The sequence below is a fragment of the Brevibacillus sp. MS2.2 genome (assembly GCF_013284345.1).
Lineage (GTDB): Bacteria > Bacillota > Bacilli > Brevibacillales > Brevibacillaceae > Brevibacillus > Brevibacillus brevis_C.
The window spans coordinates 57,672-107,193 of record NZ_JABSUZ010000019.1 but is presented as its reverse complement, the minus strand read 5'-3'; the positions used below and the strand labels follow the sequence as shown (position 1 = coordinate 107,193).

Genomic DNA, 49,522 nt, shown 5'->3' with positions numbered 1-49,522 from the left:
TTGAATCAAACAGGAAATACAACCAAACCGAATGATTCAGGAGCTGCTAATAACTCCAACGTCTTGGAAACTAGCAACGAATCTCCATCTACAGGCAAAGTATTGCCGCAGACTGGCGAACAGGCTAACCCAATCCCGATCGTTGCAGGTATCGTTTCGATCTTGATCGGTATGTCGATCATGTATCGCAGAAACAAAAAAGCATAGCTCATCTAAAGGACCAAGTCCAGGGGATTTCCCGGCTTGGTCCTCTTTTTTCCCTACTCTAGCAACTGCCGGAGTAGCGGTTCACTTTTATACAAAATCTCCAGATGTGTCGCCTCTACGTAATACCGCTCACCTTCCAGCGCAAATACACTGTTTGCCATGACACTCCCATCCCCAGCGTCACTATTGATCGAACCCACTACTCTGCCATCGACCCATTTATCGGGAGACAGCGAAGGGACTGTTCGCAGGTAATGAATCGTTTCGTGTCCGATGCCAGCTACCAGCGTGACGCGAATATTGCGGGCTGCGATAATTCCCATCGTTGCGTTCAAGTAGTCCATGTATTGATTTTTCACGACAATCTGTTCATAAGGTACGAAGGCTTCGACCCCCTGTGTTTTCTCCAGCAAATAATCGCCATATGCTGCTGACGGGGTGAGATCAAGGAGACTGGGGAAATGTCTGTGTATAGCTTGTATACGATGAAAAGGGATGCTTTGCTCCAGATAAGCCAGATATACATTCATGTATAGCTCTACGACATTTCTTTTGGCAGAAACGGAGCGCGGCAGCTTCCCTCCTGCCCAGTAGCTGTAAGCGACAGGCGATCCGGCGTTAGGAGTCGCAAAAATCAGCAGCTGATCCACATCGTTTTGGTAAAATTCGCTCTGGACATAGGCTCTAGCAACAAGGCCCCCCATGCTATGGCAAATGAGATTGACATAAGGAGAACCGGTCGTTTGCCTCGCTCGCTCGATGACAGGCAGCAAAAAGCGCTCGGCTGAAATATCGATCTGCCTTCGCCAATCATAAAAAGCTACAAATAATTGTTCATTGAGGGGGTACCCCATTTTTCCAAGCAAACGGATAAATGGCTCGTAAGCGGTTCGGGCAAACCCGAAGCCCCAGTCACCAGTACCCGGAATAATTTGATCACTCATCGACCCAAACAGCCCCGGAACAAAAACAATCGGTGCCTTTTGCGCAAGAAAAGAACTCATGCTTGCACTCCTCTCCCTCCCTTTTGTCCCATGACCAGATGGAAAACAACATATGCTTTTGCCTATGCCAGAGCAGCTTGGGTGGTTCCCTTGCTTCGATGAGTCTCGTCATTTTTTGCCGAAATGGAGCGAATCGTTACAATTATCTTCCCACTTGAGCGAAACAAAGCGATATAATAAAGCGTCTAACGAATTGGCTAATGTAGTAAGCAAATCTATACTTGTCGGAGGATTGGCAAAAATGAAGGTACGCAAGTGGTTTATGCTTTTGCTAATGTTCGTACTATGTATTCCAACGATGGGGATATCCGTGCAGGCCGCGCAGACATCCTCTGGCATCAGCATCTATTTGGACGGGCAACAAATCAAAAGTGACGTCGCTCCGTACATTGTTCCAAAAGCAAATGTAACGATGGTTCCTATGCGAGTGATCGGTGAAAATCTGGGAGCGGAAGTAAATTGGGAGCCAAAGTCTCAAACCGCAACGATCAGTAAGCAAGATACCTTGTTGTCCCTGAAGGTTAATCAAAAGAACGCTCTCGTGAACAACAGCAGCGTCCCACTCGATGCTTCTGTTCAGAACAAGCAAGGAAGAATCATGGTTCCGCTGCGTTTTGTCTCCGAGCAATTGGGTCTTGCGGTAAACTGGGAAGACAAAACAAGAACCATTCGCCTGCAAAGCGGCAACGTCGCTACCATGACTCCGCCACCCCAGGATGTATTGAGTGAAACTGGCGGAATGGAACCAGCCACACCTGTCGTGACAAACGGAGATTTGCGCGGGGTATGGATATCTACGGTCTACAATTTGGACTGGCCATCTTCCGGTTCTTACGCAAACCCAGCGAAACAGCAACAAGAATACATACAACTGCTCGATGAGCTGCAAGCCATGGGAATGAACGCTGTTTTCGTGCAAGTGCGTCCATCTGGAGATGCGCTATATCCTTCTACACTCACCCCATGGTCGAGATTTTTGACGGGAACCCCTGGGAAAGATCCTGGCTACGACCCGCTTGCATTCATGGTAGAAGAAACGCATAGACGCGGGATGCAATTCCATGCTTGGTTCAACCCGTTCCGTGCCACTACAGATGCCAAAACAGATCAATTGCCAGCGAATCACGTGATCAAGCAGCACCCTGACTGGATTGTGAATGCCAACAAAAAGCTGTACATCAATCCGGGTATTCCGGCGGCACGTCAGCAAATTATCAATGAAGTAATGGAAGTCGTGCAGCGCTACGACATCGATGGCGTCCATTTGGATGATTATTTCTATCCTTCCAATGTCGCCTTTGCAGACGATGCAGCATTCAAGGCTTACAACAGCAAAAAAATCGTGTCCAAAGCAGACTGGCGCCGCGATAATATCAATCAGTTTGTTCAACAATTGAATCAGTCCATCAAGAGCGTCAAGCCTCACGTTCAGTTCGGGATCAGTCCATTCGGTGTGTGGCGCAACAGCAACGTCGATCCAACCGGCTCCGATACAAAAGCTGGCGTTACTGCGTATGACCATATGTTTGCCGATGTGCGCACATGGATTCAACAAGGCTGGATCGATTATGTAACTCCGCAAATTTATTGGAGCTTTTCCTTCGCCCCTGCCCAATATGACAAGCTCGTTACGTGGTGGGCAAACGAAGTACAAGGGACGAACGTCAAGCTTTACATCGGTCATTCCCCTTACAAGCTGGGAACGGCTGAAGCTGGCTGGCAGAGTGCCCAGGAGATTATCAACCAGTTGAATTACAACGCGATGGTTCCTCAGGTTCAGGGCAGCATTTTCTTTAGTGCCAAGGACTTGCGGAAAAATCCATTAGGTCTGCTCCCAGCTCTTAGCAGCTATTACAACCGCTAGATAAATAGCAAAAACCCCCGAATACTCGTAGCAGGGCAAACTTGCTACATGTGTTTCGGGGGTTTTTGCTTCTACGTTCATTTTTCTACAATAACCTGTGTTGCGCTTCCAAGGAGATCGGATCATTATTGGTGAACGGCTCGATGTTCCTTCGTCCACGCTTTCGATACCATCCAGCTTCCCTTTAAAATACGGGTTTCCCATAGCATGGTCCGAGATACCTAGGGGGGGTGGGACTGTGGATGGTGAGTTATGTCCTGCTTATTTAGTTACTTTGTGAAGACCAAACAGCATGAGGACATCATTATCGCTGGTCTCATACTCTTTTACTTCACCTTTAAAGGAAGTTTCTTTGACAATAATCTTGCTGCCTGTCGCATTTGGTTTCATTTCGATGATATGTGAAGATAGATTAAGATCATCTGCCTTGATACCTAACTTTTCGGAGAGATCTTTAACCGTAGCCTTGAAATCACCTAATTTACTGTCTTTAATGGTTACTCCCTGGCCATCCTCAGAAAAAACGAAAGAAATTCTTAGGTCCAGGTTACTTTTTTCCGTTACGTTTGCTTTAGCATCTGCTGTTGTGGTTGCATACGGTATAACAGTACCAATCACCCCGGTAAGTAACAAAGCTGATGCAGTTGTCATCCATTTCTTTTTCATTGGTCTCGCTCCTTTTCATTTCCTTTTTTGTATGCAAGTAAATCTCTTACCTGCTAAATCTAGGGTAAGAGGAAATATTAAACAAAATCGTGGGGTAAAACTAAAATTTTCCTTAATTCATCGCGCATTCTTGGTTCTCTGAGATACACTTCACAATTCGCCACAAAAAATGCCGCGAAGCATGTTCGCGACATTGGCAGCTTTATTTTTTCGGCATCATGGCATTTACAAACTCACTGATGTTTCCTTTACTTAATACGTCTCCAGTCGCGACTACTTCATACTGCATTTTCTTTCCAGCATACTCCATCACCCACATGATACTCTTGTCAGTCCGGTCTTTTTTGGCTTCCTCTGTATAAAGCACCTCGATTTGTCCTACTTTGACTACCTCTTTTTTCTGTTGATCCAGATTGGCTACATAAGTTGTACTTCCTTCTACTCCCTCATAATTCGTGATGTTCAAATTAATATAGCTTTCTCCAGATTGATATGTCGTGTACAGATACTCCAATTCATTTGTCCACGCTAACGGCTGCATGACGTATTCTTTCTTCTCTTTTTCCGCCTGCTGATACAAGGCAGCTTTGTCATATTCGTTCTTGATGCCAAACTCGAGTCGGGCATCCAAAAAAGCATGGCGTCCTGGCAAAGTTTCTGGCAAGAATATCTGCTCTCCCACTTTCTGTTGAACATCAGCCAAAGTCTTATAATCAAATGGAGCCGTCATCGTCACGATTTGTTTTTGAGGATTGTGAGGAACGATGTAGACAGCTGCGACAGTTCCCGGCTCCATATTATCCTCGATTTCCCAACGTTTATTTAAAAAGGCATCCATTTCTTGATCTGGCTCTTTTACTGTTTTGGCGCCTGATTCTTTTACATCTTTCTCTTGATACAACACCTCTCCTTGCGGGCTCTTCAACTGATAGAATTGAACAGCAGCATACCCCGACGAAATACTTGCGATTAATCCGATCGCAACCAAAATACTCACCTTGTATTTCACAAAAAATCTCTCCTTCTCTCGTTTGATTTTTGTCATCACCTGATGGCTAATGTCAATCTCCTGCGGGATGCGCGGGTCGTTGAACAGGTCCTTAATACTCTCGTGCGATTTGTTTGGACTCATCGTGAGCTGACCCTCCCTTCCCTAAAGGAGAATAAGCGGATCGGAACTTCGATGCCGTACGCTCGAATTTTTTGCGCAGACTCGCAGCGTTTTTGTTCATGATCAAGGAAATTTCCTCGTACGTCTTTTCTTCCACGCCTCGCAGTAAGAGAAGCGTTCTTTCCTCTACCGAGAGTGTCTGCATCGCAAGAAATACATCCTCACTGAAATAAACATTTTCAATATGCCGCTCGATGTCAGATTGAGAGTCTTTGTTCTGCATCAAAAATGGTAACATCTTTGTCCATTTCCTTTTTCTGATGAGATCGATGCAATGGTGATAGGCTATTTTATAAAGCCAAGCTGCGAACGGCATGGTTGGACTGTATTGTTTCAAGTTGCGATAAGCCTTGAAGAAGACCTCCTGTGTAGCATCCTCCGCTTCGCATCGATTCCCCAAGATGTGATAGCAGTAGTGAAATATCGGGGTTTGGTAGCTTTTCATGATGGCAGCATAGCGGTCATCTGCTCCCTGAATGATCTCATCCACGAGTTCTTCTATCTGTTTCGTGTCCACTCTCTCCCTCCTTCCAACTGGTATAACGTACCACATCACCCTGTATGTGACATCGCGTGCAAAAAAAATGCCGCGAAGCAAATTCGCGACATGTGAAAGCCTTATTTTTTGCCGAGCTCCGGCTTGTCTTGGTAAAAGAAATTCGGCGTATGGATTGTGTTGTCGTACTGACTATGGAAAATGTGTGTAGCTGTTCCGGAGATCGGCGGAACCAGCCATGTCCAGTCACCAGTAACGGGTCGACCACATTTCTCTTCTCTTTCCTCAAATCGCTTGAATTGCTGGCTCGCCGTATGGTGATCGACTATCGATACTCCTTTTTCCTTGAAGGAATGCAGGACGGCTACGTTCAGCTCGATAAGCGCTTTGTCTCTCCACAGTGTTGCTTCCCTGCTCGTATCAAGCCCCATGACCTCTGCGACCTTTGGCAGCATGTTATATCGTTCTTGGTCAGCGAAATTGCGCGCGCCTATCTCCGTTCCCATGTACCAGCCGTTAAAAGGCGCGGCCAAATAGTCGATACCGCCAATCTCCATGCGCATATTCGATACAATAGGAACCCCATACCATTGCAATGCCATATCAGCAAAGCCCGGCAAATCAGGATGCACGATCGGCACCTCCAAGACCAGCTCCTGAGGAATCTCAAAAAACTGCGGCGTCCGAACTCCAATCTGCACGACAAGCGGTAAAACGTCGTAGTTTGTGCCTTTCCCTTGCCATCCCAAGCTCTCACATAGCTTCGTCAACGAAAGCGAAATCGGGTCACCCAGTACGCCGTACTCTGTCTCGTATCCCGCGTAGCGAATCAGTTGGTCATTCCAGATGCGCATGGGAGCTCTGCCTGCCACAGCAGGTGCAAAAACCGTGATGGTCGGGCGAATTTTACCGTCATTGGTGGCAAATTCGATGTGGCGGAGCATGGCCTGCGCCATCTCTTCTTCTGTTTCGACGTGCCGCTCATCTATCACAAGTAACGATTCCCAAAAGAATCGCCCAATACATCGATTGCTATTGCGCCAGGCCATTTTCGCTCCGTGACGAAGCTCCTCGGCCGTATGCTCATAGTATCCCTGCTGGTGAATCATCTCTCGTACTTCTTGCAGCCGTTGCTCGGTTTCGTCCGTTGTCTTGTCCAGTTCACGATAGCATGTCCGGATAAATTGCTCTGCCGCTTCCATCAGTTGAATTGGTTCCATATTACCCTCTTTTCACGCTGAAGGGTGTCACTTCGCTGTTATTTTCTTCATCGTAGAATTTTGTTACCTACATTATAAAATTACTCGGGCTTGATTACCAATGATGTAGGCATATGGACACATATCTGTAAGAAACATGGACGAAAGAAAAGACAGGTGCTTTCACACCTGCCCTTTCTCCTAAACTGTCATATGGTGATTCCACATCTCCGACTTACTCAACGAAACAGCATCTGCTCCACCCTTCAACGCTTCGTTGACCTGCTCCATATTCCAAATCAACCCGCCCAAAATAATCGGCTGCGACAAATGCTCCTTGATATAAGAAATAATAGAAGGTGCTATCCCCGGCATGATTTCAATCGCATCTGGCTGGTTTTCCAAGACGTTTTTGATGGTCGTCGTAAGGGAGGTCGAATCGATCAAAAAGACTCGCTGGATCGTCAGCATCCCTTCCTTTTTGGCTGCGCGAATCATCGGTCCTTTGGTAGTGACAATGCCCGTTGGTTGGATATAGGTCGACAAGAAACGAAAAGCCTCCTTGTCATTGGACAGGCCATTCATGAGGTCTGTGTGCAAAAAGATCGGCTTGCTAGACTGACGGATGGTCTCGGCTTCCTCCATCAGCTTGGTCAGCTTTCCGTACATCAAAAGGATCGCGCATGCCCGGGACGCCATCGCCTCTCCCAAGCGATCTTGTTCGGTCGCCGCAATAACCGGATTCGTTTTCAAAATCGTATGCATGTCCATGTTATTCGCCTCCTGCCCTCAGTAGCCGTTCCACACTTACCTCAGCGCAGCCAAGCTGCTTTGTCTCTACCACCCAATGACCCGCGAATCCGTTGTCTTTCAATAGAGACAGGATCGATTCGAATGGGATCGTTCCATCGCCTATTGCCAAATGATCGTCGAGCTTTCCAAAGTTATCACTCAGGTGAAGAGCAGACAAATAAGGAAGCACCTCCTGCAATGCATCGGTCGCATATCCCGGACGAATCAAATGAGCATGGCCTACGTCGTACACGATCCCCACGCGAGATGAGTTTACATGACGGCATATACGCACGAGATCCTCGACGTTCCACCCCAGCACTTTTGGATAAGGAGGAACATTTTCGACCGTCAGTATGGTTGTACCCTCTGCGGACAGCTCGGAGGTCAACACGCGGAGTGCCTGACTCACATTTTCCACACCTCTGGCACGCTCGCCTTCCGCGAGTCGATCTTCTACCTCCCCCGCATGCATCACGACGTGGGTGCAGTCGAGAAAGCTGGCAATCTCCAGGCAGCGTTTCATCGTGTCCATTGTTTGATCCCGGGTTGGTCCTGTATCCGCCGCCAGATTGCAGCCACTAATCGGTGCATGAATCGACCAGGCAATCCCTCTCTCGTCTCCCAGCTTCTTCAACTCTTTCAACTGCTCCCAGGACCAGTCCAAGAGGTCGGCATGATTCTCTTCACACATAATCTCGATGCCCTTCCAATCATGCTGCAAAAGCTGAAAGATAGCATTGCGCAAGGACAGATCAAATAACGCATAAGTGGATACGGCAAACGAGCTTTTGTCTCTCATCTTTCATGACCCTCCCTCTTATTTCACGCCGGAGTGGATGAAGCTGTTGATAAACTGCCGCTGGAACAACAAAAATGCCAGCAACAACGGGAAAATCACCATGACCGTTGCTGCACTTACCTCGGCCCACTGCGCCCCTGTCTCAAACGATTGGGCAAAAATCGCCAGACCGACCGTCAACGGGCGATTTTCCACGGAATTCGTAATAATCAGCGGCCACATAAAATTGTTCCAATGGTAGCTGACCGAGACCAAACCAAACGCAATGTAGGTCGGCTTCGCTAACGGAACGTACACTCGCCACAAAATCTGGAACCAGGAGCAGCCTTCCATCCGTGCCGCCTCCTCCAGCTCGTGCGGGATTGTCTTGAAGGTTTGTCGCAATAGAAAGACCCCGAAGGCTGAAGCGAAGTACGGCAGCATAATGCCGATTTTCGTATCCAGTAAAGACAAGTCACGCAGGACGTTATAGTTGGGGAAAATCAAGATATCCGCCGGGACCATGAGCTGGATCAGGAACAGGACAAACAGCACATCCTTCCCCCAAAATTGCAGCTTCGCAAAGGCATAGGCAGCCAGTGTAGCCGTAATCATTTGCGCCACCAAAATACCAGTCACGATCAAAAAAGTGTTGATGTAGTACTGGTCAAAGGGGGCTGCATCCCACACCTTCGCAAAGTTATCGAGTGTAAAATCTGTACTGAACGACCACGAAGTCGCCAGCTCTCTCGGGCGAAAGGAAGTCCAGACCGCCCAGAGCAAAGGAAACAACCAGAGAACGGCCAAGCCGTACATTCCAGCCGTTGTGATTTTGCGAAGCATCTGCCATCCCCCCTTAGTTGTAATGAATCTTTTTATCCATACCAAAAAACTGAAATGCAGCGACTAATAGCAGCAGCACGACCATGACAATCGTCAATGCCGAAGCCATTCCTTGATCCCAGAAAGAAAACGCCGTCTCGTATATGTAGTACAGCAAGAGATTGCTGGCATTATCCGGTCCGCCTTTGGTCATGATCACCAAATGATCAACCAGCTTGAAAGAGTTGGTGAAGGCGATAATACTGACAAACATCGTCGTTGGCATAAGCAGCGGAAAGGTGATGCGGCGAAAAACCGTCCACGATGATGCCCCTTCCATGGAGGCGGATTCGTATAGCTCCTGTGAAATGTTTTGCAGCCCGGCCAAATAAAAGATCATGAAATAGCCCGCTTCCTTCCAAATGACCATAAAGATCATCGCCCACATCACATTTTTCTGATCGCCGAGCCAGTTCATGTCGCCTTTTCCGAACCACTCCATCACATGACTAAGCGCTCCGTACTCCGGTGTGTAAATAAACAGCCAGATGTTCGCCACGGCAATCATCGGAACAACTGTCGGGTAAAAATAAGCCGTGCGGATAAAGCTCTTCCCTCGTAATGCCTTGTTGGCGAACAGAGCCATAGCTAGCGCGAGAGCCACACTCGTCGGCACCGTTCCGATGGCAAACCAGATATTATTGGTCAGCACCTTCCAAAACACTTCATCTTCCACCATTTGTTTATAATTAGCTATCCCGTTAAAAAACGGCTCTGGAGAACCCAGATCCGCTTGATGAAAACTGAGTATGAACGTTTGTATAACCGGATAGAAGGTAAACAAGAGCAGGAAGATGAGGGAGGGAAGGAGCAAGAGCCAGGCGTACATGTTCACTTTCCATTTTGCGCGTAGTTCCCCCATTGTCGCTCCCCCATTGCCTTGCTTGATTTATTTGTTGAACGGCGCCAGCATCTTGTCCGCTTCTTCCTGCGCTTTTTTCAATGCTTCCGCAGGCTCGGATTGACCAGTGATCACGGATTGTAGCGTGTCGTTCAAGAGCTTTGTCACTTTGCCGTTATTGTGTGTAGACAGCTCAGCATGACCGAATTCCAGTTGGTCACGAGCCACTGCTGCTGCCGGGAAGTCCTTGACGTATTGCTTCATCGTCTCTTCTTCATAAGCAGACTTGCGTGTAGCAACATAACCTGTATCAACGCTCCACTGTGCAGCGCGCTTAGGCTCGGTCATAAAGCGAATGAACTTCCATGCCGCTTCCTGTTTCTTTTCATCCGTTCCTTTAAACATGTAGAAGTTTCCGCCACCTGTCGGGCTGCCGTAGTTCTTTTTCGCTGGCAAAAACGCTACGCCAAAGTCAAACTTCGCGCTTTTCTTCACGTTCGTCAGGTTCCCTGTCGTATGGAACATCATCGCCGTTTTGCCTTCCAAGAAATCAGACGGTACAGTCGCCCACTCGTTGACACCTTCAGGCATGACTTGATGCTTTTTGGACAAATCTACCCAAAATTGCAGAGCTTCTACATTTTCTGGCGTATCAAAAAACACTTTTTTCCCATCTTCGGACATCAAGTTCTTGCCGTTTTGCAGGGCCAACGCTTGGAACATCCAATATGTGAAGCTCGAGGAAGGAATCTCAACACCGTAACGTCCGTCCTTTTTCAATTTGGCCGCGTACGAAACCAGCTCGTCCCATGATGTCGGCGGCTTTTCCGGATCAAGTCCGACTTCCTTGAACGCGTCCTTGTTGTAATAGAGCACGATGGTGCTGCGCTGGAATGGAATGCTGTATGTCTTGCCGTCTACTTGGGAATTCGCCAAGAATCCCGGGAAGAAATCATTTACGTAGTCGCTGCCGCCATCCTTGGCAATGAAGTCGTCCATCGGAAGGATTGCATCCATATCCATCATCGTATGCAGCTCAGTCGAGAGCATCACCGCTACGTCGGGAGGAGTTTTGCCCTGTACAGCTGCCTGTACTTTTGTCGTCGTATCCTGATAGCTGCCCGTATAGACTGGTTTGACTGTGATATCTGGGTTTTCTTTGTTAAATTCCTCTGCCATACCATCCACGATCTTGGTCAAAGGACCGCCAACCGCAACCGGATAATAGAAGGACAGCTCTGTTTTGCCTGATGAATTGGCTCCTTGCGCCGCGTTGTTAGTGGACGAAGAATTACCACTGGAGCAACCCGTGATCAGACTCATACTCATAACGACCGCAAACAAGCTTTTGACAACTTTACGCATCGCAGTACCTCTCCCTTTTCTTTTCTCAATTAGTCGTAACTGCTAGATTTTTTCCGGTTTCTCCTTCAAACACGTTCACCTGAGCTGGATCAAAACGAACATGCATGGTTTCGCCTCGTTTGCAATGCCATTGCCCGTTCCATTTGGCCTTCCACAGCTTGTCTCCCACGGTGAATTCCACAATGGTCTCAGAACCGAGAATCTCTACTCCCTGCACGGTGACAGGGAATTGGCAGGAAGCATCAACAGATTGCCCTTCAAGGGCCGGTTGAAGTGACTCTGGACGCAAACCGAGAACGACCGGGGTCTGGTCCTTGATACCGTGAAACATAGGAAGTGGCAAAAAATGCTGACCTGCCAGCTCAATTCCTGCTTGATCGCCTGCCCGCCAAATGGCAGGTACCGTATTCATCGGGGGTGCCCCCGTAAACTCCGCCACGAACAAATTCGCTGGATGGTTGTAGACGTCGAGAGGTTTTCCGACTTGCTGGACCTCTCCGTCGCGCAGGACCATCATGCGGTCTGCCATCGTCATCGCTTCCACCTGATCGTGTGTAACGTAAATCATCGTGATGCCCAGCTCTTGCTGCAAGCGACGGATTTCCGTGCGCATGTGCCCGCGCAGCTTGGCATCCAGATTGGACAAAGGCTCGTCCATCAGGCAGATAGGGTGCTGACTGACGATAGCCCTTCCGAGTGCTACACGCTGTCGTTGTCCCCCGGATAATTCCTTCGGCTTGCGTTGCAAAAGATGCGCGATACCCAACATCTCCGCTACACGCTCCAACCGCTTGCCCTGCTCCGCTTTGTCTACTTTTCGAACCTGCAAACCAAACAAAATATTATCTTTTACCGTCAAATGCGGATAAAGTGCGTAATTTTGAAACACCATGGAGATGTTTCGCCCGCTCGGAGGGACTTGGTTCATCGGCTTGCCGCCAATCAACAGCTCTCCCGTGCTGATCTCCTCCAGCCCGGCAATCATGCGCAGTGTGGTTGATTTCCCACAACCAGAAGGCCCTACCAGGACGAAAAATTCTCCTGGCAGAATACGAGCACTCACTTCATTGACTACCTTCTGGCCCCCATACATCTTGGAAATGCGCCGCAATTCCACTTCAGCCACGACTTTCCCCCCTGGATCTCTCGCTGTTTTTTACGTATCACTCGACTATAACAATTGCTTACTAAGGTAATATTTGGGTATTGTAAAGTTTTTGTGCATAGTCGGTAATAATCCCCCCGACTCCCGCCTCGGTTGCCCGTTTCATATCTGCTTCCTCGTTAACGGTATACACGGTCAAAATGATTCCCCGATGCTTGGCGAATCGGATTAGCTCTGGCGTGACAATCTGATGGTTGATAAAGTATTGGGCATTCAGTTGAACCGCGTCTGTTACCTGCTTTTCGGCATACTGTTCCAGTTGTTCCTTTGGCTTGGTCCCGCTCAAGGTAAAGCCCAGTCCCAATTCCGGATTGAGCTTGGCGAAACGCTCCAATACTTCTGAGCTGAAGCTGCTGACAATTACATCTTCAACCATGTCGTGCTCCTTGATAGCCTTCGCCATTTCCTTTTCGTACCCAATCCCCTTTGCTTCCAGAATGAGCACCGCTTTGCCCTTGGCCGCTTCCAGCAGTTCATCCATAGTAGGGATGACAGCATCGGTAATCTCAGGCTGGTACCAGGAAGGATTTGCTGGATCGAGCTTGTTCGCGTTCAATTCGCGCAGTTCCTTCAGCGTGAAATCCTTTACCTTCCCTGTACCGTTGGTCGTACGCTCCAGATCAAAGTCGTGGATCAGGACAAGGTGGCCATCCTTTGTTTTGTGAACGTCTGTCTCGATAATTTCCACACCCAGCTCCATCGCTTCTTCAAAGGCGTACATCGTGTTTTCCGGCTTTAAGGAAGGAATACCTCGATGCGCCATCACCATCGGAGGTTGCGTGATGCTTTTCTCCGGGTATGCATTAAGCAGCTCATGTACCTCTTTTGGATCGTGTGAGACAACCCCGGCCACACCCATCTCGATCATTTCACTCGCTTGGCTCTTGTTCGCCCGATCAATTCCCCACACGGACAACCCGCGATTGCGGAAGTAGCGAATGACATCCTCCGTCATCGCCGTTTGCGAGAGAACGATCACATTGGAACGACTGCTCCTGGCTGAGCGTACAAGTTCCTTTTGCTTCTTTTCGTTCAGCTTGCCGTCGATATACACGAGGGCACCACGGTATTCATTGTTTTTCTCCCGCATCTCTTGGACGATTTCCGGTCGGGAAGACACAATGTGCACATCAGAGAGATTCTCTTTCTGGAGCAGGCGGTCGACCTCCGCTACCAATTTCTTGTCCTCGATATGAATCACCGGGATCGCCTTGCCCTTGATCTGCTCCAGTACCTCGTCCAGCGATGTGCCGTCCTGGGTGACGACTCCGTTCTTCCCGGATTTTTTTACCGGAATAAAAATGGACGACGCTTCTGCTTCCAGAATCGCATCGATCTCGGACTTCTTGTCGTACATGGCAATCACCGTCGGCGGAAGGACAATTCCCGTCTTAGGTTCAGGGACAATCAGCACGTCTTCCTTCAGATCAGAGACCGGAATCTTGTCTTTTCGGGCATTCGGTCCAAACAACAACTCACCAGGGGTCGGCTTGGGCTGATCGACAAAATCTCTGGACGCATCATTCGTATCCTTTTCCGTCAGGCGTTCCATCGAGTGTCCGCCAGCTACTCCCGGATGAGAGGTAACTCCCGGAACCTTCGCATCCATATAAGCCATCGAATCCACCACATTGTACTCAGGGTCCATCAAAATGACGTGGTCGCCGCCATTCGCCAAATAAATGCTGCCTGTCGCCCAATCTGTCGGCAATAGCTCAGGGACGTCCTCCATGGAATCGAACAATTCAAAATCAGGCGTGTCGTCATGGCGTTCCACGATTCCGTCAGCATAGCGGGAAATGACAATCGTCTGGTAAGGATCAATCATGGTGCCTTCCGGAAACGCATGCATCCCTTCATTTCCTCCACGCTTTTCCTCGTCGCCGATCATGTATCCACTCAAATCAATCGGATCGTCGGAGATATTGGTGATTTCGATAAACTCGCCTGTGCTTTCATCAAAGAGAGGATCATTGACAACTTCTGTGATGAGCAAGGTTTTGCTCACCGCGCTTTGTGCCATCACGGACGGCATACTGCCTGTCACCAGACTTGCTGCCATTAGTGACCACAACCACTTTTTGCTGCTCTTTCCCAACTCCATCTCCCATGCCTCCTCGTTTTCCTACTCGACTTGCACCATGGCTTCCATCGTCGGAAGGATGTAATCTGGCTGAATCTCTGTGGCTTCCAGTTCGCGGCTGGTTGTCACACCTGTCATGACCAGCGCCGTTTTCATGCCGCTGTTTTTCCCAAGTAAAATGTCTGTTTCCAAACGGTCACCCACCATGACGCATCTTTCTGGCTGCACTTGGAGCTGTTGAAAAACCTGATCGGCGTAGTACCGGGACGGCTTGCCAGTCATCGCCCAGACAGAGGCTCCACCAGCCGTTTCAATCGCTCTCGCCAACGCCCATGTATCAGGAATAGCTCCCCCTGGCACCGGACATAGCGGATCGGGGTTCGCTACGATCAGGTGTGCTCCGTTTCGCACAGCGTCAGCAGCCTGTTGCAGCTTTTCATACGTAAATGCACGGTCCATTCCAACCAATACATGCGTTGCTTCCTCCGCATCTTGCACCTGCTTTATATGAAAGCTCGCAATCTCTTCCTCCAAGGCAGGCTCCCCAACGATCAGGACACGCGCTTGCTCCGCATTTTCTTGAAGATACAATCCTGCCGCATAGGCTGCCGTCATGATTTCTTCCCGCCGAGCAGCCAATCCGAGCTTCTGGAGGCGAGTCTGACAAGCTGTTCTTGTCTGTACCGTCGTATTGGTCAAAAACATGATTTTTTTCTGCTTCTCCCGCAGCGCGGCAAGTGTCTTTTCCACCCCAGGAAGCAGTTCATTCCCGAGAAAAATCGTTCCATCCAAATCAAAAAAATACGCATCGTACCTATCTGTATCTAGCAAATCCCCTGCTCGCTCCTTTCATTCGAAAACACAAAAAGCCCTCATACACGGCAATAGCACAAAGAAGCAAACCGATCGAACGGTCTTTTTCGAATCTATTGCTGTATGAGGGCTTTCTCCACGTCTCGACCCACTTACAGACGTTATTCATTTGGTTGATAGATCGATCATAACAAGACATTGTTAAGGGATTGTTGAGCTACTTTTGGTTTTATGTGAACAACGCCAAAACTAACCAAGTGATTGATGCCAAAAAAAGATTGCAAACTGTCTAAGAAAGAGTAAAATTCTTTGTGGATGATAATGATATTCATTATCGAAATATAATCATATAATTATACACTCATATCATATGAAGGGATGTCTTTTCATGATTCAAAAATGGGGTTATCCAATCGCCGCAGTTGTTCTCAGCTCTTCCTTGCTCGCCGCTTGCGGAAACGCACAAACACAAACCGAAGAGAAAAAACCAGAAGCCGCTCAGCCCGACAAGCCTGCCGCTGCTGATCAATCTGCGTCAGCGAGCACTGCTTCTGCTCCTTCTCCTGAGCTGCAAGCTTCTATTGATCAATACCGAAAATGGGTCGTCGACCAAACCGACCAATTCGTAAAAGCAACAGAAAGCTTCACCACCGCCGTCAAAGCAGGCGATATGGAAAAAGCGAAAAAGGAGTATGCTCCAGCCCGTGCGTACTTTGAGAGAATCGAACCTATCGCAGAATCTCTCGGCGATTTTGACCCGTGGATCGATGCTCGCGAAGGCGATGTGCCTGATAACGAATGGCGCGGCTATCATAAATTGGAGAAAGCACTCTGGGAAACCAAATCGGTTGCTGACCAAGGAAAAGTCGCGGATCAACTGCTGCAAGATGTGAAGCAGCTCCGCGTAAAAGTAGAGAGCGTCGAAATCGATGTGCCTATGCTGGTAACGGGTGCGGTCGAGCTCTTGAACGAGGTATCGACAAGCAAGGTGACTGGCGAGGAAGAACGCTATTCCCATACGGACTTGTACGATTTCGCTGCGAACGTGGAAGGCGCTCACGAAATTTACAAAGTATTGAAGCCTGCTGTTACAGCGAAAGACTCTGCTCTTGCTAATGAAATTGAAGCTCGCTTCGCTGATTTGGATAAAGCACTCGCACCATACCGCAAAGGCGACGGCTATGTGCTGTACACGGAATTGAAGGAAGACCAGGTGAAAAAACTGAGTCAGTCCCTCGATGCATTGGCTGAACCATTGTCCAAAATGGGTACGATCGTAGGAGGCTAACAAGATGAATGACAAGCATCTCGCAAACACCACAGCGAACAAATTCACACGTCGAGAAGCTCTGAAGTTGGCTGGTGTCGGGGGGATTGGACTGCTGTTGGGGGCGACTGGGGTCAATAGCCTTTTATCCTCCTCTCCTAAAAATGAGCAGACAAGTGCCACTCCGACCGGTGCAGATGAGGTCATTCCCTTTTATGGCAAGCATCAGTCCGGGATCATTACACCTATGCAGGATTTTATCTGCATGGGTGCTTTTGATTTGACGACGACCTCGCTAGGGGATGTCCGCACCTTGTTTCAAAGCTGGACGCAGGCAGCAGCACGCTTGACTGCCGGCAAAAACGTCGATGAAGAGAGCGATAACACCCTTCTTCCTCCTGTCGACACGGGGGAAGCCATGGGCCTGCGCCCAATGAAATTAACGATCACATTTGGGCTTGGTGCTTCCTTCTTTGATGAGCGCTTTGGCCTTACAGCCAAACGCCCAGCTCCTTTGGTCGATTTACCTCGTTTCAACAGTGATGAAATGCGAAAGGAATGGTCGGGTGGCGACATTGTCGTGCAAGTCTGTGCCAACGATCCACAGGTCGCCTTCCATGCCCTGCGGAACTTGGCCCGGATCGCTCGAGGCAAAGCTGTCCTCCACTGGCTACAGGAAGGCTTCCAGCGTACCAGCGCATCCGACCCGACTGGCTCCACACCGCGAAATCTGATGGGCTTCAAGGATGGCACGAACAATCCGCAGGTGAACGATCCCGCTACCGCAAATGAAGTCGTCTGGGCTAACACTGCTGAAAGTCCCGCGTGGATGGCAGGCGGAAGCTACATGGTCATGCGTCGAATCCGCATGCGGATCGAGGTGTGGGATCGCTCCACCCTCACCGATCAGGAGAATACGTTTGGCCGTCACCGTTTAACCGGAGCTCCGCTTGGCAAAGCAAATGAGTTCGACGAGCTGGAGCTGGATCGCAAGGATGCCAAGGGCAAACCCGTCATTCCTGTGGATTCCCATGTCGCCTTGGCCCATATGGAGGGCAAGGTGAAAATTTTGCGGCGCGGTTACTCCTATTCGAGTGGAATGGATCTCAAAACTGGTCAGCTCGATGCTGGGCTTTTGTTCATTTGCTTCAATCGTGATCCGCGCAAGCAATTCATTCCGATGCAACAAAGGCTCGCATCCGTCGACCTGCTCAATGAATATATCACCCATGTTGGCAGTGGTTTGTACGCCTGTCTTCCTGGTGCAAGTGAGGGCGGATACATCGGGGACACACTATTTTAACCAACTACCAGGGATGGAGTGAACACCTTGAAACGCTATCTGTTTATCATTTGTACCTGCATGCTGCTATGGACATCTGCTCTGTCTGCTGCTGTAGCCGCGCCGCTGGTGCCAGAGCAGCTCAAGCAAATAATCGCCCTCTCTAGCGATGCCCTGATTAGCAGTGGAGATAACAACTGGGAAGAAGCAGCTAAAGCGATCAGCAGTATGAAGAGCATCTGGGAGGGCAATTCGGAAGAAACCTCCGCAGATGCACAAGCATTGACGCAAGCAATCGTGGAAGCAGAACAAGCCCTTGCCCAAGCGAAGGCGAATCCTGACACTGTAAAAGCAGCCATCTCCAATCTGGCAAAAGCAACGGATCGTTACGTCTCATCCAAAGAAGAAGGCGGTCAGCCAAAAGAACGCGCGCACAAGCAAATTGCGGCATTGCTGCCTCTCTTGCAAAACAGCATGACAGCCATCACGGAAGGCGATCTGACGAAAGCCAAGCAATCGTACAACAGCTTCGTCACCGGCTGGTACAAGGCAGAGGGTCTTGTACGAGCGGAAAATGCCGCAATCTACGGGGATATGGAAATCAAAATCAGCAGTGCACGCATTGCCTTGAATACAGAACCACCCGACCCTAAAAAGAGCGCAGAGAAAGTACAGGCACTCATTACTACCGTGGACAATTATTTGTCAGGAAAAGCAGGCCAACAGGAAGCTACGAATGCTTCTACTGAGCAGCCGTCCATCTCGTCTCTACTGGAACTCCTTGCCTCGGTAGAAACAGATATCGCCAATCAGGATGCAACCGCTGCTTCGGACAAAATGGAGACCTTTATCACCGCTTGGCCCTCTGTAGAAGGCGTGGTCATGACGAAATCACAAGCTACCTACAGCAGCATCGAAGCCAAGATGGTCGCCATCCCGACACTCATCCTGTCCAATCCCCCGCAATGGGAAAAGGCCACGGCTCATCTAGCGGAAATGAAGACAGAGCTGGCGCCGTTTGCGACAACGTCCTCGTACACCGCTTGGGATGCGGGACTCATCTTGTTCCGCGAAGGACTGGAGGCTATCTTGATCATCGTCTCCCTGCTCACTGTCCTGAACAAGTCAGGCAATGCCGACAAGCGCAAATGGATTTGGTCTGGGTCCATTGCCGGGATCGTAGTTTCCGCCATTCTTGCCGTCATCCTCAGTTTCGTTTTCTCCAACCTCTCCACAGGCAACTCGCGAGAAACGATTGAGGGAGTAACTGGACTGATTGCCGTCTTCTTTATGGTGACGATTGGTGCCTGGTTGCATAAGAAGTCCAATTTGCAGGCATGGAATCAGTTTGTCGAGAAATCTATCGGCTCTTCTTTGGCAAAAGGAGCTCTGTTGTCACTCTCATTCACTGCCTTTCTCGCTGTCGCCCGCGAAGGGGCAGAAACGATTATCTTTTATATGGGGATGGCCGCTACAATCTCCATGACAGACCTAGTGATTGGCATTTTGAGCGCACTTGTCGTCCTAGCCGTGATTGGTTTGGTCATCATCAAGCTCAGTGCACGCATTCCGGTTCGTCCGTTCTTTTTTGTAGCCAGTCTCTTGCTCTACTACATGGCGTTTAAATTCGTTGGCGTCAGCATCCATGCTTTACAGGTGACCGGAAGCTTATCTGCACACAGCAGCGATTACTTGTTGTATGCACCAACTCTCGGCATTTACGCGAGCTGGGAAACGACGATCCCGCAATTGATCATACTCGTGATCGTTCTCGTCAATTTGTTCCTGTATTCGCGGAAAAAAGCAGCCACTCCGATTCCGCGGGTAAACTAAAAGAGAGAAAACCTGAAAAACGCAGCTCCTTCATGAGGGCTGCGTTTTCTTGTAAACCCCGATATTATTTTTGGCAATCATTCTTTATCGCAAGTTCACATTTTTTCTGTTATCGTTAAATATTTATGGGACAAGTTATGTTACCATATTACAGGTGTAACCTTCTTTTTACATTTTTCGTCATTAGAAGGTACGAGATTCGATACTAGGATAGGAGTTAGATATGGGGGCAACATCAAATTCTGTTAAAGTTGACGTCAAAACAACGCCACGCGTTCGACAAAATATGGTCTACCTATTAGTGAAGCAGCTTCGTCCACATCAATGGACGAAAAACCTGCTTGTCTTTGCTGCCTTGCTATTTTCCTTGCACAAAGTAAGTCCGGATGTCATTGGAAAATCAGTACTGGCCTTCCTGCTGTTTTGTTTTGTATCTGGCTGTGTCTACATCCTCAATGATTTTGTCGATATCAAAAATGACCGAAATCACCCGGAAAAACAGTTCCGGCCCATGGCTTCTGGTGCATTGCCTCCAGCGCTCGCATTGGCATTCGGTGCGTTTTTGCTACTGGGTTCCCTTTTCAGTGCTTATTACTTTGACCGATTATTCGCGCTCGTACTGCTCGTTTACTTTGTGCTCAATGTCGCTTACTCGTTGAAGCTGAAGCATGTGGTCATTCTGGACGTCATGATTATTTCAGCCGGTTTTGTTTTGCGTGCCATCGGTGGAAGTCTGATGATCCAAACGCCGTTCACCCCGTGGTTTTTGCTCTGTACGATGCTGCTCGCGCTGTTTTTGGCCATCAGCAAACGTCGCCACGAGCTGATTTTGTTGCAGCAGGATAAAGGAACGCATCGCAAAGTGCTCGACAGTTATTCCTCCGAGCTGTTGAATCAGTTGAATACGATTGTGACGACCATGACGATCATCAGCTATTCCTTGTTCACTTTTACATCTGGACGCACGATTCACTTGATGTGGACCATTCCGCTCGTGATCTTTGGTATTTTCCGTTACCTGTATTTGATCACCGTCGCAGGCCAGGGCGGCAGTCCGGAAAAAGTTTTGTTGCAGGACAAGCCGATTCTCATTACGGTGTTCCTGTATGTTGTCATGGTGGCCGGGATTATTTACGTATTTGAATTTAAATAAGGTTATAAGGAAGTTCAAAAAGTTGTCTTTTGATCACGAAGTAGTCTAGAAAGCTATTTCGACAACGAAGATGGCGTTCACCTCCGAAGTCCGGTGCTCATGTAGTTTACCTACACTGCGCTCCTCCTTCGTTCGGTTCTCGCCATCTTCTCGGTGCTGAAAAGCCAGCTTTTTGAACGTGTTTTTAAGTAGGAAGTTACTTGCACAGATAGGTTGTGGATCAGGCTATGCCATCAATTGTTCTAATCATCATTTCCGTGGTCCTCAGTGCGTGTGGACAAGTCGCGATGAAGATGGGCGCATCCTCGCTCACCAGCAACAATGACATGCTGCTACTGAAGTTCCTGCACTATTTCACGAACCTGCCTATTATGGTGGGACTTGCGCTTTACGGACTTTCTGCGTTTATCTGGATTGCTGCGCTGGAAAAGGTGCAGCTCTCCTATGCTTATCCCATGGCAGCACTCGGATACGTGTTGGTAGCTGTGCTGTCCTTCTTGGTCTTCAACGAACCATTGTCCCTTACACGTATTGTCGGTCTGGCGATTATCGTTGTGGGCGTCGTCGTCATTTCCCAGTCGTAATCATCATGTAGAGGAGTTTTACCATGTTATATGCAGTAGCGCCGTTCATCGGCTGGCTTGTGTCCGGAATAACCAAATTTTTGATTAATTACCTCCGTTTTGGGTCCCGGGCCAAAGAAATGGTCGGGAACGGCGGGTTTCCCAGCACGCACACAACTGTTATGGTCACAACTGTGTTTTTGATTGGTTTGCAGGAAGGCTTTACTCATCCTGCATTCGGGCTGGGTGTGGCTGTGACGTTTATTGTGATCATCGATGCGACTGGATTGCGCAGAGCGGTAGGAAAACATGCAGAAGCACTCAACAAGCTCGCAAAGGAACATCCGGACGTGTTTCCCACCAAACCTTTGCGCGAAAGCATGGGACATACCAGATGGGAAATTGCCGGGGGGCTGGTGCTCGGGGTACTGCTTGCGACCGTATTGCATCTGCTGGCAGCGAACCTCCCTAACCTCATTGGCTAGTAGATTCGTAGACAGGAGATTATGTTCATGAATAACCGTACAGCTACGTACTCGTTCCTGCTCGGGACGGCTTTGCTATTGTTTATGGCTACGATTGTGCTTAGCACATCGGTTTTATTTTTATTCGGCGTATCCGTGACGGCCGCCAGCTTTTGGATTGGCCTCGTTGCGGCTTTGGCGGCGATGGGCGGGATGGTGTCAGTCTTCGTAAGTTCACGTCGTCGGGCCTGGTTTTTCTCCCTGTTGGCTGGACTGGCGATTGTGTCAGGCATCAGCTACTCTATCAGCACCAATACGTTTGATCTCTCTTTTGACGGACAAACGTATCATCAAGAAGCAATCGTGAAGATAACCGAAGGCTGGAATCCGGTTCATGACCAGCCTATCCTCAAGCCTCCTGGTTCAAAAGAAGTGGAGGAGATGGATAATAGAGAGGTTCTCTCGGCCTTTCACCTGTGGATCAATCATTACGCCAAAGGTCCTTGGATGCTCGATGCCGTCATGTATAAACTGACTGGTCAGATCGAGGTTAGCAAAATATTTAACCTGTTGTTGATTGCATCGTCCTTTTTCCTGACACTCGCTGCCATCCAGACCGCTTTCCCAGAGAAAAAAGGAGCGGCGATTGCCTTCGCCCTGCTCGCAGCGTTCAATCCAGCGGTGATCACGCAATCAACTTCCTTCTATATTGACGGACAGCTCGGGTCACTCGTGCTCATCATCTGCGCTCTCGGCTATCTGCTGTATAAGCGCTACCATGTTTGGACGCTACTAGCGCTGTGCGCAACACTCATGCTGCTGGCACAGATCAAATTCACGGCATTGGGGTATGCCGGATTGCTCGGCTTGGCGATTCTCGTGCTCTTCTTTTTCTACGATCGCCGTCAGCACATCAAGAGCATGCTCGTGTGGCTTTCGGTTAGTCTGGTTATCACGGTAGGGGTTGTTGGGTACAATCCGTATGTCACCAACACGCTAGCAAAGGGACATCCGTTTTATCCGTTGGCGGGTAAAGGCGCCGTTGATATCATGACCTCGAACAGCCCGCATGGCTTCAAAGACAATACGAGCATAGAAAATCTGGCTATTTCCTTATTTTCCAAATCGGAAAACATCGCAACTCCCCATAGCCCTACATGGAAGGTGCCATTTACGGTCACAGGGAAAGAGCTCGCCGTGTTCTACTCTCCTGACGTGCGTGTAGCCGGATTCGGACCGCTTTTCGGAGGAGCTATGATTGTCACATGCCTGATTCTCGTCGCCTTGCTTTTGGGGACTCATCGAAAAAAAGCGGCACCTTTCTTGTGGATCAGTCTGGCGCTCTTCGTGACTGTGCTCATTAATCCGGAAAGCTGGTGGGCGCGCTATGTTCCGCAGCTTTGGTTGATTCCACTCTTGATTGCGCTGGCAGCTTTGGATCTCCAGAAGGGCTTTTTCCGCCATGCGGGCAAGGTTTTGGTCGTCATCTTACTCGCCAATATGGTGATGGTAAATGCTTCTCATATCATTGGACAATCTGGCGCCAATGCGTTTGTGAAAAAGCAGCTTGAAGAGCTTAAGGCAAGCAACAAAACGCTGGTCGTAGACTTCCACCATTTCAATGCGGTGAAAGTACGTCTGCAAGAAGCTGGCATTCCTTTCGTCGAGCAAAAGCTGGATAAAGGCGAAGAAGTCAAAGGATTTATAACTACGCGTGCGGTTTATCTCTTAAAGTAATGAGTAATCCCCTTCACAACCAATTGGAAGGGGATTTTTGTTTTTACTATGATCGCTAGCCAAAATGTTGACCACTTTGCTCACCAAAAAGTTGCCCACCTGACAGACTGAAGGTAAATCGGAAATGCCTCCAATTCAGTTCCTCCACCTACTTCTTAATTGCTTTTAGCTCTTTAGACAATTTTTGTTGACTTATGAGTATCTGGACCAAAGCAGCACTCGATACAAGGAATAACATCGTAGCCAAGAGGCATCCTCCTATTCACAATAAGATAGAGGTAGAAGGAAAAGGACCCTTTCCCTTCTACAATTTATAGAGAGAAGGAATAACCGCCTTACGGTGATTCTTCTTTTTCGTCATTCTTAGTGGCACGTAATGTTACATTAATCAAATCGCGAATTTGTACTTTCAACTCAACATGCTTATGGATCACCAACAAAGTCAAAATTGCGATAAGTATTGCAATGATGACTGTAACTGTTTCATTCATTCAATAGCCTCCTTTTATGTAGGAGTGGCCGTTGATTGGATCAGCTCCAACAACATTAGCTTTAGAGATTGCATACTATCTTCATGTGGCATACGAATAAACCAAGTCATTTTTTTCATATCGGGTTCGTAGTGCTGGATTAAGGCTTCAATTGCAAGCGTATTTCCTTTTTGAGCATCATCAACTAATTTACAAAAGTCTATTTCGGATAATGTCTCAGCTATTACCACACTACTCCCCCTTTTAAGCTAATAAGAGTTTATTTCGCAAACGTTGTAGGGCCTGTACTTTACATGCGTGTAGTCGTGAGGGAGAAAGTTCTAACCTCTTTGCGACTTCTCTTTCAGATTTTCCTTCAATGACCACCTGTTGAATGATGAAACGTTCTCGTTCAGGTAGACCGTTAAGCAATTCCTCAACAAACATCTGAGAATCAACTTCTTCTGTATGACCGATGTCCCACTTTTCGTTGGTAAACTGAATTTCCATACGATATTTTTTCTTTGCCTCGTATTGCAACTTCCAAGCTGATCGTTTCAACTGCTGCCTTATCTTCTCCTCAAGTGATTGTTCTGTCATATAATCCCCCCTACCTACTAGGTAAAATAAATGGGTATTTGCTCACAGATTTTTAAGAAAAAAGGAGATCATACGTTCTATTATACCACAAAAACTGGCAATTTTCGCCATGAAATTCAATATTTTGATACGTTATTGCATCATAGTTCTATGAGTATTTAGGATCATTTTCAAGCAGAATTCTTTATAACACCATGATAAACGGAACTTTTTCCCAGTCGGAACGTCTAACAAGTAAAGCGGGAAATTAACTTAGGGGGAGGTAATAGCCGTGGTAAAAACTTCGCTTCTCACATCATTGGCCTTGGCCATTTCAATTGGATTTTCAGGAATTATTGCTCCGTCAGTTTCTGCGAATACTCCTATACCAATTCAAAACGTTCAGTCCCAGCCTTTGATTGAACATGTAAAATCCATAAAAACAGAACATAAGGGTATTTTCTCAACTGCAATTACTGAAGAATGGTTTAACCCACAAAATGGTTTTCTACGAGAGGACAATTTTGTAAAAGAACAAGAAAAAATCACTTTAAAATCCAAGGTACGTCAATACCCTAACCAAAAATCACTGTTTAAAGAAACAATTGACCGGTATCAAGACAAGGATATCTGGACATATTTAAGTGTTGAGACTTTAAATGGGCAGCAAGTTAAAAAGATGAAAACCATTATTGAGCCAAAAAGTGGTATTTATCACATCGCGTACGTGAGTTCATCTACGGGGTTACCCATAAAAGAGTATAAATTTGATAACCAGAACGATTTATTGGCTACTTATGTCTACTTTTATGCTCAAGTAACCGATCTGAATGGTGAGATCTTTAAGGTTAAGGAGAAAAATTTAGAGATCGATCTGCAAAAAACGAAGTGATTATCACTTCGTTTTTTGCATTCTCAACTATGAGATTACACTTCGTAGAAATTGTTGATTGCATCAAAAAGTGAGTTATTATTTAGAAGGTTATGCGTCGATCCAGCATAGAAAACCATTGGCGCTTCTTTGACAATTCCAGAGAATGTATCAACATAGTAATCGAACCTGTCAGATCGGCTTTTGCGATAATTATCATCACCTTCCATGGTTACCCCAATTAATGCGGTGGCCGAAGTCTTTCTTCCACCTCCAACAACGTCTCCATCTAAATCATAGACCTTTTGACGATTGGCACTATCAAACACTTTATCCACGTTCTCTTGGTAAGGATCGCCTTGAAAATAGTATTGTGGTTGGATGCAAATGATATCAAAAATGTCTGTTCTGTTTGCAATTACCCCTAGATTATGAGTGATATTCTCTGCGTACGTTCCAAAGCCATAGTATGGCGCCCACATAAACTCTTTTTTATGTGTATTACGTGCTCTGTAAGCAATATCATTCAACAATTTAACCATTTTGTTCGAGGTCGGGTTTGAACTGCTGATTTTCTGATCAATTGGGAAAATCGTTTCTGTTCGGAAGTAAAATCCTTCGATACGGTGCTTCCATTCCTTTTCACCTAAAATTTCGATACATGTGTCTTCTACTTTTCGCATAAAGGATCGATAGTCGGAATAAAAATCATCGATATTTTTAATTGTAGTAATATCATTACTAAGTGCTGGCAACGAAATATACAAGTCTTTATGGTCTACATCTGATGCTTTGTATTCAGGTAAAAAATCAGCAAGATCATCAATCATTTGATCAATTACAGCATTACGGTCTGACTTGCCCTTTCGATAGTCAAAAAACACTCTATCCATGTTTCCCAGGTGCACTACGAAATCATGAATGTTGGTTCCATCAAATTTATTTAACATTTTAGTTGTTACTGTGCCATAACCTTCGCCTGTATAAAGATGAATTCCACGCATTCCTTTAGACATATTCACAACACTCCTATTTTAGATTAGGCGTAATTTTGACCGGTCATCATTTCGCCTTCACTATCTAGGTAAAAAAAATAAGGGTATGCTCACCCTTTTGGAAAGATTTTTGGAATCAAATTTGTTGTTGAAAGTGGCGTCTATCCGCCTAGCCACTTTTCTCCAATCAATAGGAACAAATAGAAATGTAAAATGATGAATTTATGTCAACCTACTACTAGCTTGTATGCTAGCTTAAATAAATGTAAAAATTTTCATAATGGTTTCTGGAAAACTATGGTAAAGTTTACTTGTGTTGATTATCCAGAAGGGAGTGTGCATCATGCCTGTTGAAACCTTCAAAGCAACTGCACATCTACAAAAGGGAATGGTTGTGAAGGCCAGTTCCAGAAATTTCGAGATAACCATCGATGAACCGAAAAGCTTGGGGGGAACGGATACTGGGATGAACCCGGTTGAACTGGTACTCTCCGCATTAGGCGCATGCCAATCTATCGTTGCCAGAGTATATGCCAGGAAGTTTAACGTTCAACTCGACGATTTTTGGGTAGAAGTCGAAGGCGATCTCGATACAGATGGCTTCATGAACAAATCTGATGTTCGACGCGGGTATTCCGAGATTCGATACACCTTTCATATCAAAACCGATGCTCCTAGAGAGCAAGTAGAGTCTTTTGTGGAGTTTTTGGAACAGACGTGCCCGGTTGGAGATACGATTGCGAATCCTGTTACCCTTAAGTTAAACGGAATTGTTATTGAAAAGCCGAGCGAGATAAAGGCGAATGATTAAAAATAAGGCTCCCTATTGGGAGCCTTTGTCGTATTTTTGATTTTTACATAAACACAAAGTAAATGACCGCTGCCAGCACCAAACGGTAAATCGCAAACGGTGTCAGCTTAATGCGATTGATCAGCTTCAGGAAGAAACGGATCGACAGAAGCGCGAACACAAACGCGCTAATAAAACCGACGACGAAAAACGGAATGCTGTCCATCGTAATCGCATCCCAACGCTTCAACAGCGACAAAAAGCTCGCGCCCGCCATGATCGGCACAGCCATAATAAACGTGAAGTCTGCCGCCGCCCGATGGCTCATACCCAACAGTACGCCCCCCGAGATCGTGGAACCCGAACGGGAAAAGCCAGGCCACAGGGAGAAGCATTGAATAAGTCCGACCAGAAACGCTTGCTTGTACGTAATTTGGTCAACCGACTCGATCTTGGCACGCTTTGGTCGGAACCAATCCGCAGCCAACATGAGCAGAGCGCCCAGCACCAGACCGATTACCACGGTCTTCGTCGAGAACAAATACTCATCGATGTAGTCGTCAAACAAAACACCCAGAATCCCCGCCGGAATCAAACCGACAATGACCGTAGCCAAATTCAGCCGAGGTCCTGCCTGAACCTCACGCTTACCAGCCAGTCTGTTGAGGCCGAGCAAGCTCATGAACCGATCCCACATCAAAACGACAACAGCCAAAATCGAGCCGAGCTGAATGACAATCTTGAAGGTGTTCGCCACTTCTGGTGAAAACATCTCCTTCGTTTGGAACAAAAAGTCATCAACAATGATCATGTGACCCGTAGAGGAAACAGGGGCAAACTCAGTCAAACCTTCTACTAGGCCCAGCACAATCGCGACAAAAGCTTCCCAGAGACCCAAAAATTCCACGCTCCTATGAATGATGTCCAAAATCAATATGCAGCAGCCACCCTGTAAAAGAGCAGACTACTGCTTCTAGCATTATAACGTTCATCTCCGGTACAAAGTTACATTGTGATAGAAAAACATTCTAGTAAATTATTGATGGGATTTCCCACAGTGAAAGCCCTCATGTTTTTCTTTATTCATTTAACTCTACAAGATGTGAATCGAAAAGCTGCGCAGGAAGAAGCGAATTTCCAGTCCAAGCGCCTCTGGAGCCCGCCCCAGCTTCGGAATAAATGGCGGGGAATTTCAGCTTCACTTATGAAGGACATCCTCGAAACTTCTACGTTTGAAGCGCTCCCACCATTTATTCCGAAGCGGACAGTCATACCCCTTGCGGGGCGTAGGCCGAAGCGTAGACTTGAAATTCGCTTCTTCCCCCACCAAAAGCCCCTACCGGTTCACATATTGCAATGTCCCTTCCCCCATGTCACCTAGTCGCCAAAGCGCGATTTTCTCGATGCCCGCCTTCTTCGCAACTGCAACCCATTGAGACAGTGTCTCTTCATCCGCATACCAAACTGTGTGCTTTTGTCCGTCTTCACCCATATAGTCGAAGTACAAACTGCCACTCGCTTTATCCCGCTTTGGCGGCTGGATGCTGGAGATAGCAAAGTCTGCTGCCTGTTTTTCCGTCACAGCCGTCACTTTTCCATCAGAAGCCCAATCAAATCCACCTACAGAAAGGGCCATGATTTTGTCACCCGGCACTTTTTGCATGCGATGGGCAAGCTCCTCAATAAATGCATGATCGGCTTTGGGACCTGGCTCTGTATTCATACCGTACAAATTATACGCCATCATGACGTAAGTAGGCCCCTTTGGCAATGCCAACTCTTCAATCGGCGCGCGCGGCTCCAATACGATGCGAAGCGACTTTTCCTCCTGCTCCATTTGCTGGTACAAGGTATGGATAAAAGTAAGGAAGTTGTCCCAGTCTTTCTCGTCAATTCTCTCATAATCGATTTCCAAACCATGAAAGCCATTCTGGATCACGGCATTCTTGATCTCCATAATGTGCTTGGTACGGCTATCATCTGTCGCCATGAGCCTGCTGACAATCGACGGGTCCTTTTGAATCTGCGTACCATCACGGTTAAGACGATCATTCACAATGGTCAAATCGAGATCGACATAGCTGCCCTGCTTCGAGGCTTCCTTGATCTCAGGCATCGCCTTGGTCATGCGGTCTGTAAAATGCAGCTTGTCATTTTCATCAAAATACGCCGCGAAGACTTGAACACTGGACAAGCCATCCGTCATCCTGCGGAAATCCTCCAAGCCGGATTCCCACTGCCAGTCTACTACCCAGGCAGACAATTCCGTCGTTTTGTTGGCAGCATCTACAATCTCCAAGTTTTCAGTATCATTCCATTTCATCATGTACCACACGAGGGTGATACACACTACTATCAGAAGAGCAGTCAAAATGATCGATCGTTTCTTGATGTTTGACACCTTACACGGATCCCCCTTGTTTCGGATTTAAAAGGTGTCGATGACCCAGTCCATTGTGGTAGAAAAAGCTTTCTTGATCGAACTGACGACTCCTGCAAGCCCTGTCTGCACATTACTGAACAGCATCTGCTGGTCACCATTCGGTTGCGCCAAGGACTCTATCTTTACGTCCGCAAACACCCCGTCATAAATGTCGTCCTTTTTGTTCCCTTCACTATAGGCCGCTTCCAATGCGACACCACCGCTGCTAATGCTTGGGCCGATCTGTTGCTTTTCCAAGAGCGGTATCTTGTCCACGGAAACACTGAGATGGTCACCTTGAACCATAATTTCGAATGGACGCGTATTTTTAATGTTGATCGGGTATTTTTCCAGCTCGGGAGCACCAGACTCGCCTTGCTCTCTCGTATAAACTGACGCACGGTCGAAGGTCAAATCCTCAGGATTCCAAATCACTTGGCTCAATTCCGTCTTGAAAAGCTCCTGAACTTCTCCTTTTTCCTTCTTCTGTTCGACGCGCAGCTCATTATCATGCAGGACGACCCGTACAAAGCTACCTTTTTCCTGATCATAGCGCAAATAAATCGACTGTTTGCCGATTACATTCCCTTCCAGCTTGGCAGAAAGCTTGATATCTTTCTGGCTGTCGCTGTTTTTTAAATATAACATGCCAGAGCCAGCAGCTGGAGAGGTCAGTACGATCTGATCCTCCATAAATTGCGCAGCGCCACCGAGACGATCCCACTCTTTGGCCTGCTCTTCATCGCCGCGAACGAAACGAATCTTTTCGTCGGTGTCTTTTTGGATGCGCATTAACAAATGATTCGTGTACCAGTAAGGCTCTGGCTGCACGCGAGTCAGGTTGTACAGATCACCCTCCCTGTCGTTGTAGGCGTTTCCTTCCCGGTTAAAGTGCATCGTAAAATACTTTTTGATATTCGCGTCGTTCGCATCTGCTACCAAGCGATTCATTCCGCCATACAGGGTGTTCGCGTGCATAATCATATAGGCACCCGGGACAAAGCCCAATTGATCCATATACGTATCATTCATCAGCTTGTAGTCTGCGTTGATTCTCGCTTCCATCTTGTTTCTGTCTTCTATCGGGATCATATTGCTGTCACGGATAAAGTCCATCAAGTAGTGGTTATAGTAGCCCACCTTTGTTTTATTCGTTAATTCACTCTCATCCTTTACCCCGATGAAATTGCCCTGATCATCAAACACATTGATATACGTCAACCGATAGCCGTTGGAACCGAGCTCCCAGAAGCCATTTTCCATCATTTTTTTCAAGTCTTCCGGCTGCAGGAATTTGTTCTCGCTGTTTCCCATCTTGTTGCCGTAAGACAATGCCGTTGCTTTGAAGTTGTACTTCTCCAAAAACGGCTGCGCAAACAAGCTCGAATCGTTGCGACCATCTTCAAAGGCTAAGAACAGTGCCTTGTCAGGAAGTGGCTTATTCTTCTTGTAAAAGTCCAAGATATCTTGTTGCGAGATCGTTTGATAGCCCTGGTCATACAACGCCTGAAGCTGCTCGTCCAATTGCTTCTTGGCTACTAATTTCGGTGTACCTGAACGACCTACGCCAAAATAGGAGATGGCGATAAAGCCTTTTTCATTCGTCCAGCTCGCTTTATTCGGTTCCTCGTACTTTTTCCAATCAAATACGGCATTGAATAACATGACGCCCAAGACGACTAGGATAGCGACCTGGATCAGCGTCTTGATGAATTTTTTGCGATCTTTTTTCCGATAGTCCAAGACATCGCTCGTCGTTTTCCCCATAACTCCTGACACCCTCACTCCCTTTGTCTTTCCCTCTTAAAATGGCAGGCCAAAGCCCTTCTTGTTCTTCTTTCGGGCTTCCTTTTTCAGTCTCGCTTCGACATCCTGTGGCGTTTCTCGCGTACCCCAAGTAGATTTCCAGAATGTCACCCAAGCTACTGGCATCTGCCATAACAGCACCAGCTCATAAAACACACAAAAGACAATCCCGAAAACCCACAGCTTGCTTCGACGAAAAAACAGATGGGCCAAGCTCATTAAGAGCGCCATCAACAGCAAGCCTATTAAAAACGTACCCGGGAAAATGTGATGAACGAGCGGAACGTATACGAGGTTGTACAGTACGATGACGGGAGCAGCGATAGGAACAATTAGACCAATGTAAAAGAAGATCGCCATAAAAGGCTCCTTGCGCCAAATAAAACCGCTGGCACGCAAAGATTCCCTCAACCACGAACGCTTCCAGCGCATCTGCTGCTTCAAAAATACGTTCATGTCTGACGGCACAATCGTCGAGCAAATCGCAGAATCCTGATAACCTGTCCGATGTGTTCGCAAAATAAAGTTGGTCATGCTTCGGTCATCGCCAAAAGTGGCGGGCTGCCCGAGAAACTTCTGATTCAGCCATGCTTCAGAATGCTGCAAAATCAATTCCTTGCGATAGCAAGACAGCGGCCCAGACAAGCAAGTGACACTGTCAAACCACGACTCAGCCGCCTTCATGACACGAAAAGCAATGTAGTAACGAACCGTTTGCAGCTTGGTGATCGCGTTGGTGAACTTGTTTTCCACATCCGTACGCCCTGCGACACCACCCATTTTCGGGTCTTGGAAAGGCTGTACGAGGTTGCGAATCGCAGTCGGTTCCAAAAAGCTGTCCGAATCAACGAAGACTACCAAATCGTGCTTGGCCATTTCCACACCTTTTACCAAAGCGACCCGTTTCCCCCCGTTTTCCGGAAGAATGTGCATCTTTACGCGTTCGCGGGTCATATAGCGCTCGGCCTCGTTATGAATCATATCGATGACCTTTTGAATCTCTTCTGCCGATCGGTCCGTCGAGCGGTCGTCTACCACGATGACCTCCAGCTTATCAATCGGGTAGTTCTGATTCACACAACTCAAAATCGTCCGGTGAATCCACTCCTCTTCGTTAAAACACGGAATAATGATGCTCACGCCCGGTGCATAGTCAGGATTGACGGGAACCTCCCGATAAAGAGCACCGAATAAATACCGTGTCAGCAAAAAGGCAGCAGCAATCAAGCTGTACAAATACAAGTACATGTTGTATTTGAAATAAATCACGCTCTCCGCGCGCATGAGCACGATAAACGCCGCAGCGAAAAACAGGGAAGCACTTGCGATATAAATGGCGTATCCCCAGCGCTTTTTGCGAAAATACTCGGTCAGCGGTTTGGAAAACTCAAAGGCGAGCATGAATTTCTGACGCCCGTCCTCTTCCTGCGTAAACCGGCGAACAACAGTTGCATCCAGCTTCACCGTTGACTCATAGCCTTCTGGCATTGTGCCTGGTGGGATCGTGCAATGGATCATAAACACTTGTCCCACCTGGATATCTTCCATCTCCGAATCTAGTTCAACTAATAGGCCCGTCGAAGAAATATCGACGGCTCTGGCCTTGATTCCATCCTGGACCCGCTGTTTCTTGGTCAATAGCGTCACCGGGAAATCCGCCATATAGCGCAGACTCAGCATCCGAATGCGATTCAAATATTCCGGGTCCTCTAGCTGTCCTGGCTCATCCGTATCTTTCACACCGCGTCGGTCCACTTGGACACGAATTTTCTCCGGGTCTGGCACATTCGATAGCATGCGTCTCTCCGTTTTGGAAACCGTCAGCACTTCTTCGATTTTCTCTTTCTTTTTCGGCTTTATTTTCTCTATCAACTGTTTCATCCCTGTCGCTCTCTCCCCTCCACTGCCTACAAGCTCCAGTAATGAAATCCACTGTTTTCAAAGTCAGCTTTGGAATAAATCTCTTTTATATCGATCATGATTTTCGCTTCGTTCTTGCCGTACATCGCGGCAAAATCAGCGACTTCCATCTGGGCAAAGGGAGTATGCGGTACCGCTACAACCACAATGTCCAAGTCATGGAGAGCCTTCGTTTCTGACAGCTCGATGCCGTATTCCTCGTATGCCTCCCGAGGATCTACCATCGGGTCTACGACTAGTGGGTTGATCCCGTATTCCCTCAGCTCCTCAATGATATCCGTCACCTTGGTATTTCTGATATCCGCGCAATTCTCTTTGTAGGACAGTCCGAGTATGCCAATCCGTACATCCTTGAGGTCGAGCTTTGAACGAACAGCCATTTTGATAATTTGTTGGGCCACATATTTCCCCATGCCATCGTTAATGTGTCTGGCCGCCAAAATGATGCGGGAGCGATAGCCGCTGTCTTCTGCTTTGTATGTTAAATAGTAAGGGTCGATACCGATGCAATGCCCGCCGACCAAGCCCGGTGAAAAAGGGAGGAAGTTCCACTTGGTTCCTGCCGCTTGCAATACTGCTTTCGTCGGAATATCCATCTGGTTGAACAGCATGGCCAGCTCATTCATAAACGCAATATTGACATCCCGCTGAGCATTTTCAATGACTTTCGCCGCTTCCGCTACCTTAATGCTTTCTGCTCGATAAACGCCTGCCTTGATCACGAGCTCGTAGACGCTTGCTACGATTCCCAGTGTTTCTTCATCCATCCCCGATACGATCTTGACGATGTTTTCCAGACGATTTACTTTGTCTCCCGGGTTGATGCGTTCAGGTGAATAGCCGACCTTGAAGTCTATACCACAACGCAGGCCCGATTCCGCCTCGATGATTGGCAAGCAGACGTCTTCGGTTGCCCCTGGATAAACGGTGGATTCAAAGACAACGATTGACCCTTTTCTCAACTGTCTGCCAACCATGCGGGATGCACTTTCTACATATTTCAAGTCGGGGACATTGCCGCTTTTGACCGGAGTAGGTACTGCCACGATAAAAAATCGCGCTTCCTGCAATCTATTTTCATCTGAAGTGAATTCAATAGCGGTGTCACTCGTCAGCTCCTGATCCACGTCAGCATCATGAAAGTGTCCCTTTTGATAGGCTGCTACTTTCTCTTTGTTTACATCGAATCCAATCACAGCAGCACGCTGGGATAGTGCCATTGCAATCGGCAAGCCTACGTACCCAAGACCGACGACAGCAATTTTTTCTTTCCTCTCCACAATCCCTTCGTACAAACTCATAAGCTAGCTCCCTCTCCCTGTTCTATTTTGGCTTTATTGGCCAAACATCGCTGTCATGGGTACAAGCGTGTATCCCTTGCTTCTAAGCTGGTCAATTACGATTGGTAGCGCCTCTATTGTGTGAATGTCATCGAGCATGTGCAACAGAATCACGCTTCCGCTCCGCGTCTGCTCCATAATGGTTTTGACGATATCGTCGGCACTCCGTTTCTTGTCGTAATCGGACGGCGTCACATCATAAATCGTAATATCCTCGTAGCCCGTCGCTGCAATCGCCTTGAGTGTCTGTTCGTCAAACGCCCCGGTTGGCGGTCTGAAATACATCGTCGGCTTCTGCTGAATCGCTTCGGTAATAATCTGATGGGCTTTGACAATCTCTTTTTGCAATGATTCCGGCGCTATTTTGGTATTCACCGGATGAGAATAGGTGTGGTTGGCTACATCATGTCCCGCTTCCGCAATCGCTCTCGCCAAGTTTGGATTTCGCTCTACACCATCTGCACGAAGGAAAAACGAAGCCTTTACTCCTTTTTTGTCCAAGATATCGAGAATCTTCGTAACTGTTTGATCCGTACCCCAATCATCGAAGGACAAGGCAACCATCTTCTTGTCTGTTTCTTTTCGATAGATGAGATTTGGCTTGGACTCGTGATACGCCGCATTCATTTTTGCTGCATCAAAACCCGGAATTTCTTGCAGCGGCTTACGCTCCCGGCCTTGTGCAATCAGCTCGTGTAATGGGACGAATCTGTATCCGACATCCGTAGCTGCTTCTGAGAGAAGACGGATGTTTTCGATTACAGACTTGTTCTCTTCTGTGTCCATCGCGATGATGCCGCCGCGATTCATGTACTTTCTTAAGTAATGATTTTTTTGCTCTTCCGTCTCTTTTTGCCAATTGTGCAGAAACAGACTGGAGGACACGACCGCTTCTTGTCCATTGTGAGCGGCTGCCAATCGAAGATCGTCGGAGTAATCGCCCGACTTCGTTCTGATATACTGCGGTGTTTTATCGGTCTCTCTTTTGATGACCTCATTAGTCAATTTGATATCTTCGTACATTTTCTCGTAAGGTTGGCCCTGCAAATCCGACTTGTTCAACGTATTGTTTTCGATCTCGTGACCTCTGGCGACAATTTCCCGCGCAATGTCAGGCTCTTCCGCTACTCTCATTCCTGGCATGAAAAAAGCTGCCTTGATGTGGTACTTGTCCAACTCATCGAGCAGTCTTTTCATCGTGTCCTTATCTGCCATCCCATTAAAAGTAAGAGCAAGCTGTCTTTGCGTCGTGTAGACCATAGACACCGCCTTGCTCTTTTCCCCTTGGTAACGCCCAATTTTTTCAGGTTTGGCTGGCGCTGGGCCGTTATCTGCACCGTTTTCTTTCCCCTGAAACGGTGAACAGCCTGCCAACAATGCCACGATCGCTACCAGGGAGATCCAGTGAAATAATTGGAACCCACTGGCCCCTTTTTTATGACTAATCATGATTGTCCCCTTTTCATGTAAGAAATGCCCTTTACGCATAAAAAAACGACTATTTCATCTGCGTAACAAGTAAAGTGTAATCAAACACTCTTCCGCAAAAATGAACATAGTCTACCTCCACACGCTAGACTAACATAACCACCTATACCAAACAACTTTATGAAGCGGTTTCAAATATGACAATTTATGGGGAACATAAAAAAAGACGAGCCTCATCGGGCCCGTCATTCGCTGTTACAGTTTGATCGCGATTAATTTTAGTTCCGTTAACTCCTCGACCGCATACTTGATACCTTCCCGGCCAAAGCCACTGTCTTTTACACCGCCATACGGCATGTTGTCCACGCGGAACGTCGGAATGTCGTTGATCATCACGCCTCCGACCTCCAGCTCTTCCGCTGCGCGCATAGCCGCGTGAATGTCACTCGTATAGATGCCTGCCTGCAAGCCGAATCGGGAGTCATTTACCGCCTCAATTGCTTCGTCCATCGTCTCAAACGGTGTAACGACAACGATTGGACCGAATACTTCTTGGCAAGAGACAGCAACATGTGCGCCCACATTCGTCAGAATCGTAGGAGCAAAGAGGTTGTCGCTGACAGCCTTCCCGCCAGTAACTACATGTGCCCCTGCTTCTACTGCTTCCTGTACCCATGCTCCCATGCGTTCATGATCCTTGGCGGAGATTACAGAAGACATGTCTGTCTCTTCGTTCAGCGGATCACCCAGCACGAGCTTTTCAGTGCCAGCCTTAAACTTCTCCAGGAACTCTTCGTACTTGCTCTGGTGAATATAGACGCGTTGCAGTGAGATACACACTTGACCACTAAAGGAGAAGGCACCCGTCACACAACGATCAATCAACGCTTGCGTGATTTCCACGTTGTGGTCGATGATTACTGCGGAGTTGGAGCCAAGCTCCAAGGTCACGCGCTTGAGTCCCGCTTTGTTTTTCATCGCAATTCCAACCGCAGGGCTTCCCGTAAAGGTGATCGCGGCAATACGGCTGTCACTGACCAGCTTTTCACCTACGACTGCGCCTTTTCCAGGCAAAATATTGAGCGCTCCTGCTGGCAAGCCTGCCTCTGCGAAAATATCGGCCAGGATCAGCGAGCTAAGCGGCGTCTGACTCGCTGGCTTCAGCACGACGGTATTTCCTGCTGCAATAGCAGGCCCGACCTTGTGTGCTACGAGGTTAAATGGAAAGTTAAAAGGCGTGATCGCGCCGACTACGCCGATTGGCTTGCGTACTGTGAAAGCAAGACGTCCTTCACCACCCGGTGCTGCATCGAGCGGCACCGTCTCTCCGTGAATACGCTTCGCTTCTTCTGCTGCGAACTTGTAAGTCTGGATTGTCCGAGCGATTTCTACACGACCCGTGCGAAGTGGCTTGGCGGCTTCCTGTGCGAGGATGACCGCCAGTTCCTCCTTTCGTGCTTCCATAATCGCAGCGGCTTTTTCCAGTATCAAGGCGCGCTGACTGGCTGGCATTTTCGCCATGACTTTGGCAGCAGCTTTTGCCGCCTTGATTGCCTCGTCGACATCATGATCGTCTGCCTGAGCGATTTCTGCCAGCAGCTCCTCGGAGTAAGGGGAATAGAGTGACGCGTATTCTTTTGCTTCTTTCCATTGTCCGTTGATGTAGAGATGCTTTTTCATGAGTATGGAGAACCCCCTCGGGCGTTTTAGTTCGTCACGTATTGGCTTTTCAGAACATCTGTCATAATATCCAGTGCCTCTTCCAATTGCTCGTCTGTAATAACCAGTGGAGACAGGAAGCGCAGAACGTTGCTGTGGACACCAGCAGAAAGAACGATGACGCCAGACTCGTAGCAGCCTTTGGTCAAGCCAGCAACGAGCTCTTTCGCTGGTTGTTTGGTTGTTGGATCGATAAATTCTACAGCGCACATCGCCCCCAGCCCGCGCACTTCTGCGATCACAGGGAAATCTTTTTGCAACGCGTGGAAATGTGCCTTGATCTTGTCCCCGATCACCTGTGCACGACCAGACAGGTCTTCGCGCTCCATTTTTTCAATGACTGCCAAAGCCGCTACACAGCCAAGCGGGCTTCCTCCATAGGTACCGCCAATCTCACCTGGGTTTGGCGCGTCCATGATTTCTGCGCGTCCCGTAACCGCAGAGATGGGTAAGCCTGCCGCGATGGATTTGGACATGGTGATGAGATCTGGCTCGATACCGAAATGGGTAGAAGCAAACATGGCACCAGTACGACCGAAGCCTGTTTGAATCTCATCGGAAATAAATAGGATTTGATGCTTTTTACAAATGTTATAGACACCTTGAACGAAGGACACAGGCGGAACGATAAAGCCGCCTTCTCCCTGAATCGGCTCCATAATTACAGCAGCCACTTCTTCCGGTGCAACCTCAGTCAAGAGGAAGTCCTCGAACTGACGCACGCAGAATTGCGCGTACTCATCATCTGTCATGGATTCTGGTTTGTTCAGTGGATACGGGAACTGCGCTTTATACGTAGCTGGAGCGAATGGACCCATCTGGAATTTGTACGGCTTCACCTTGGAAGTCAGTGACATGCCCAGAAGCGTACGGCCGTGGAAGCCGCGGCTAAAGGAAATGATGCCTGGGCGTCCTGTGTATTTGCGGGCGATTTTCACCGCGTTCTCGACTGCTTCTGCTCCACTGTTTGCGAGCATCGTCTTCTTTTCAAAGCTGCCTGGCGTGATTTGCGTCAGCTTCTCAGCCAAGGCCACATAGGGCTCATACATCCCTACGTGGAAGCAAGGATGAATGTATTTGTCTAGCTGCGCTTTTAGTGCCTCGACTACTTCCGGCGGACAGTGTCCGGCATTCAGTGTACCGATCGCTCCGGCAAAATCGATGTACGTATTGCCATCTACATCCGTAACCAATGCACCTGAAGCTGACTCTACAAAAACAGGGGTGTTGTTGCCGACACCTTTTGGAACGAACTGCTTTCTTTTTTCAATCAGGGCCGCTCCCTTTGGACCTGGCACACCAGCAGCTACGTTTACAAATTGACGTTGTTTGGACATATCGTTTCCTCTCCTCGTTCGAGATGGTATTAGTTGAATGGCTTGCTTGTAAACTCAACCACGATATGTAGCAATACCTATGCCAAACGCCAGAGCTTGATGAAATCGCGTTTCCGGCGCTACGGTCACATCGGATTATTCAAAAATGAATCAAAACACCAGAATGATCGATTCATTTTTGAATTAACGATTCATTTTTGAATTACCTGGAACGAATCCGATATTTTTGCAGCTTGCGTACGACAGAAGGCTGGCTAATGCCGAGAAACTCCGCGATTTCTCCCGTGGTCCGGCAGTGCTCGGATGCATAGCGCAGCCATTTTTCCTCTACCTGCTCCAGTGCTTCGCGAAGCGACATCTTGGAAGTAGCCAGATTCGGCTCCATCGCTGCCTGCTCTTCCCCTGCCAACCTGATTTCCGCGGGCAGATGCTGAGAAGTGATCACCTCTTCGTCCGCTGTGACCACCATTCTCTCCAAGACGTTCTCCAGCTCGCGCACATTGCCGGGCCACTCATACTGCATCAAGCCATGTGTTGCAGCAGGGTCCAGACGCTTGTCCATTCCGTATCGTTCATTGAGCGAGCGCACAACGCGCTTCAGGAGAGCGGCGATATCCTCTGGCCGATTTCGCAACGGCGGGACGTGGATCGGGACAACATTCAGGCGAAAATACAGGTCCTGCCGGAACTTCCCTTCCTTCACCATCTTCTCCAAATCGCGATTGGTGGCGGCAATCAAACGAAAATCCACATCGCGGTACTGTGTGCTTCCAACGCGTTGCAACCGTTTTTCTTGAATCACCTTCAACAGCTTTGCCTGCAAGGTCAGCGGCAGTTCCCCCAGCTCGTCCAAGAGGAGAGTCCCCTGGTTCGCCATCTCGATAATCCCTTGCTTGCCCTGCTTGGCGGCGCCTGTAAACGAACCAGCCTCATAGCCAAACAGCTCCGATTCCAGCAAGCCCTCCGGGATCGAGCCACAGTTGATCTCCACGAATTGTCCACCTGCACGACGGCTATTGCGATGAATTTCTTTTGCGATCACGTTTTTCCCGACACCCGATTCCCCGAGGATCAGGACAGTCGAATCGACAGCCGCGACTTTCTTGATGAGACGCTCAATGGCTTGCATCGGCTGACTCACTGCCACAAAGCCCTCCTGATGCTTTTCGCGCAGCTCCTCAATCTCAGTTTCAAACTGCTTGAGTTGCTCTGTCAGACCTTCGTAGCGCCGTTTCAATTCCATAATTTCAGTCAGGTCATGGGAATAGCTGATGATCGAATGCATACTACCATCCTCGTTCCAGACGGGAAATGCCGTCACCATCAGCTTTCGACCGCCGGGTATTTCCTGCATGATCGTCTGCGGTGTCTTGGCATCCATGACTTTTCGCGTGACAGATGGAGAAAAGACCTTCCTTTTTTCCAGCTCGATGACGTTTTTGCCCAAGAGCTCTTGCTTTCCAATGCCGTATATTTCATAGGACGAATCGCCAACCAGCCGGATATAGCCCTCAGGGTCCGTGATTAGCAAATGATCGCGAGACGTTTCAACAATTGCTTCCAATACGCGGCTCATCCACTTCTGTGTGCTCTCTTCTCTCTTCATTTCTTCGCCGCCTCTCGTTGGTCACGACTGTTTTATATGAGAGGGACACATGTAAAACCTGCAAACATCCCCCTAATGTTCATCTATATACCCATCAATGTACACGTGCCTTCCTTCATTCTAGCAGAAAATGATTTTCACAAAAAATTCATATTCAAAATTACAATTTATAACATTAATTCAAATGATTTTATTACATTAACGATAGAAAAAAGGGAGGCGATACCATCATTAGAATACTCTTAGTTGTTATTCTTGGGCTTTTGGCATTCCGTTTCTTTGATCTTGACATCAACATGGGAATAGACAGAAAGATTACCGTAAGCATTACAGTCGTTTTGGTTTTTTGGATGACCTATCTTCAATATAAAAATCAAAGGAAAGGCAAATGAATGAAAAACAAAGAAGCTAGGAGAAACCGTTTCGTTTTATCCCAGCTTCTTTTTTGTCCCTTTGGCTTTAATAAAAACCGCAAGAACAACGACAATGTTTGAAAAATATGTAAAAATAGCGATATTAACAAGCCTTGCGAGATGGAAAGGATGGTAGGAATGACGCCCACAGTCGGAGACATCTACTGTGTTTTTGTCGAGAAGCTGCAAAAGTACACAGCTTGCCAGGTCACATCGATAAAAGAGCCTGACACGAGCAAATCCAACCTCATCAGTATCCTCGAGCTGGACTGGAGCAGCGATACACTGCCTGATGAATCAGAGCTGCACCAGATGAAGCCCTTATATTGCGATTACTTCTTCTGGAACAACAAGCTCGATCACATCTATGTTGATCCGGCGGTGCCCAAAGGCTACATAAAAGTAGGGAATGTACCACCTCTCGTGACAGAAGAGACAAGGAGTTATGGCAGTTGGGATGTCGGAGGGAGCTTTTACCGTCAACACAAATGGAATCAAATTCCCGAGAAACGTCGCCAGCAGTTCAAACAGGCAGCAAATGATGACAAGATGATTTCGCTGGGCGGGAAGAGCCTGCGCCGATCTAACAACGTCATTCATGCTGATATCCTTCAAAGCCTGACGGACATCTCTGAATTGGAAAAGCTCCCTTGCCTGACACGCATCCATGCAGAGGAGCCCACCGATTCCTTGCTTGCCTTTGTCAAAAGCAATCCTTTTATTCTGGAGCTGCACCTGGAAAAAGCCAATGGCCCCTCACTTGATCTGACAGGAAGCCATCTCAGTAAATTCTCTCTCCAAAACGCGGACGGGCTGGAGTCATTGCATCTGAACGATTGTCTAAAAGAGCTCATACTGGGTAAGTCGCTTTCACCGAACCTGTTCATAGAAGCCGAACAGAATGGATATTGGCTGACCGCCTCATTCTCAGATTCGCTACCGCTTCACCGCGGACTCGACCAGCTAGGAGGTCTCCATCTGCGCAATGTGACGGAACTGGACTTGCAGCCACTCGTCCAACGCTATCCTTCGCTTCAGAACATCCGTCTGTGGGGCAAGCCTGGCACTCTCAGCAATCTGGGCAGTATCAAGCACTTGAAGGAGCTACTGACGTTTACGACCTACGATCTGTTTGGCTTCTCCGGGGACGAATTCCCTTCGCCAGATCAATGTCCCAAGCTCTCTTCGCTCTGGATGACGAGCCTCCCGGCAGAAGCGGCCAAGACCATTAAAGCCGCCTACAAAAAAGAAGTGAAAAATGGGCTGGATTTGTCCATCACCAAGCCGCGCAAGCCCGAATGGCTGGCGAATAATTTGACCAATCCGTTTCGCGATTGGGATGGCAGGGAGCACATCACAACAACCAACGCCAACAAGGCTGCCAGTCTTTATAAAAAAATGAACACCACGATCAGTGCGCTTGAAAAACAAAGCAGCGAAGACGCGACGAATGCGGAAGAAATACAAACCGCTTTGCGTGCATTGGTCAAGGAGTACACAGAGACTTTCAACAAAATGGATCGCCGAACTGGCTTTATCGAAACGGTTGAGCGGGAAGAAATTTTCGTTGTACTCGATGAGCTGCTTCAGTCGGCAAAACGGAATTTGGCTACAGCGGGTGTGGAAGTAGATGTGGACGAGCTTTTTGCTATTTTTGATCAGACACGTGATTTTTGAGTGAGAAAAAAGACGCCGCCTTTCCTACAGGAAGGCGGCTTTTGTGCTTAGGCATTCTTTTTGATTACCCACGTACTCATGCAACGCTGTCCAGCTACATTCACCGTTTTGATTGGCTCCAGGAACACGCCTTGCAGTTTTTCTGTCATGCCCACCATCGTCCGTTCATTTACGAGAAAACGGGTGCTTCCGTCCGGCAACAAATAACGTTCGTTCCCTAGTGGCTGTACCACATCCTCAATTCCAATCGAGGACGCAAGACGCATGAATAGAATGCCTTCTGGTTTCAGTACCCGCCACAGCTCCTCCAGCATCTGGCGAAAATGCTCTTCGTTTTCAGCAAAATGTAGAACGGCATTACTGATGATGAAATCAAAGCTTTCGTTTTCAAAGCTCATGCTCTCAATCGGCTCCACACGAGCGCGCTCCGCTGACCAGTCCATTGTCAGTTGCGATGCCATTCGCTGTACAGCCTCGATGGCTTTTGCCGATTGGTCAATCGCATACACCGAATAATCATTTCGCAAAAAGTAGACCAAATTCCGCCCCGAACCGCAACCGGCATCGAGTATCTGCATTTCCTTCGTAACCCTTCCCTTTAACAACTGATCAAACAAGTAAATATCCATATCGCCAAACTGCTCGGCCAGATTCATGTTTATCACAGCCTTTATCCACTTTTTCTTCAGTGTACCAATTCGCTCTTCATCTTCCAATGATGATCACATGGAACGGATTTACAAAAATGATTGTTGACACCACTTGACTACAAGCGTAATCTTTAAAACAGAATCAACGACTACAAATGTAATCGAAGGAGGTGTCCTACTTGGACGAGCAACCGCGAATCTCGGATGCCGAATGGGAGATTATGAAGGTCATCTGGGCTAAGTCACCCGCTACAGCAGCCGATGTCATCCACGCCCTGCGAGACAACAAGACGTGGAAAGACAACACAATCAAAACCTTGCTCAGCCGCCTGTTGCAAAAGGGCATTCTCACTTATGAGCAGGTCAATCGAGTCTACTATTACTCTCCTGTGCTCACTGAGGAAGAATGCAAACGCCAAGAGCGCCAATCCTTTTTGCAGCGCGTGTACGGCGGGGCCTTAAAGCCCATGCTGGTTCACTTTTTAAAAGAGGAAAAGCTCTCGTCCCATGAGATTGACGAGCTGAAAAAAATCCTTTCTGAAAAGGAGAAATAAGCTGGTGGATTGGCAATGGCTCTCACTCACCCTCAATCAAGCATTTACATGGACACTGTATAACTCCATCGAGGCCAGTCTTCTTGTGCTCCTGATCTTGCTCTGCCAGCAGCTCGGCAAAAAGCATTTCCCCATCCGCTGGCACCATGCCGTGTGGTTCCTGCTTCTCTGGAAGCTCGCGGTTCCTTGGTCGATAGACAGCACGATCAGTTTGTATAACTGGCTACCTACTTCGTCCTGGACATCCATGCAGGAAGCACACCCGCCTACAGAACCGATTGTTCTCGCAACTGAGGCACTAAATCGGCATGAATCTGCCTTCCAATCAGATGCCTCTTTAGTAAACAAAGCGAGCTTTTCCTGGATCAGCCTGCTTTCTCTCATCTGGATCTGCGGTGTCACCATTTTCGCTGGCACCATGACTCTCAGTACATACCGATTGCTCTCTCCGCTAAAAAACGATGAGTTCGTACAGGATGTAGCCATTTTGCGCGTCTTTTCCCAATGCCAAAAACAGATGGGCATCTCCAAATCCATTCCCCTGCGCATGAGTCCCCAGATGACAAGCCCTGCCTTGATGGGAATCTGGCGACCGCAAATCTGGCTGCCCGCAAATCTTTTGGACAAGCTCAACGAGCATGAGCTGCGCCACATCTTTTTGCATGAGCTGGCGCATTGGAAAAGAAGAGATATTCCTGTAAACAGCGTCATGAGCGTACTGCTGATCCTCAACTGGTTCAACCCGCTGTTATGGTACGCTGCTTCCCGCATGCGTCAGGATCAGGAAATGGCTTGTGATGCCTTGGCTTTGACTTATTTGCAGGAGACAGAGGTACCCCGCTATGGATACACCATGATCAAAATGCTCGAGCTGTATGCCTGTCCCAAACAGATTCGCTTCACAGCCGGGTTCTCCAGCTCCAAAAAACAGGTGAAAAGGAGAATAGAAATGATTCGTCACTTTCAAAAACGGGCTTATACGTGGACCCTATCTGGTATTGTGGTCGTCTTGGCTTTAGGCGTCTTCACTTTGACTGATGCAAAAAAAGCACTAGGGAACGAGGCTACCTTCGCCGTCCCCGCAGAAGGTACAATCAAAAGCCCTATTGATCAAGCAATCGGCTTGAGAATCGTAAACGACCTGAATACGCCCGTTCAGGCAGCAGCGGCTGGCAAGGTAGTCAAGGCTGAATACGATACAAAGACAGGGAAAGGCAACCAGGTCATTCTGGAGCATGAAGGCGGGTATCAAACCGTTTACTCTCATTTGGAAAAGCTGGAGGTCACCGCTGGAGTTGCTGTGACCCAAGGCCAGCTCATTGGTCTGTTGGGAAGTACGGGACGCAGTACAGGACCGCATCTTGCTTTTCAGATTCTCGAAAATGGTATACCCGTTGATCCGACGAAGCTGTTAGTAGACATAGAAGCAAAAGAATAAAGACCAAAGGCCACAGAAAAAAACATCTGTGGCCTTACTTGTTACGCTTATTGATTCGTAGACAAATCTTGTTTGTTACCTGAAAGCACCTTGTACAGAATAAGTGCAGTCACCAAGGCAATACAACCGTTCAGATAAAAAGAGGTCGCCGCGCCAAACTCTTGCCATACCCAACCGGTAAGAAGGGATGCAGGCAACAAACCGATTCCTGTAACCATCGAGTACATGCCCAGTGATGTTGCTTTCAAATCTTTCGGTGCAGAGGACGCAACCAATGACTTTTCTATTCCCTTCGTCAACGCGATATAAAAACCATACAGACTGAATAACAACCATAAGCCTGTTATCGAGCTCACCATTCCGAATCCAATATATACGAAGCCATAAAGGATATAGCCAACGGTTAAAATGACTTTGTGTCCGAACCGATCGGAAATGGCACCTGATGTGTAGGAAAACAGCGAAGCAACCAAATGAAGGACTAAATACAGCAACAATACACTCGTAGCAGAAAGCCCGAGATCAGTTGCTCGCAGCAATAAAAAAGAATTGGACGAATTGGCAACCGTAAACAGCATAATGATCAAAAGCAATTGCTTGGTCTCACGATTTAACTTCTTCCAGCTTGGTTTTGTTTTCGGTTCACGCGAAATCACCTTCGTATTTTCCCGCTTCTCCTTGATGGCAAAGAGCAGGCAGAAGCCAATGCCGACAGGAACCAATGAATACAAGAAAACACTCTGGAAATCTTTATTTCCATCCATCGTTAATAGGAGATATGCGATGCCGATTCCAATCGCCGCCCCGAGCATATCCATCATTTGATGCAAGCCAAATGAGCGTCCTTGCTTTCGTTTTCCTCCTGCTTCCGAGATGATCGCATCGCGGGGAGCTGTTCGTATTCCCTTACCGGTACGATCGATCAGCTTCCAGACAAAAACACCTACCCATGAACTGGCTATTACAAGGACTATCCTGCCGATCCCGGATAGTCCGTAACCCAGTATGGCTAACGATTTTCGTTTCTTGGAACGATCGGAAACATAACCTGAGACGAACTTGAGCAGACTGGTCAGAGCCTCGGAAACTCCATCGATGATCCCGATAATCATCGGACCCGAAGAGGCAAGAAAGATCGGAATTAACGGGGTAACCATGTATGTACCCATGTCTGTGAAAAAACTGACGAAGCTGAGCAGCCATACGTTATTCATGATTTGTTACAACCCAAAATGCTGTTTCGCCAGCTCTTTGAATCTCGCCTTGTCGATTTCCTCTTTGGTAACGACTCCATCCACCCATTGCGTAAAGGACGTACTCGTCAACGTAACATTGCCTCTCTCTGTCAGTTGCGTAAGCAAAGGGTTTTTGTTGAAGGGAGACTGTTCATGGTTAGCGATAATCGTCTGAATCTCGTTTAATTCCGTTTCATCCGTCACCAGCTTCTGCGAATCAAACGTATAGCCGATCCTCCAGTCCTTATCCTTGTGCCGCAGCTTCATTTCGAGTACATAATCGCCATACTCCGTCTGCTCTTTCTTGATCCGAAACTCACCATTGCGCGAAGAGACGGTCTCTCCAGTTAACGGAACAGGCTTCAACGGCAGGTTCGAACCGAAGCCCGTGTCGAGCAAATACGTTTGCCCCTCATGTGTAAGCAAAATCGTGGCATGCGTCCGACCAATCGTGTAATACTCGCCAACGTCATGCCTGTAAACAACTCCGCGAGTCAGATGGGCGTCAAAGCCATTTTCCAGCAAGAAGAAATAGAGCATCGGATTGAGCTCGTAGCAAAGACCACCTTCGTTTCTGACCAGTAGCTTCTCCGTGACAGACTGTCTGGAGATTACACTCGTTCTCTCATCCATAATGCACAGGTTTTCAAAAGGAATCGCCAATGCTGTCAGATCAAGGAGGCGATCCAATGTATCGAAGGTAATCGTTTCATTTTCTGGCATGCCGATTCTTTTCCGAAATAAGGCATTCAGCTCACTCATGCTTCTTCCTCCCACATCGTTTCTCCCACAAGTTTACACCAGGTCCTGCCCGAATGCCTTAAATACCGAGCAGCTTTAGCTTCCGATACAAGGTGCGAAGCCCGATCCCGAGTTCTTCTGCTACCCGCTGCTTTCCTTTCAAATCGCTGCCATGCTTTTGCAGCGAAGCGCGAATGGCGTCCGCTTGTGCATCGGCGACCCTTGCTTTGATAGCTGGACCTGAATGCGAAGGAGCCACTGTAGGACGAGCACGAAGGCGCGGAGGCAAGCTGTCCGCAGTCAGAACCGTGTCTTGCTCCATGTTCATGGCGTACTCGATGGCGTTTTCCAGCTCCCGCACATTGCCCGGCCAGTGATAGTGCGTGAGCAGGCTGATGGCCTCCCGAGATATTCCGAAGAAGGTACGTCCTGCTTGCTCTCCGTACTTCTCCATAAATGAAACAGCCAAGAGCTCGATGTCTTCCTTGCGCTCTGCGAGTGACGGGACGTGTATTGGAATAACGTTCAACCGATAGAACAAGTCGGCACGAAACGCTTTTTTCTCCACGAGCTCCTCCAGGTTCTGATTCGTCGCCGCGATGATTCGTACATTGATGGGAAACGACCGTGTACCGCCGATGCGTTCCACGACCTTTTCCTGCAAGACTCGCAGCAGCTTGGCCTGCAACGAGAGTGGCATATCGCCGATCTCATCCAGAAAAAGCGTACCTCCCTCTGCCAATTCGAACCGCCCTGGCTTTCCTCCCTTTTTGGCTCCGGTAAACGCACCGTCCTCGTATCCGAACAATTCGCTCTCGAACAGATTTTCCGGAATGCTGGCGCAATTGATCGCGACAAACGGATAGAATGCTCGCGTGCTTGCCTCGTGAATCGCTTTTGCCAGATGTCCTTTGCCTGTCCCTGTTTCTCCGGTAATCAGTACCGTAGAGCTGCTGTTACCGATTTTCATCGCCATTTCTTTGACCTGTTTGATGGCTGGGCTGTTTCCCACGATTTGAGCCAGGCTATCCGTTTTACCAGACGAACGACTCCCTTGATGATCGATCAAACGCGGAACAGTTAACGATCCCCTCTGCACGCGAAGCACACCGCCAATGAGCTGATTGTTGACAATGATCGGAGTGGCCTCGGTCGGAGCATCCAGCTTGTCAACGAGACAATTGGCGATCGGCAAGGAATGCGCAGCCATCCCGGATAACGACGGCAGCAGCATCCGTGAAATCTCCGCTGGCAGCAGCTCATGCTGGGACAGCAGTCTACGCGCGCTGGCGTTCGTGTGAATGACATTGCCACTTCGGTCAAAGGTGAAATACGCATCGGCAACGGTATCCAGCGCTCCCTCCAACAGCCGTATAGAGTCATGAGACGATTCGATTTGTCTCGTCGCATGGGACTGTACAATCGCCGTAATCATCTCGCTGACTTCTGACAGGATTTGCTGGTATCTCTCTGTATGCTTGGACAGGCGATTTTGACCTTCCTTCGTAAAGGATGTGAGGGAAACGACCCCGATTGCATGATTGGCTACCTTAATAGAGGAGAGCAGTTCGACTTTGGCGGGGCAACTGTCGAGAAAACGGCATCCTTTACACATTTCCATGGAGCCGGGTTTGTCTACCACATACTGACCTTTTGCCAACACGAATTCAATCGAGGGCACATGCACGTTTTCGCCTTTTTGTTTCAAATAGCGCTCTGTACTCACGACCAAGAGGCCGCGCTCGTTAATTACCGCAGCATCTACGTTCAATATATCTGAAATGCTTGTAATGACCTTTTCGATGGCTGGTTTGCACAGATCCAACGAAACCATGGATATCCTCCCTGCTTATTGTCCTTGCTCTCTATTTTACGAAATATTTAGATAGTTCACAAACGTTTT

At 48.0% G+C, this 49,522-nt stretch carries 44 protein-coding genes; 14 read left to right on the top strand and 30 right to left on the bottom strand.

The features are described from left to right. A partial coding sequence (locus HP568_RS17980) for an LPXTG cell wall anchor domain-containing protein (RefSeq protein ID WP_173629825.1) occupies window positions 1-207 on the top strand: 207 nt, incomplete at its 5' end. Window positions 208-260: 53 nt separating this feature from the next. Here HP568_RS17980 and HP568_RS17975 read toward each other — a convergent pair. Then, window positions 261-1,211, bottom strand: coding sequence for a lipase/acyltransferase domain-containing protein (locus HP568_RS17975; protein WP_048035313.1), 951 nt, complete (start codon window positions 1,209-1,211; stop codon window positions 261-263). Between the two features lie 241 nt (window positions 1,212-1,452). Between HP568_RS17975 and HP568_RS17970 the strand changes: the two genes are divergently transcribed. Continuing rightward, window positions 1,453-3,075, top strand: coding sequence for a family 10 glycosylhydrolase (locus HP568_RS17970; RefSeq protein WP_173629824.1), 1,623 nt, complete (start codon window positions 1,453-1,455; stop codon window positions 3,073-3,075). A gap of 261 nt (window positions 3,076-3,336) precedes the next feature. Here HP568_RS17970 and HP568_RS17965 read toward each other — a convergent pair whose 3' ends face one another. The 12 genes from HP568_RS17965 to HP568_RS17910 all read right to left on the bottom strand — a co-directional run bounded on the left by HP568_RS17965 (window position 3,337) and on the right by HP568_RS17910 (window position 15,347). After that, window positions 3,337-3,741, bottom strand: a complete 405-nt coding sequence (locus tag HP568_RS17965) for a hypothetical protein (RefSeq protein ID WP_048035314.1) — start codon at window positions 3,739-3,741, stop codon at window positions 3,337-3,339. 202 nt (window positions 3,742-3,943) lie between these two features. Further along, complete coding sequence (locus HP568_RS17960) at window positions 3,944-4,873, bottom strand: hypothetical protein (RefSeq protein WP_048035315.1); 930 nt, start codon at window positions 4,871-4,873, stop codon at window positions 3,944-3,946. Then, window positions 4,842-5,429, bottom strand: coding sequence for an RNA polymerase sigma factor (locus tag HP568_RS17955; RefSeq protein WP_048035316.1), 588 nt, complete (start codon window positions 5,427-5,429; stop codon window positions 4,842-4,844). The genes HP568_RS17960 and HP568_RS17955 overlap by 32 nt, the downstream gene beginning before the upstream one ends. 101 nt (window positions 5,430-5,530) lie before the next feature. Beyond that, complete coding sequence (locus HP568_RS17950; RefSeq protein ID WP_173629823.1) at window positions 5,531-6,628, bottom strand: nitric oxide synthase oxygenase; 1,098 nt, start codon at window positions 6,626-6,628, stop codon at window positions 5,531-5,533. A 180-nt stretch (window positions 6,629-6,808) separates the two neighbouring features. After that, window positions 6,809-7,378, bottom strand: coding sequence for a glycerol-3-phosphate responsive antiterminator (locus HP568_RS17945; protein ID WP_048035318.1), 570 nt, complete (start codon window positions 7,376-7,378; stop codon window positions 6,809-6,811). A gap of 1 nt (window position 7,379) precedes the next feature. After that, on the bottom strand, window positions 7,380-8,201 hold the full coding sequence (locus tag HP568_RS17940) for a sugar phosphate isomerase/epimerase family protein (RefSeq protein WP_173629822.1): 822 nt from the start codon (window positions 8,199-8,201) through the stop codon (window positions 7,380-7,382). An 18-nt stretch (window positions 8,202-8,219) separates the two neighbouring features. Further along, window positions 8,220-9,023, bottom strand: a complete 804-nt coding sequence (locus HP568_RS17935) for a carbohydrate ABC transporter permease (protein WP_048035320.1) — start codon at window positions 9,021-9,023, stop codon at window positions 8,220-8,222. Window positions 9,024-9,036: 13 nt separating this feature from the next. Further along, complete coding sequence (locus HP568_RS17930) at window positions 9,037-9,924, bottom strand: carbohydrate ABC transporter permease (RefSeq protein ID WP_173629821.1); 888 nt, start codon at window positions 9,922-9,924, stop codon at window positions 9,037-9,039. A 27-nt stretch (window positions 9,925-9,951) separates the two neighbouring features. Continuing rightward, window positions 9,952-11,268, bottom strand: coding sequence for an ABC transporter substrate-binding protein (locus tag HP568_RS17925; RefSeq protein WP_173629820.1), 1,317 nt, complete (start codon window positions 11,266-11,268; stop codon window positions 9,952-9,954). 25 nt (window positions 11,269-11,293) lie between these two features. Continuing rightward, window positions 11,294-12,394, bottom strand: a complete 1,101-nt coding sequence (locus HP568_RS17920; RefSeq protein WP_048035322.1) for an ABC transporter ATP-binding protein — start codon at window positions 12,392-12,394, stop codon at window positions 11,294-11,296. Between the two features lie 61 nt (window positions 12,395-12,455). Next, window positions 12,456-14,537 carry a glycerophosphodiester phosphodiesterase family protein gene (locus tag HP568_RS17915; RefSeq protein WP_173629819.1) on the bottom strand — a complete coding sequence of 694 codons (2,082 nt, stop codon included), beginning with the start codon at window positions 14,535-14,537 and terminating at the stop codon, window positions 12,456-12,458. A gap of 21 nt (window positions 14,538-14,558) precedes the next feature. Next, a complete protein-coding gene (locus HP568_RS17910; protein ID WP_173629818.1) occupies window positions 14,559-15,347 on the bottom strand; it encodes an HAD-IIA family hydrolase in 789 nt (262 codons plus the stop codon). Window positions 15,348-15,717: 370 nt separating this feature from the next. On the opposite strand from HP568_RS17910, the gene efeO reads away from it, so the two are divergent. From efeO to HP568_RS17875, 7 genes are all read left to right on the top strand, one after another. Next, entirely contained in the window at window positions 15,718-16,617 is a 900-nt protein-coding gene (efeO, locus tag HP568_RS17905; RefSeq protein ID WP_048035325.1) for an iron uptake system protein EfeO, read from the top strand. 4 nt (window positions 16,618-16,621) lie between these two features. Then, complete coding sequence (efeB, locus tag HP568_RS17900; RefSeq protein ID WP_048035326.1) at window positions 16,622-17,899, top strand: iron uptake transporter deferrochelatase/peroxidase subunit; 1,278 nt, start codon at window positions 16,622-16,624, stop codon at window positions 17,897-17,899. 27 nt (window positions 17,900-17,926) lie between these two features. After that, entirely contained in the window at window positions 17,927-19,711 is a 1,785-nt protein-coding gene (locus tag HP568_RS17895) for an FTR1 family iron permease (protein ID WP_173629817.1), read from the top strand. Between the two features lie 223 nt (window positions 19,712-19,934). Further along, window positions 19,935-20,864: a decaprenyl-phosphate phosphoribosyltransferase gene (locus tag HP568_RS17890; protein WP_048035328.1), complete on the top strand. Its 930-nt coding sequence runs from the start codon at window positions 19,935-19,937 to the stop codon at window positions 20,862-20,864. 227 nt (window positions 20,865-21,091) lie between these two features. Next, the gene (locus HP568_RS17885; RefSeq protein WP_048035329.1) at window positions 21,092-21,448 is read left to right on the top strand and encodes an SMR family transporter; all 357 of its coding nucleotides are present in this window, start codon (window positions 21,092-21,094) and stop codon (window positions 21,446-21,448) included. A 23-nt stretch (window positions 21,449-21,471) separates the two neighbouring features. Beyond that, complete coding sequence (locus tag HP568_RS17880; protein WP_056489065.1) at window positions 21,472-21,912, top strand: divergent PAP2 family protein; 441 nt, start codon at window positions 21,472-21,474, stop codon at window positions 21,910-21,912. Between the two features lie 27 nt (window positions 21,913-21,939). Further along, the gene (locus HP568_RS17875; protein WP_173629816.1) at window positions 21,940-23,628 is read left to right on the top strand and encodes a hypothetical protein; all 1,689 of its coding nucleotides are present in this window, start codon (window positions 21,940-21,942) and stop codon (window positions 23,626-23,628) included. Window positions 23,629-23,963: 335 nt separating this feature from the next. Here the strand turns inward: HP568_RS17875 and HP568_RS17870 are convergent, their stop codons facing one another. From HP568_RS17870 to HP568_RS17860, 3 genes are read right to left on the bottom strand one after another with little or no spacing between them, the layout of a single operon-like run. Further along, window positions 23,964-24,119 carry a hypothetical protein gene (locus HP568_RS17870; RefSeq protein WP_157966762.1) on the bottom strand — a complete coding sequence of 52 codons (156 nt, stop codon included), beginning with the start codon at window positions 24,117-24,119 and terminating at the stop codon, window positions 23,964-23,966. Between the two features lie 14 nt (window positions 24,120-24,133). Beyond that, complete coding sequence (locus HP568_RS29835; protein WP_173629815.1) at window positions 24,134-24,349, bottom strand: helix-turn-helix domain-containing protein; 216 nt, start codon at window positions 24,347-24,349, stop codon at window positions 24,134-24,136. Between the two features lie 13 nt (window positions 24,350-24,362). Then, a complete protein-coding gene (locus HP568_RS17860) occupies window positions 24,363-24,698 on the bottom strand; it encodes a sigma factor-like helix-turn-helix DNA-binding protein (protein ID WP_173629814.1) in 336 nt (111 codons plus the stop codon). 271 nt (window positions 24,699-24,969) lie between these two features. Here HP568_RS17860 and HP568_RS17855 point away from each other — a divergent pair, with 271 nt between their 5' ends. After that, window positions 24,970-25,569 (top strand): hypothetical protein, encoded by a 600-nt coding sequence (locus HP568_RS17855; protein WP_056489058.1) that lies wholly within the window; start codon window positions 24,970-24,972, stop codon window positions 25,567-25,569. A gap of 35 nt (window positions 25,570-25,604) precedes the next feature. Here HP568_RS17855 and HP568_RS17850 read toward each other — a convergent pair whose 3' ends face one another. Then, on the bottom strand, window positions 25,605-26,564 hold the full coding sequence (locus HP568_RS17850; protein WP_173629813.1) for a DUF4855 domain-containing protein: 960 nt from the start codon (window positions 26,562-26,564) through the stop codon (window positions 25,605-25,607). 322 nt (window positions 26,565-26,886) lie between these two features. On the opposite strand from HP568_RS17850, the gene HP568_RS17845 reads away from it, so the two are divergent. Further along, window positions 26,887-27,354, top strand: a complete 468-nt coding sequence (locus HP568_RS17845) for an OsmC family protein (RefSeq protein ID WP_015893906.1) — start codon at window positions 26,887-26,889, stop codon at window positions 27,352-27,354. 43 nt (window positions 27,355-27,397) lie between these two features. Here HP568_RS17845 and HP568_RS17840 read toward each other — a convergent pair whose 3' ends face one another. From HP568_RS17840 to HP568_RS17800, 9 genes are all read right to left on the bottom strand, one after another. Continuing rightward, window positions 27,398-28,231 (bottom strand): undecaprenyl-diphosphate phosphatase, encoded by an 834-nt coding sequence (locus tag HP568_RS17840; protein WP_048035999.1) that lies wholly within the window; start codon window positions 28,229-28,231, stop codon window positions 27,398-27,400. A gap of 438 nt (window positions 28,232-28,669) precedes the next feature. Next, window positions 28,670-29,734 (bottom strand): glycosyl hydrolase family 18 protein, encoded by a 1,065-nt coding sequence (locus HP568_RS17835; RefSeq protein WP_173629812.1) that lies wholly within the window; start codon window positions 29,732-29,734, stop codon window positions 28,670-28,672. A 27-nt stretch (window positions 29,735-29,761) separates the two neighbouring features. Continuing rightward, window positions 29,762-31,522, bottom strand: a complete 1,761-nt coding sequence (locus HP568_RS17830) for a polysaccharide deacetylase family protein (RefSeq protein ID WP_173629811.1) — start codon at window positions 31,520-31,522, stop codon at window positions 29,762-29,764. 36 nt (window positions 31,523-31,558) lie between these two features. Beyond that, window positions 31,559-33,442 carry a glycosyltransferase gene (locus tag HP568_RS17825; protein WP_173629810.1) on the bottom strand — a complete coding sequence of 628 codons (1,884 nt, stop codon included), beginning with the start codon at window positions 33,440-33,442 and terminating at the stop codon, window positions 31,559-31,561. 26 nt (window positions 33,443-33,468) lie between these two features. Further along, window positions 33,469-34,782, bottom strand: coding sequence for a nucleotide sugar dehydrogenase (locus HP568_RS17820; RefSeq protein WP_173629809.1), 1,314 nt, complete (start codon window positions 34,780-34,782; stop codon window positions 33,469-33,471). 33 nt (window positions 34,783-34,815) lie between these two features. After that, a complete protein-coding gene (locus HP568_RS17815; protein WP_173629808.1) occupies window positions 34,816-36,270 on the bottom strand; it encodes a polysaccharide deacetylase family protein in 1,455 nt (484 codons plus the stop codon). 234 nt (window positions 36,271-36,504) lie between these two features. Then, complete coding sequence (locus HP568_RS17810) at window positions 36,505-37,929, bottom strand: aldehyde dehydrogenase family protein (protein WP_173629807.1); 1,425 nt, start codon at window positions 37,927-37,929, stop codon at window positions 36,505-36,507. A gap of 26 nt (window positions 37,930-37,955) precedes the next feature. Then, on the bottom strand, window positions 37,956-39,305 hold the full coding sequence (gene gabT, locus HP568_RS17805; RefSeq protein WP_056489039.1) for a 4-aminobutyrate--2-oxoglutarate transaminase: 1,350 nt from the start codon (window positions 39,303-39,305) through the stop codon (window positions 37,956-37,958). A 202-nt stretch (window positions 39,306-39,507) separates the two neighbouring features. Next, window positions 39,508-40,911, bottom strand: coding sequence for a sigma-54 interaction domain-containing protein (locus HP568_RS17800; protein WP_173629806.1), 1,404 nt, complete (start codon window positions 40,909-40,911; stop codon window positions 39,508-39,510). Between the two features lie 533 nt (window positions 40,912-41,444). On the opposite strand from HP568_RS17800, the gene HP568_RS17795 reads away from it, so the two are divergent. Beyond that, window positions 41,445-43,001 (top strand): hypothetical protein, encoded by a 1,557-nt coding sequence (locus HP568_RS17795; RefSeq protein ID WP_254551315.1) that lies wholly within the window; start codon window positions 41,445-41,447, stop codon window positions 42,999-43,001. Between the two features lie 47 nt (window positions 43,002-43,048). Here the strand turns inward: HP568_RS17795 and HP568_RS17790 are convergent, their stop codons facing one another. Continuing rightward, the gene (locus HP568_RS17790; RefSeq protein WP_173629805.1) at window positions 43,049-43,657 is read right to left on the bottom strand and encodes a class I SAM-dependent methyltransferase; all 609 of its coding nucleotides are present in this window, start codon (window positions 43,655-43,657) and stop codon (window positions 43,049-43,051) included. A 173-nt stretch (window positions 43,658-43,830) separates the two neighbouring features. On the opposite strand from HP568_RS17790, the gene HP568_RS17785 reads away from it, so the two are divergent. Continuing rightward, a complete protein-coding gene (locus HP568_RS17785; RefSeq protein WP_056489033.1) occupies window positions 43,831-44,205 on the top strand; it encodes a BlaI/MecI/CopY family transcriptional regulator in 375 nt (124 codons plus the stop codon). 4 nt (window positions 44,206-44,209) lie between these two features. Continuing rightward, window positions 44,210-45,643 (top strand): M23/M56 family metallopeptidase, encoded by a 1,434-nt coding sequence (locus tag HP568_RS17780; RefSeq protein WP_173629804.1) that lies wholly within the window; start codon window positions 44,210-44,212, stop codon window positions 45,641-45,643. Between the two features lie 47 nt (window positions 45,644-45,690). On the opposite strand, the gene HP568_RS17775 is transcribed toward HP568_RS17780, so the two are convergent. The 3 genes from HP568_RS17775 to HP568_RS17765 are packed head-to-tail and all read right to left on the bottom strand — an operon-like array spanning window position 45,691 to window position 49,453. Next, the gene (locus tag HP568_RS17775; protein WP_173629803.1) at window positions 45,691-46,857 is read right to left on the bottom strand and encodes an MFS transporter; all 1,167 of its coding nucleotides are present in this window, start codon (window positions 46,855-46,857) and stop codon (window positions 45,691-45,693) included. 6 nt (window positions 46,858-46,863) lie between these two features. After that, window positions 46,864-47,640, bottom strand: coding sequence for an arylamine N-acetyltransferase family protein (locus HP568_RS17770; protein WP_173629802.1), 777 nt, complete (start codon window positions 47,638-47,640; stop codon window positions 46,864-46,866). A gap of 58 nt (window positions 47,641-47,698) precedes the next feature. Beyond that, window positions 47,699-49,453, bottom strand: coding sequence for a sigma-54 interaction domain-containing protein (locus HP568_RS17765; protein ID WP_173629801.1), 1,755 nt, complete (start codon window positions 49,451-49,453; stop codon window positions 47,699-47,701). Between the last annotated feature and the right edge of the window lie 69 nt (window positions 49,454-49,522).

What these genes read in the sequence shown, in the direction of transcription:
- HP568_RS17975 (WP_048035313.1), bottom strand. Translation starts at nt 1,211, where the DNA reads ATGAGTTCTTTTCTTGCGCAAAAGGCACCGATTGTTTTTGTTCCGGGG.
- HP568_RS17970 (WP_173629824.1), top strand. Translation starts at nt 1,453, where the DNA reads ATGAAGGTACGCAAGTGGTTTATGCTTTTGCTAATGTTCGTACTATGT.
- HP568_RS17965 (WP_048035314.1), bottom strand. Translation starts at nt 3,741, where the DNA reads ATGAAAAAGAAATGGATGACAACTGCATCAGCTTTGTTACTTACCGGG.
- HP568_RS17960 (WP_048035315.1), bottom strand. Translation starts at nt 4,873, where the DNA reads ATGAGTCCAAACAAATCGCACGAGAGTATTAAGGACCTGTTCAACGAC.
- HP568_RS17950 (WP_173629823.1), bottom strand. Translation starts at nt 6,628, where the DNA reads ATGGAACCAATTCAACTGATGGAAGCGGCAGAGCAATTTATCCGGACA.
- HP568_RS17945 (WP_048035318.1), bottom strand. Translation starts at nt 7,378, where the DNA reads ATGGACATGCATACGATTTTGAAAACGAATCCGGTTATTGCGGCGACC.
- HP568_RS17940 (WP_173629822.1), bottom strand. Translation starts at nt 8,201, where the DNA reads ATGAGAGACAAAAGCTCGTTTGCCGTATCCACTTATGCGTTATTTGAT.
- HP568_RS17935 (WP_048035320.1), bottom strand. Translation starts at nt 9,023, where the DNA reads ATGCTTCGCAAAATCACAACGGCTGGAATGTACGGCTTGGCCGTTCTC.
- HP568_RS17930 (WP_173629821.1), bottom strand. Translation starts at nt 9,924, where the DNA reads ATGGGGGAACTACGCGCAAAATGGAAAGTGAACATGTACGCCTGGCTC.
- HP568_RS17925 (WP_173629820.1), bottom strand. Translation starts at nt 11,268, where the DNA reads ATGCGTAAAGTTGTCAAAAGCTTGTTTGCGGTCGTTATGAGTATGAGT.
- HP568_RS17915 (WP_173629819.1), bottom strand. Translation starts at nt 14,537, where the DNA reads ATGGAGTTGGGAAAGAGCAGCAAAAAGTGGTTGTGGTCACTAATGGCA.
- efeO (WP_048035325.1), top strand. Translation starts at nt 15,718, where the DNA reads ATGATTCAAAAATGGGGTTATCCAATCGCCGCAGTTGTTCTCAGCTCT.
- efeB (WP_048035326.1), top strand. Translation starts at nt 16,622, where the DNA reads ATGAATGACAAGCATCTCGCAAACACCACAGCGAACAAATTCACACGT.
- HP568_RS17890 (WP_048035328.1), top strand. Translation starts at nt 19,935, where the DNA reads ATGGGGGCAACATCAAATTCTGTTAAAGTTGACGTCAAAACAACGCCA.
- HP568_RS17885 (WP_048035329.1), top strand. Translation starts at nt 21,092, where the DNA reads ATGCCATCAATTGTTCTAATCATCATTTCCGTGGTCCTCAGTGCGTGT.
- HP568_RS17880 (WP_056489065.1), top strand. Translation starts at nt 21,472, where the DNA reads ATGTTATATGCAGTAGCGCCGTTCATCGGCTGGCTTGTGTCCGGAATA.
- HP568_RS17875 (WP_173629816.1), top strand. Translation starts at nt 21,940, where the DNA reads ATGAATAACCGTACAGCTACGTACTCGTTCCTGCTCGGGACGGCTTTG.
- HP568_RS17870 (WP_157966762.1), bottom strand. Translation starts at nt 24,119, where the DNA reads ATGAATGAAACAGTTACAGTCATCATTGCAATACTTATCGCAATTTTG.
- HP568_RS17860 (WP_173629814.1), bottom strand. Translation starts at nt 24,698, where the DNA reads ATGACAGAACAATCACTTGAGGAGAAGATAAGGCAGCAGTTGAAACGA.
- HP568_RS17850 (WP_173629813.1), bottom strand. Translation starts at nt 26,564, where the DNA reads ATGTCTAAAGGAATGCGTGGAATTCATCTTTATACAGGCGAAGGTTAT.
- HP568_RS17845 (WP_015893906.1), top strand. Translation starts at nt 26,887, where the DNA reads ATGCCTGTTGAAACCTTCAAAGCAACTGCACATCTACAAAAGGGAATG.
- HP568_RS17830 (WP_173629811.1), bottom strand. Translation starts at nt 31,522, where the DNA reads ATGGGGAAAACGACGAGCGATGTCTTGGACTATCGGAAAAAAGATCGC.
- HP568_RS17825 (WP_173629810.1), bottom strand. Translation starts at nt 33,442, where the DNA reads ATGAAACAGTTGATAGAGAAAATAAAGCCGAAAAAGAAAGAGAAAATC.
- HP568_RS17820 (WP_173629809.1), bottom strand. Translation starts at nt 34,782, where the DNA reads ATGAGTTTGTACGAAGGGATTGTGGAGAGGAAAGAAAAAATTGCTGTC.
- HP568_RS17815 (WP_173629808.1), bottom strand. Translation starts at nt 36,270, where the DNA reads ATGATTAGTCATAAAAAAGGGGCCAGTGGGTTCCAATTATTTCACTGG.
- HP568_RS17810 (WP_173629807.1), bottom strand. Translation starts at nt 37,929, where the DNA reads ATGAAAAAGCATCTCTACATCAACGGACAATGGAAAGAAGCAAAAGAA.
- gabT (WP_056489039.1), bottom strand. Translation starts at nt 39,305, where the DNA reads ATGTCCAAACAACGTCAATTTGTAAACGTAGCTGCTGGTGTGCCAGGT.
- HP568_RS17800 (WP_173629806.1), bottom strand. Translation starts at nt 40,911, where the DNA reads ATGAAGAGAGAAGAGAGCACACAGAAGTGGATGAGCCGCGTATTGGAA.
- HP568_RS17795 (WP_254551315.1), top strand. Translation starts at nt 41,445, where the DNA reads ATGGAAAGGATGGTAGGAATGACGCCCACAGTCGGAGACATCTACTGT.
- HP568_RS17790 (WP_173629805.1), bottom strand. Translation starts at nt 43,657, where the DNA reads ATGAATCTGGCCGAGCAGTTTGGCGATATGGATATTTACTTGTTTGAT.
- HP568_RS17775 (WP_173629803.1), bottom strand. Translation starts at nt 46,857, where the DNA reads ATGAATAACGTATGGCTGCTCAGCTTCGTCAGTTTTTTCACAGACATG.
- HP568_RS17770 (WP_173629802.1), bottom strand. Translation starts at nt 47,640, where the DNA reads ATGAGTGAGCTGAATGCCTTATTTCGGAAAAGAATCGGCATGCCAGAA.
- HP568_RS17765 (WP_173629801.1), bottom strand. Translation starts at nt 49,453, where the DNA reads ATGGTTTCGTTGGATCTGTGCAAACCAGCCATCGAAAAGGTCATTACA.